The 54588-nt window shown below is 46.3% G+C and carries 45 protein-coding genes, 1 pseudogene and 2 riboswitches; of the genes and pseudogenes, 17 read left to right on the top strand and 29 right to left on the bottom strand.

Translation table 11 applies throughout. The annotated features are described in order from the left end of the window. Window positions 1–188: 188 nt before the first annotated feature. From QUB06_RS21870 to ntrB, 4 genes are all read right to left on the bottom strand, one after another. Window positions 189–977, bottom strand: coding sequence for a universal stress protein (locus tag QUB06_RS21870; protein WP_333437048.1), 789 nt, complete (start codon window positions 975–977; stop codon window positions 189–191). A 46-nt stretch (window positions 978–1023) separates the two neighbouring features. Then, window positions 1024–1863: a nitrate ABC transporter ATP-binding protein gene (locus QUB06_RS21865; RefSeq protein WP_333437047.1), complete on the bottom strand. Its 840-nt coding sequence runs from the start codon at window positions 1861–1863 to the stop codon at window positions 1024–1026. Between the two features lie 153 nt (window positions 1864–2016). Further along, window positions 2017–3447: an ABC transporter substrate-binding protein gene (locus tag QUB06_RS21860; RefSeq protein ID WP_333437046.1), complete on the bottom strand. Its 1431-nt coding sequence runs from the start codon at window positions 3445–3447 to the stop codon at window positions 2017–2019. A 107-nt stretch (window positions 3448–3554) separates the two neighbouring features. Then, complete coding sequence (ntrB, locus tag QUB06_RS21855; protein WP_333437045.1) at window positions 3555–4403, bottom strand: nitrate ABC transporter permease; 849 nt, start codon at window positions 4401–4403, stop codon at window positions 3555–3557. Window positions 4404–4503: 100 nt separating this feature from the next. Next, window positions 4504–4716: riboswitch (cyclic di-AMP (ydaO/yuaA leader) on the bottom strand. Between the two features lie 169 nt (window positions 4717–4885). Here ntrB and QUB06_RS21850 point away from each other — a divergent pair. The 3 genes from QUB06_RS21850 to QUB06_RS21840 all read left to right on the top strand — a co-directional run bounded on the left by QUB06_RS21850 (window position 4886) and on the right by QUB06_RS21840 (window position 8212). Continuing rightward, complete coding sequence (locus QUB06_RS21850) at window positions 4886–6079, top strand: HAMP domain-containing sensor histidine kinase (RefSeq protein ID WP_333437044.1); 1194 nt, start codon at window positions 4886–4888, stop codon at window positions 6077–6079. Between the two features lie 210 nt (window positions 6080–6289). Beyond that, entirely contained in the window at window positions 6290–6511 is a 222-nt protein-coding gene (locus tag QUB06_RS21845) for a hypothetical protein (protein ID WP_333437042.1), read from the top strand. A gap of 118 nt (window positions 6512–6629) precedes the next feature. Then, window positions 6630–6842: riboswitch (cyclic di-AMP (ydaO/yuaA leader) on the bottom strand. Between the two features lie 170 nt (window positions 6843–7012). Continuing rightward, window positions 7013–8212 (top strand): HAMP domain-containing sensor histidine kinase, encoded by a 1200-nt coding sequence (locus QUB06_RS21840; RefSeq protein ID WP_333437041.1) that lies wholly within the window; start codon window positions 7013–7015, stop codon window positions 8210–8212. A gap of 100 nt (window positions 8213–8312) precedes the next feature. Here QUB06_RS21840 and QUB06_RS21835 read toward each other — a convergent pair whose 3' ends face one another. Next, the gene (locus QUB06_RS21835; RefSeq protein WP_333437040.1) at window positions 8313–9650 is read right to left on the bottom strand and encodes an ArsB/NhaD family transporter; all 1338 of its coding nucleotides are present in this window, start codon (window positions 9648–9650) and stop codon (window positions 8313–8315) included. Between the two features lie 206 nt (window positions 9651–9856). Here QUB06_RS21835 and QUB06_RS21830 point away from each other — a divergent pair, with 206 nt between their 5' ends. Next, window positions 9857–11140 (top strand): HAMP domain-containing sensor histidine kinase, encoded by a 1284-nt coding sequence (locus QUB06_RS21830; RefSeq protein ID WP_333437039.1) that lies wholly within the window; start codon window positions 9857–9859, stop codon window positions 11138–11140. Window positions 11141–11174: 34 nt separating this feature from the next. Then, window positions 11175–13358: a magnesium chelatase subunit D family protein gene (locus QUB06_RS21825; protein WP_333437038.1), complete on the top strand. Its 2184-nt coding sequence runs from the start codon at window positions 11175–11177 to the stop codon at window positions 13356–13358. A 62-nt stretch (window positions 13359–13420) separates the two neighbouring features. Here QUB06_RS21825 and QUB06_RS21820 read toward each other — a convergent pair whose 3' ends face one another. Further along, the gene (locus tag QUB06_RS21820) at window positions 13421–13747 is read right to left on the bottom strand and encodes a PEP-CTERM sorting domain-containing protein (protein WP_333437037.1); all 327 of its coding nucleotides are present in this window, start codon (window positions 13745–13747) and stop codon (window positions 13421–13423) included. 550 nt (window positions 13748–14297) lie between these two features. On the opposite strand from QUB06_RS21820, the gene QUB06_RS21815 reads away from it, so the two are divergent. Both QUB06_RS21815 and QUB06_RS21810 read left to right on the top strand, forming a co-directional pair. Further along, entirely contained in the window at window positions 14298–15026 is a 729-nt protein-coding gene (locus tag QUB06_RS21815) for a Bax inhibitor-1 family protein (protein WP_333289806.1), read from the top strand. Between the two features lie 244 nt (window positions 15027–15270). After that, window positions 15271–16854: a tetratricopeptide repeat protein gene (locus QUB06_RS21810; RefSeq protein WP_333437035.1), complete on the top strand. Its 1584-nt coding sequence runs from the start codon at window positions 15271–15273 to the stop codon at window positions 16852–16854. Between the two features lie 78 nt (window positions 16855–16932). Here the strand turns inward: QUB06_RS21810 and QUB06_RS21805 are convergent, their stop codons facing one another. Next, on the bottom strand, window positions 16933–17379 hold the full coding sequence (locus QUB06_RS21805) for a hypothetical protein (protein ID WP_333437034.1): 447 nt from the start codon (window positions 17377–17379) through the stop codon (window positions 16933–16935). Then, complete coding sequence (locus QUB06_RS21800) at window positions 17367–17675, bottom strand: Uma2 family endonuclease (protein ID WP_333437033.1); 309 nt, start codon at window positions 17673–17675, stop codon at window positions 17367–17369. Before QUB06_RS21800 ends, QUB06_RS21805 begins: the two co-directional genes overlap by 13 nt. Window positions 17676–17965: 290 nt before the next feature. Here QUB06_RS21800 and QUB06_RS21795 point away from each other — a divergent pair. From QUB06_RS21795 to rpsU, 3 genes and pseudogenes are all read left to right on the top strand, one after another. After that, a pseudogene (locus QUB06_RS21795) lies at window positions 17966–18988 on the top strand (PCRF domain-containing protein); the annotation flags it as partial. 67 nt (window positions 18989–19055) lie between these two features. After that, a protein-coding gene (prfB, locus tag QUB06_RS21790) for a peptide chain release factor 2 (protein ID WP_333437032.1) occupies window positions 19056–20190 on the top strand; the annotation gives its coding sequence in 2 pieces (ribosomal slippage) (window positions 19056–19127 and window positions 19129–20190; 1134 coding nt in all). Between the two features lie 173 nt (window positions 20191–20363). Continuing rightward, the gene (gene rpsU, locus QUB06_RS21785) at window positions 20364–20558 is read left to right on the top strand and encodes a 30S ribosomal protein S21 (protein WP_006632476.1); all 195 of its coding nucleotides are present in this window, start codon (window positions 20364–20366) and stop codon (window positions 20556–20558) included. Between the two features lie 11 nt (window positions 20559–20569). On the opposite strand, the gene QUB06_RS21780 is transcribed toward rpsU, so the two are convergent. From QUB06_RS21780 to fbp, 15 genes are all read right to left on the bottom strand, one after another. Then, complete coding sequence (locus tag QUB06_RS21780; protein ID WP_333437031.1) at window positions 20570–22033, bottom strand: AtzE family amidohydrolase; 1464 nt, start codon at window positions 22031–22033, stop codon at window positions 20570–20572. 24 nt (window positions 22034–22057) lie between these two features. After that, window positions 22058–22234: a DUF4089 domain-containing protein gene (locus QUB06_RS21775; protein WP_015176516.1), complete on the bottom strand. Its 177-nt coding sequence runs from the start codon at window positions 22232–22234 to the stop codon at window positions 22058–22060. 119 nt (window positions 22235–22353) lie between these two features. Next, entirely contained in the window at window positions 22354–22815 is a 462-nt protein-coding gene (locus tag QUB06_RS21770) for a KGK domain-containing protein (protein WP_333437030.1), read from the bottom strand. Between the two features lie 96 nt (window positions 22816–22911). Next, window positions 22912–23364 (bottom strand): hypothetical protein, encoded by a 453-nt coding sequence (locus QUB06_RS21765; RefSeq protein WP_333437029.1) that lies wholly within the window; start codon window positions 23362–23364, stop codon window positions 22912–22914. A gap of 173 nt (window positions 23365–23537) precedes the next feature. After that, window positions 23538–23684 carry a hypothetical protein gene (locus QUB06_RS21760; protein WP_333237027.1) on the bottom strand — a complete coding sequence of 49 codons (147 nt, stop codon included), beginning with the start codon at window positions 23682–23684 and terminating at the stop codon, window positions 23538–23540. A gap of 19 nt (window positions 23685–23703) precedes the next feature. After that, window positions 23704–24186, bottom strand: a complete 483-nt coding sequence (locus QUB06_RS21755) for a KGK domain-containing protein (protein ID WP_333237029.1) — start codon at window positions 24184–24186, stop codon at window positions 23704–23706. Between the two features lie 101 nt (window positions 24187–24287). Then, the gene (codA, locus tag QUB06_RS21750) at window positions 24288–25553 is read right to left on the bottom strand and encodes a cytosine deaminase (RefSeq protein WP_333437028.1); all 1266 of its coding nucleotides are present in this window, start codon (window positions 25551–25553) and stop codon (window positions 24288–24290) included. Between the two features lie 212 nt (window positions 25554–25765). Continuing rightward, entirely contained in the window at window positions 25766–26257 is a 492-nt protein-coding gene (locus tag QUB06_RS21745) for an ureidoglycolate lyase (protein WP_333437027.1), read from the bottom strand. Between the two features lie 102 nt (window positions 26258–26359). Next, window positions 26360–27898 (bottom strand): cobyrinate a,c-diamide synthase, encoded by a 1539-nt coding sequence (locus QUB06_RS21740; RefSeq protein WP_333437026.1) that lies wholly within the window; start codon window positions 27896–27898, stop codon window positions 26360–26362. 302 nt (window positions 27899–28200) lie between these two features. Continuing rightward, the gene (opcA, locus tag QUB06_RS21735; protein WP_333437025.1) at window positions 28201–29565 is read right to left on the bottom strand and encodes a glucose-6-phosphate dehydrogenase assembly protein OpcA; all 1365 of its coding nucleotides are present in this window, start codon (window positions 29563–29565) and stop codon (window positions 28201–28203) included. 164 nt (window positions 29566–29729) lie between these two features. Next, the gene (zwf, locus tag QUB06_RS21730; protein ID WP_333437024.1) at window positions 29730–31259 is read right to left on the bottom strand and encodes a glucose-6-phosphate dehydrogenase; all 1530 of its coding nucleotides are present in this window, start codon (window positions 31257–31259) and stop codon (window positions 29730–29732) included. Continuing rightward, window positions 31260–32600 carry a transposase gene (locus tag QUB06_RS21725; protein ID WP_333437023.1) on the bottom strand — a complete coding sequence of 447 codons (1341 nt, stop codon included), beginning with the start codon at window positions 32598–32600 and terminating at the stop codon, window positions 31260–31262. A 340-nt stretch (window positions 32601–32940) separates the two neighbouring features. Continuing rightward, window positions 32941–34095, bottom strand: a complete 1155-nt coding sequence (tal, locus tag QUB06_RS21720) for a transaldolase (protein WP_333437022.1) — start codon at window positions 34093–34095, stop codon at window positions 32941–32943. A gap of 28 nt (window positions 34096–34123) precedes the next feature. Beyond that, window positions 34124–34354, bottom strand: coding sequence for a hypothetical protein (locus QUB06_RS21715; protein WP_333437021.1), 231 nt, complete (start codon window positions 34352–34354; stop codon window positions 34124–34126). After that, on the bottom strand, window positions 34351–35424 hold the full coding sequence (gene fbp, locus QUB06_RS21710; protein WP_333437020.1) for a class 1 fructose-bisphosphatase: 1074 nt from the start codon (window positions 35422–35424) through the stop codon (window positions 34351–34353). Before fbp ends, QUB06_RS21715 begins: the two co-directional genes overlap by 4 nt. 628 nt (window positions 35425–36052) lie before the next feature. On the opposite strand from fbp, the gene QUB06_RS21705 reads away from it, so the two are divergent. Together QUB06_RS21705 and QUB06_RS21700 are read left to right on the top strand one after the other, a co-directional pair. Beyond that, a complete protein-coding gene (locus QUB06_RS21705; RefSeq protein WP_333437019.1) occupies window positions 36053–38332 on the top strand; it encodes an AAA-like domain-containing protein in 2280 nt (759 codons plus the stop codon). 36 nt (window positions 38333–38368) lie between these two features. After that, window positions 38369–41806, top strand: a complete 3438-nt coding sequence (locus QUB06_RS21700; protein ID WP_333437018.1) for a WD40 domain-containing protein — start codon at window positions 38369–38371, stop codon at window positions 41804–41806. A gap of 243 nt (window positions 41807–42049) precedes the next feature. Here the strand turns inward: QUB06_RS21700 and QUB06_RS21695 are convergent, their stop codons facing one another. Beyond that, on the bottom strand, window positions 42050–43252 hold the full coding sequence (locus tag QUB06_RS21695; RefSeq protein WP_333437017.1) for a phytochelatin synthase family protein: 1203 nt from the start codon (window positions 43250–43252) through the stop codon (window positions 42050–42052). Window positions 43253–43562: 310 nt separating this feature from the next. Between QUB06_RS21695 and QUB06_RS21690 the strand changes: the two genes are divergently transcribed. Continuing rightward, entirely contained in the window at window positions 43563–43820 is a 258-nt protein-coding gene (locus tag QUB06_RS21690; protein ID WP_333437016.1) for a hypothetical protein, read from the top strand. Window positions 43821–43940: 120 nt separating this feature from the next. On the opposite strand, the gene QUB06_RS21685 is transcribed toward QUB06_RS21690, so the two are convergent. Beyond that, window positions 43941–44678, bottom strand: a complete 738-nt coding sequence (locus QUB06_RS21685; protein WP_333437015.1) for an A/G-specific adenine glycosylase — start codon at window positions 44676–44678, stop codon at window positions 43941–43943. A gap of 312 nt (window positions 44679–44990) precedes the next feature. On the opposite strand from QUB06_RS21685, the gene exaC reads away from it, so the two are divergent. Continuing rightward, the gene (exaC, locus tag QUB06_RS21680) at window positions 44991–46511 is read left to right on the top strand and encodes an acetaldehyde dehydrogenase ExaC (protein WP_333437014.1); all 1521 of its coding nucleotides are present in this window, start codon (window positions 44991–44993) and stop codon (window positions 46509–46511) included. Window positions 46512–46680: 169 nt separating this feature from the next. Continuing rightward, window positions 46681–47025, top strand: coding sequence for a DUF779 domain-containing protein (locus tag QUB06_RS21675; RefSeq protein WP_333290620.1), 345 nt, complete (start codon window positions 46681–46683; stop codon window positions 47023–47025). A 530-nt stretch (window positions 47026–47555) separates the two neighbouring features. Here QUB06_RS21675 and QUB06_RS21670 read toward each other — a convergent pair. Continuing rightward, a complete protein-coding gene (locus QUB06_RS21670; RefSeq protein ID WP_333437013.1) occupies window positions 47556–48107 on the bottom strand; it encodes a DUF2854 domain-containing protein in 552 nt (183 codons plus the stop codon). 164 nt (window positions 48108–48271) lie between these two features. Beyond that, complete coding sequence (locus tag QUB06_RS21665; RefSeq protein WP_333437012.1) at window positions 48272–48418, bottom strand: hypothetical protein; 147 nt, start codon at window positions 48416–48418, stop codon at window positions 48272–48274. Window positions 48419–48427: 9 nt separating this feature from the next. Between QUB06_RS21665 and QUB06_RS21660 the strand changes: the two genes are divergently transcribed. After that, window positions 48428–48688: a hypothetical protein gene (locus QUB06_RS21660; RefSeq protein WP_006632500.1), complete on the top strand. Its 261-nt coding sequence runs from the start codon at window positions 48428–48430 to the stop codon at window positions 48686–48688. Between the two features lie 202 nt (window positions 48689–48890). Beyond that, on the top strand, window positions 48891–49061 hold the full coding sequence (locus QUB06_RS21655) for a hypothetical protein (RefSeq protein ID WP_333031883.1): 171 nt from the start codon (window positions 48891–48893) through the stop codon (window positions 49059–49061). Between the two features lie 249 nt (window positions 49062–49310). Here QUB06_RS21655 and ppk1 read toward each other — a convergent pair whose 3' ends face one another. Beyond that, complete coding sequence (ppk1, locus tag QUB06_RS21650) at window positions 49311–51491, bottom strand: polyphosphate kinase 1 (RefSeq protein ID WP_333437011.1); 2181 nt, start codon at window positions 51489–51491, stop codon at window positions 49311–49313. A gap of 287 nt (window positions 51492–51778) precedes the next feature. Then, window positions 51779–54514 carry a HEAT repeat domain-containing protein gene (locus QUB06_RS21645; protein ID WP_333437010.1) on the bottom strand — a complete coding sequence of 912 codons (2736 nt, stop codon included), beginning with the start codon at window positions 54512–54514 and terminating at the stop codon, window positions 51779–51781. Between the last annotated feature and the right edge of the window lie 74 nt (window positions 54515–54588).

The raw sequence follows: 54588 nt of genomic DNA, 5'->3' as shown, positions 1-54588 counted from the left end.
GCAATTAGTTTCTACCCGTTCCCCCCCGAATGTCAAGCCTGATTTTGTTAAGAAAGATGTGAGTAAGGCATAGCCTTTTTAAGGGGGGCTAGGGGGGATCGAGCTTAACTGAACCGTATTGAATTATAGCGGTAGGGTGTGCAGTGCACACCTTACATATAGAAGTTTTGCGTAACTGCTGAACAAGTTTAATGTGCAGACATAGCTGTAGCAAACTGTAACTTGCTCAAACTTTCTTCAGGCTGAACATCCATCTGATAGCTGAGTGCCGAAGGAATCCCGAGCACGCAGCACGGAAAATTATTGCCTAGTTCCCTAACCAGCCGATGGTTGCCAGAATCACAGCCCAAGAACAGTAAATTTGCTGATTCTAATTCAACCACATTTCTCAGTTCTGTAGCAACCCGCCCGATGCGTAAATGAGCTTTGAATAAACCGCGCCATTCCTCAGCCAAACAGCGCGCTTGCCACAGCAACTTATCTGCTACCTCGTACTCATTATTTTGACCAAAAATTGCTCTGAAATCAGGCGGCTCGATCCAACTTTTTCCCTGGGATATTGATGGGATTTCGGTTTGAGGTAAAGCGATCGCAGGCGCTGCACAGTTAAGGGCAAATGCTTCCTCTAAATCCGACACTTTCGGCTTGGCAGCCAAGGCATTTCCCACAGCAACTTTGCAAGTATCTTCTCCGTAACTTTTCGGCGCTTCGTCGATCACGTAGACAACTTGAACCGTGACTTCTTTAGTTGTTACTAAACGAGTTTGATGCGCCATCCACAGGGTAATGTCCAGAGCTGTTTGGCTTTTGGGAGAACTGTTGTAACCGACAATAAAATTGATACTTTTTGCCGGTTTTGTAACTTTTGATTTCTTAGAGCCTTGCACTTGTGGCTCCGGCAGCAACACCATTTCTTCTGCTAAATTTTGGTATCCCAGTGCACTTTCAAAACGCGCTAACATTGTTTTGAGATTCACAGGCTTGACCTCTCTTAAGTGAATTGTTTTGTCTGTCCGTCGGGCGTTATTCGTCTTGGGTAAAGTAGCGATCGAGAAAATTCAAAGCATAGTTGCGGAGTTCGTAATACTCCTGGGATTCCCGCAACTCTTGGCGATCGCGCGGGCGCGCAAACGGCACTGACAAAATTTCACCTATCGTCGCAGCCGGGCCGTTTGTCATCAGTACAATGCGATCGGACATATAGATAGCTTCATCCACATCGTGAGTAATCATCATTGCAGCTTGTCTGTGATTTTCCCAGATGTCCAGCACCTGTTTCTGCAACTTGCCGCGAGTCAGAGCATCCAGCGCTCCAAACGGTTCGTCCATTAATAACATTTTCGGTCGAATCGCCAAAGCTCGCGCAATCCCAACCCGCTGTTTCATGCCCCCTGAAATTTCGTCTGGATATTTATCGGCTGCTGCCGTTAAGTTTACCATTGCTAGATGTTCGTTGACAAGACTAATCTTCTCCGGGCGGCTAAGACTTTGCAAAACTTCATCAACGGCCAGCCGAATATTTTCGCGCACCGTCAGCCAAGGCAGCAATCCGTAGTGCTGAAATACCATCATGCGATCGGCTCCCGGTTTCCGAATTTCTTTTCCTTCCAGTGTCACTATTCCGTCGCTCTGTTTTTCCAAACCAGCCACTATTTTTAGCAGCGTTGATTTGCCACACCCAGAGTGACCGATTACCGAAATAAATTCGTTTTCTCCAATACTTAAATTGATATTGTCCAAAACGCTAAATTCGCTACCGTCCGCATTTTTATACGACTTGAACAAATTGTTAATTTCCAGAAATTCAGGCTGCTTCTTGACTTGGTTGCTGGCTTCGATAGAAGTAGAAAAGTATTGAGTCATGGTATTCTCCTAAAAAGTAGTAAAGTGTTAATGGAATTTTCTTGCTATTGCCTAAATCCTAAAATTGGGCAGTCGGTTTCAACCGACTGTCTTCTATTAGCCAGGGAATAAATTCCCTGGCGGGACATTAGGAAAAGCGCAACATCTCAAACATTAAGACTGAAAAAAAGACTGAGGGCGGTTGGCTCGAATTTCAAAACTATTCAAATAACCCACCGGATCGCTGGGATCAAATGCCTTTTTATCAATGAAAAGTTCCGCAGGTTCCACTTGGTAATCCTCCTGGGGACAATCGATCCCCATTTCGGCAACAATCTTGCGGTAAAGGTCGGTTCTCCAAGCTTTTTTAGCTAATTCCTCAGCATTTTTTGGAACTCCTTTAATCTGTCCCCAGCGAGCGGCTTGAGTCATCAACCAAATACTCTGAGACTGCCACATAAATGTTGAATGATTTCCGGGTATTTGAGGCAAATTCTTAGGAATGTCATAGAAAATAGTTGCATCTTCCGATTGTATGGTGCGGTCTTTTTCGTCAAACCCTCCATAGTTGTAGTCGCCAACTATTGCCGGTCGCGTAAATTTGTCGATCGCCCCTTTTTTCGGTTTCGCCCCCGTAAACGATCGCTCAGTTAGCAGCGCCGATATTTCACTGCGATTTTCCGGCTTGCTGCAATACTGACAAGCTTCCACCATTGCCTTAACCAGCGAGTAATAAGTCTTCGGATTTTCCTCAATGAATGATTCCATTACTCCCAAAAGGCGATCGGGATGTCCCTGCCAAACTTCCTTGCCTTGCACGAAGGTAAAACCCACTCCCAAATTGCCTTGAATTGCCCGCGTATTCCAAGGTTCGGCCACCATGTAAGCCTGCATCGCGCCAATCCTGATGTTCGTTACCATCTGCGGCGGCGGCACAATAATTACCCGAAATTCTTTGAACGGATCGACACCGGCAGCCGCCGATATGTAGCGGACAAAGTATTCGTAAATCGCAGAACTCAGAACCACTGCCCAAACCCTGTTTTCCGAGGGCTGGCTGTCAAAAAAAGCGCGAAATTGTTTGCCAAATTCTTCCAAATTGCCGTTGTATTCGTGCCACGGGCGCAAACCGGAATCCCACATAGCTTTGTTCATCGTCATGGCGTTGCCGTGGCGGTGAATTGTCATTGCCGCGCACAGGGGTGCGTGGCGCGCTCCTTCGGCGCCAACTCGGGCGTTGGTGACGGCGCCGGATACGACTGGGGAGGCGTCGAGGCGGCCGAAGATTACGCCGTCGCGGGACGTTGCCCAGCTTGCTTCGCGGTTGAGTGTGACGTTTAAACCGTATTTGCGGAAAAAGCCTTTTTTCCAGGCGATCGCAAATGGTGCACAATCGTTAACCGGCACGTATCCTACGGTTAAATCGGGTTTTTCTAAGGTTCGGTAATCGACAACCGGCTTTACGGCTGAGGCTTCTTCGGTGAGTCCTTTTGCCGATCGATCCGCGCTAATTGCACAACCCGATAAAGCCATTCCCGCCGCCGCCATTCCCATCCCTTGCAAAAACTCTCGGCGGTTCCATTCATTGGAAAACTTGTCACTCATATTTAATTCTCGATGGCTAATAGCTAAATGTATGTCATCAAAAATCATGAGCTAATGACTAATCACTAATGACTAATGACTAATGACTAATGACTAATGACTAATGACTAATGATTAATGACCGATCGATGCGTTACCAATTCCTGAACTTTGTCAACTGCAGCGTCGAGCAACAATCCAGTTAAGCCAATTACAAACACCGCTAAAAATACCGAACTCAGATTCAAACGGCTCCACTCATCCCAGACAAAAAAGCCAATTCCCACACCGCCTGTCAGCATTTCCACCGCCACAATCACCAGCCAAGCAATCCCCAAACTAATCCGCAAACCTGTAAAAATGTATGGCAAACTCGCCGGCCAAATTATTTTGGTAATCCGCCTCCAGCGCGGCATTTCCAACACTTGCGCCACATCCAGATAATCCTGGGAAACGCTAGAAACTCCCAAAGCTGTGTTGATAATTGTCGGCCACAAAGACGTGATGAATATGACAAAAATTGCCGACGGCTCTGCTAAATTAAAAATCGATAAAGCTATGGGCAGCCAAGCTAGCGGCGACACCGGTTTGAAGATTTGAATCAGCGGATTGAGCGCCATCATTGCCGGTTTCGACATCCCGATGAGAAATCCCACGGGAATCGCCACTGCTGCACCTAGCAAAAATCCCACCAACACCCGTCGCAAACTCGCTAGCAGCAGCCAGCCAATGCCTAAATCTCCCGGCCCGCGCTGATAAAATGGATGCAATATGTAATCTAAATTAGCGATTAACGCCTGATAGGGAGTGGGAATCAAATCGCTGTTGAAGCTGGCAACAATCCACCACAAGCCAAGAATTCCCAAAAAACCTGCAGCAGGTAACAAAACAGCATCTCGGATGACAACGGGTTTGACCTTCTTCCACGTTGCAACTCCTGCAAGTGCGATCGCCGATAAATTAAGCTGTATGAACATTTCAATCTCCTTCAGAGTCAGGGCAGGTACAAGAATCTTGAACAATACCAACCTGAGACACTGACGAAGCCAAACAATCTTTTTCAGAACATTTGGCTTTTCAGTCTCTTCTCAATGCCTGCGAAGTTAGCTGACGGGCTAGGACTGAGAGATGTCCTTCTCCTTAGATTTCAAAATCAAAAATTACACTCAAATTTGGCAATTTTTAACTTTGCTTTTTAATTCTGTAGAGATTCGCCCCGAAAATTGGTTCCTCCGCTCCAGCCACACGCTTGGTTTGATTCCGCAGCGCTGGATTAGGCTTGACGTTTTAAGCCAATTTAACTTAAGCTAGCACGAGCGTATTATATTGTCAATAGGTCTTGGGGAGTAGCTATTTGAGGGCGACAGAGGCCAAAAGTTGAGAGAAAATTCACAAAGTTAATTATTAAAGTAATCTAGAAATATAAAATACGATCGCTTACTTGATTTCTATAAAAGCCATGATAGATTTTAGCCAAGCGCTACAAGATAAAATTGATATAATTACCGAAAACTGGATCGAAGCTGTTCGGGGCGACGAGGAAATCGGCACCGCCAAGCAACTAACCTACGATTCCGTGCGCGACAGCCTTCCCATCGTACTGCAAGCGATCGTAACTATGCTGTCCGAATCAGAAGAAAGCGACTTTCGGGCACTTATACAAGAAAGTTTAGACCACGGGGGTGTCAGGGCACAACAAGGCTACGATGCCGAAGAAATTGCGCGGGAATACCGCTTGCTGCGGAGGGTAATTTTCGATGCTTTAGAACCAGAATTGCTAAAAGGCTCAGCCGCTGAAGTGAACCGAGCTTATCGCTTAATTGACGCTGCCCTCGACGAAGCAATTGCTGACTGTTTCAAAACCTATACCCTGGCAAGATTCCAAGAACTAGAGGACTTGCAAAACCAATTGCAACTTACAAATCAAGAGCTGAGTCGCTTACTTCGCGCCAGTCAAGAGAATATATCTCACTTAGCTCACGAATTGAAAACCCCTCTCACCTCTATTATTGGCTACTCACAATTGTTTTTGCGCCAACTAAACAATCCTAGAGTTAAAGATTCGGCTCCCAATTTGGCACATATTGATAAAGTCCTCAACAACGGCCGACTATTACTTAGATTAATTAACGATACTCTCGAAATCTCGCGGTACGACACGGGAGGCATAAAATTGCAGCTAAGTGTTACAAATGTGCGATCGGCGATCGGCACTGTTGTCGAAATAATCGAGCCTTTGGCCAAAGCAAAAAATTTAGAGATCGGCCTTGAATGCGATCCAGTTCTCGATGAAGTGATGACAGATTACTTGCGCTTGCAGCAAATTATCACCAACTTGGTGAGCAACGCCATTCGCTACACCCAAGCTGGTACTATTACCATAAAAACCGAATTATTGCCAGACCAACATTGGAGTATCTGCATCACCGATACAGGAATTGGCATTGCTTCAGAAGACTGCGATCGGATTTTTCAGCCATTTTTTCGGGCCAACAACTCCCTGGGTTCTGTGATTCCTGACAGTACCGGCTTAGGGCTAGCAATTGTCGCTCGATTAGTCAACCTCTTGCAAGGTAAAATCGAATTAGTTTCTGAAGTAGGAGTTGGCACCTCCTTCACTGTAATTTTTCCCTTAGAATTGGATGGGGTTTAGATTACTGTTAACTGTTGACTGTTGACTGTTGACGGTTGACTGTTGACTGTTGACGGTTGACTGTTGACTGTTGACTGTTAACTGTTGACTAATGACTAATGACTGTTGACTGTTGACTAATGACTAATGACTAATGACTGTTGACTGTTGACTAATGACTAATGACTAATGACTAATGACTAAGGACTAATGACTAATGACTAATGACTAATGACTAATGACTTCTTCAAATCAGAAACCGAATCGTTATATAAACAGCCACACTTATTAATTGCAGCGCCATCACAGGCCGCCCGTAACGCAGAAAAGTTGGAAAAGAAATCCGGCGCCCGTGCAGTCACAACCAGCCGCCGGCAACAAAACAGCATCTCGGATGACAACGGGTTTGACCCGCTTCTACGTTGCAACTCCTGCAAGTGCGATCGCAGATAAATTAAGCTGTATCAACATTTCAAACTCCTTCAGAGTCAGGGCAGGTACAAGAATCTTGAACAATACCAACCTGAGACACTGACGAAGCCAAACAATCTTTTTCAGAACATTTGGCTTTTCAGTCTCTTCTCAATGCCTGCGAAGTTAGCTGACGGGCTAGGACTGAGAGATGTCCTTCTCCTTAGATTTCAAAATCAAAAACTACACTCAAACTTGGTAATTTTTAACTTTGCTTTTTAATTCTGTAGAGATTCGCCCCGAAAATTGCTTCCTCCACTCCAGCCACACGCTTGGTTCGATCGCCCAGTGCTGGATTAGGCTTGACTTTTTAAGCAAATTGAATATCAGCTTTCACGAGCATTTAATTTTGTCAATATGTCTTTAGGAGTAGCTATTGGCGATCGGCAAAGCCCAAAAGTTGACAAACAATTCAAAAAGTTAATTATTAAACTAGCTTAGAGAGATAAAATGCGATCGTCCACTTATTTCTCTACTTGAGCCATGAGAGACTTTAGCCTCGCGCTGCAAGATCGAATCGACATAATTATACAAAACTGGATCGAAGCTGTACGCTCCGACGACCAACTCGAAAGCGCTAAAGAACTCACCTACAATGGCGTGCGCGACAGCGTTCCAATGGTACTGCAAGCGATCGTAACGATGCTTTCCCAATCCCAAGAGAGCGACATTCGCACACTCGTAGAAAAAAGTTTAGAACACGGAACTCTCAGGGCAAAACAAGGCTACGACGCCGAAGAAATTGCGCGGGAATACCGCTTGCTGCGCTGGGTAATTTTCGAGGCTTTAGAGCCAGAATTATTCAAAGCCTCTGCCAGAGAAGTCAGCAGAGCTTACCGCTTAATTGACACGGCGCTCGACGAAGTAATTGCTAAATGTTTCCAAACCTTTACCCAGGAAAGATTCCAAGAACTAAAGGATTTGCAAAACCAATTGCAACTTACAAATCAAGAACTGACTCGCTTAGTTCGCGCCAATCAAGAGAACTTATCTCACTTAGCACACGAATTAAAAACTCCCCTCACCTCTATTATCGGCTACTCAGATTTGTTTTTGCGCCAGCAACAAATTTATTCCGAAATTAAAGGTTCTGTTCCCAATATAGGACATATTGATAGAGTCCTCAACAGCGGCCGACTGTTGCTGAGATTGATTAACGATACTCTGGAAATTTCGCGGTACGAAGCGGGACAAATCAAGTTACAGCTAACTGCAATCAGCCTGCCAGATGTAGTCGCCACTGTTGTCGAAATAATCGAGCCTTTAGCGAAAGCCAAAGGTTTAGAGATAGCTGTTGAGTGCCATCTCTCAGACGATCGAGTGGTGACAGATTGCTTGCGCTTGCAGCAAATTATCACAAACTTAACCAGCAACGCCATTCGCTACACCACAGCCGGTACTGTTACAATAAAAAGCGAAATTTTGCCAGCAGATAAATATTGGACAGTAACTGTCTCAGATACAGGAATTGGCATTGCTCCTGAAGACTGCGAGCGGATTTTTCAACCCTATTTTCGAGCCGACAACTCCCTAAGCTCTGGCATTCCTGACAGTACCGGCTTAGGGCTAGCAATTGTCGCTCGATTAGTCAAGCTCTTGCAAGGTAAAATCGAATTAGTTTCTGAAGTAGGAGTTGGCACCTCCTTCACTGTAATTTTCCCCTTAGAATTGGATGGATTTTAAATTCCTGTTAACTGTTGACTGTTAACTGTTGACTGTTAACTGTTGACTGTTGACTAATGACTAATGACTAATGACTAATGACTAATGACTAATGACTTCTTCAAATCAGAAACCGAATAGTTACATAAACAGCCGCAGCCACCAATTGAACCGCCATCACAGGAAGCCCGTAACGCAGAAAAGTTTGAAAAGAAATCCGGCGTCCGTGCTGTTCAGAAATTCCCGCCGCCACTATATTAGAAGAAGCTCCTACCAAAGTGCCATTTCCGCCTAAAGTTGCTCCATACATCATCGCATAAAACAGCGGCAGCACAGCAGGTGGAAACTGCCCTGCAAAATCCGGCGCCAGCACTTCTGCCGGTGCAAGCCCGACATTGACAACATACTGTTTTAGCAGCGGCACCATCGCCACTACCAACGGAATATTTGGCACCACGCTCGACATCAAACCCACAAAAAATAACAAAACTAAAGAACCCAGAAAAATATTTTTACCTAAAATCACTGCTAATATTCCTGATATACTGCCGATTACTCCGGTTTTTTCCAAACCGCCAATCAGCACAAAGATAGACATAAAAAATAGCAGCGTGCTCCAATCTAAATCCCGCAAAATATTATTAACAGAATCAATTTGGGAATGGTGAGCTAAAAGCATTGCCAAAGCAGCCCCCAACAAAGCAACGGCTGCCGGTGAAATAGGCACGGGCAGAGACTCTCCTATTACAAAAAATGTCAGCACGAAAGCTATAATTAAGCCGCCTACTACTAAAACTCGCGGGTGATTGATTTTTGGGTGGGGCAAATGTTCCAAATCGTCTAAGTTCTTCTGCCAAATTTCGCGGAACAGCCAAGGCAACATAACTACTATCACTCCTACTGCGATCGCCCCGCCCAAACTTAACTTTAGCAGGTAATCTGTAAAGCTCATGTTAATAGCATCCCCGACAATGAATGTCGCCGGATCGCCCACGATTGTCAGCAGTCCCGAACTGTTAGCCACAAATACCATTAAAATCAGTAACGGCACAAAATCTACACCTACTTCTTCTGCCATTGGCGGAATTAATGGTGCTAGCAGCATGACTGTCGTGGCATTGGGCAAAACTGCACAAATTGGCGTAGTAATCGCGACAATACCCAGCAAGAGATTTTTGCCTTTGCCTTTCGCCAAAAGCACCATTTGAGTTGCCAAGTATTCAAATACTTTGGTAGGCTCAAAGGCTCTCACCATTACCATGACTCCGAAGAATAAGCCCAGCGTGGCGTGACTCCGACCGATATATTCGATCGCGTTGTTTAACGTCATCACATGGGTAAAAACCAGAATCACCGCTCCCAGAAATGCCGCAACTGTGAGGTGTATCCATTCTGTAATTATTAAGAAAACTACACATATAAAGGTTGTTGCAGCAATCACAGCTTGTACGTTTTCCATTTATTTCCCTGAAAAATTTAAAACTTAAAATTAAAAACTATTAGTGTGAGGCAATTTACTACTTTCTGGCTCTTCTGTCAATAGGTTGAAGGGCTGATTATCGTAGCAACAAGCTGGGATCGACCCCTAGAGAGAGATCTGGCACAGGGAAAAAATAACCTCAAAAGTATTTCTTTTGGCAGGGTCGGGAGCGCCCGAAGTTTGATATGGCGATCGGGCGATCGCTCAACTACAATGAAGCATGGGCAATCTCTGCCAAACTCAACCCCCACGCAGACATCATGGACTACAGCCAAGTGCTCGCCGAAAAAACCGATATTATCGTCCAGAACTGGATTGAAGCAGTTCGTCAGGATCGGAAAATTGAAAGCGCTGACGCCTTACCGCACTCAGCAATCGAAAATCACATACCTCACCTGCTGGCGGCGATGGTCACAGTGCTTTCCCAATATCAAAACAGCGAAATAAAACTAATAATTGAAGCCAGTTTAGATCACGGATTTCTCAGAGCCGAACAAGGCTACGACGCCGCAGAAGTAGCCCGCGAATACCATTTATTGCGTCAAGTAATATTCTCCCACTTAGAAGCCGAATTGCTAGCAGGAAGCGTCGCAGACGTATTCAGAGCTTTTCGGCTGATAGATGCCGTACTAGACGAAGCAATTGCCCAGTGTTTCAATAGCTACGTCGATCAGAGGATGCGGGAAATTCACCAAATCCAAACTCAGTTAACACTCACCAATCAAGAGCTCAATCGCCTCGTCAGCGTCAATCAAGAAAACGTCTACCATTTAGCTCACGAACTCAAAACTCCTCTCAACTCCATTATTGGTTATTCCGAACTGTTTTTGCGCCAAGAAAAATGGCAATCTGAAATCAAAGATACCCTCCCCGGCATCGAACACATCGAGCGAGTATTACGCAATGGCAGACAGTTGCTTCGCATGATTAATGACACACTAGAACTTTCTCGCGCCGATGCCGGAAAAATTAAACTTAACCTGCAGCGAACTAATGTACAATCTGTAATTAACACCGTAGTAGAAATAATGCAGCCAATTGCTGATGCTAAAGGACTAAAGCTCGCTGTTACCAGCGACGGTGCCCCCACACAAGTAATCTCCGACGGACAGCGGCTGCAACAAATTCTGATCAACCTGGTGAGCAATGCCATTCGCTATACAGAATCTGGTAGCATTGAATTAAGTTGCCGCCCTGCTGGAGAAGCAAATTGGGCGATCGCAATTACAGATACCGGCATTGGCATCGCCCCCGAAGATACAAAGCGCATCTTTGACCCCTTCTTTCAAGCAGGAGAAGCAGGCAAACAGCTCTTTCCCACCGAAAGCACTGGGCTGGGATTAGCAATAGTATCGCGGCTCGTCTCGCTGCTGCAAGGCCAAATCGAGCTAGTATCAGAAATAGGAGTTGGCTCAACTTTTACCGTGATTCTGCCCCAAGAAGTTAAAGTCCTCCAAGAAGTAAGCTAAACATTAAGTTCAAATTTTTACATCCGAAAATCCTATGCCTGCAGCAAACCTTAGCCCTTCCACCACAGCCTTTCCCCTCACCGCCGTAGTCGGGCAAGAAGCAATCAAATTAGCCCTGCTGTTAGCAGCAGTCGATCCCGGATTGGGAGGAGTTGCGATCGCAGGCCGCCGCGGTACAGCAAAATCAGTAATGGCCCGCGCCTTGCACTCCTTACTGCCACCCATTGAAATTGTTAAAGATTCTTTTTGCAACGCCGAACCTAATGAAATTATTGCCGAACAGGCATCAGGCTTGTTACCAGAAAATGGCGGGCAAGATGCCCACACCACCGATACTAATTCCTTAACTACTGAAATAATTCCCACACCATTCATTCAAATTCCTTTGGGTGTCACCGAAGACAGACTCTTAGGTTCAGTCGATGTCGAACAATCAGTAAAATTCGGCCAAACCGTATTTCAACCCGGACTCTTAGCCCAAGCACATCGAGGCGTACTATATGTAGACGAAATTAACCTCCTCGATGACAACATTTCCAACCAATTGCTAACAGTATTAACCGAAGGGCGCAACCAAATAGAGCGCGAAGGCATCAGCTTTCAACACCCCTGCAAACCTCTATTTATCGCCACCTACAACCCCGAAGAAGGGCCGCTGAGAGAACATTTGCTCGATCGCATCGCGATCGTACTTTCAGCCGACGCAGCACTGGAACTAGAAGAAAGAGTTTATGCAGTAGAACAAGCTTTATCCTACTCCAGCTCCCCCCAACAATTTCTCAATCAATACGCCGAAGACACCGACAACCTCAAAACCCAAATTATCCTAGCCAGAGAATGGCTCAAAGATGTCAGCATTAAACGGGAACAAATTGCCTACCTAGTAGAAGAAGCCATCCGGGGTGGCGTTCAAGGACACCGCGCCGAAATATTCTCCGTCCGCGTAGCCAAAGCCGCCGCCGCCATCGAGGGACGCACAGAAGTTAACGCCGAAGACCTGCGCCGCGCCGTAGAATTAGTCATCGTACCCCGCGCCACCATCATCCAAACTCCCCCAGACGAAAACTCTCCTCCTCCCCCCCCACCGCCTCCCCAAAAGCAGTCAGAACAAGAACAAGACGAACCAGAAAACCAGCAAGAAGACGAAGAAGACCAAGAGGATGAAGACAACCCGGAACCTCAAGAAGAACCAGAAAAAGATACCATTCCCGAAGAATTTCTCTTCGATCCCGAAGGCGTAATCCTCGACCCCAGCGTGCTTTTCTTCGCCCAAGCCACCAACCGCCAAGGCAAATCGGGCAGCAGAAGCACCATTTTCTCCGAAGATAGAGGCCGTTACGTCAAGCCAGTATTGCCCAAAGGTCCCGTCCGCCGCATCGCCGTTGACGCCACCCTCAGAGCCGCCGCACCCTACCAAAAAGCCCGCCGCGACAGGAATTCTAACCCCCCCCAACCCCCCCTTAGCAAGGGGGGGCAACAGGCAAGTCAACCCTCCCTTAGCAAGGGGGGGCAACAGGCGAATCAACCCCCCCTTAGCAAGGGGGGGCAAGGGGGGGTTCAGCGTCGTGTATTTGTGGAACAGGGAGACATTCGGGCGAAGCGCTTGGCCCGAAAAGCTGGAGCTTTAGTCGTATTTGTCGTCGATGCCTCCGGTTCGATGGCCCTCAACCGAATGCAGTCGGCAAAAGGTGCAGTCATGCAGCTACTCACAGAAGCTTATCAAAGCCGCGACCAAGTTGCTCTCATCCCCTTTCGCGGAGAACAAGCAGAAGTGCTGCTACCGCCGACTCGCTCGATAGCCTTGGCCCGCAAGCGTTTGGAACGGTTGCCCTGCGGTGGCGGTTCCCCCCTGGCCCACGGTTTGACTCAAGCCGTGCGCGTGGGAGTCAACGCGCGGCAGTCTGGAGATATCGGTCAAGTTGCGATTGTCGCCATTACCGACGGACGCGGTAATATTCCTTTGGCTCGTTCTTTGGGGGAACCGATTGTAGAGGGAGAAAAGCCTGATATTAAGAAGGAATTGTTAGAAATTGCTGCGAAAATTCGTGGGTTGGGAATGCAGTTGCTGGTGATTGATACCGAGAGCAAGTTTATTTCGACTGGCTTTGCGAAGGAATTAGCCAAGACTTCTGGCGGGAAATACTATCACTTGCCGAAAGCTACCGAACAGTCGATCGCAGCTATGACTAAAAATGCTCTGCGCGACGCGATCGGCTAAAATCCTGATATCCGCATTTATCTGCGGTTAAAAATCCAAAAATTAGACTTTTTGCCCAAAGTCTAATTTTTAACTCTCACTCTCCGGCGACTTAGCGCCAGCGAACCCGCAACTAAACCCAACCCTACCACCGCCGAAGGCTCAGGAATTCTTACGGGCAGAGGTACGCGGTTTGCCGTCCCCCGGTTCGGGGTTGAAGAAGTTGTACTTTGGGGGAGTTGACCGGTCTGAGCCAGCAGCAAATATTCTGAACCCTGCCCTGAAGAAGTGGTATAAACGGCTCGGACATTAGCTGCAACGGCAGCTTGACCGCCGGAAATAACGGCGGCGACAGCCAATAAAATTGCGGCTGTAGGTGGCAATAATTTGCGCTCAAAAAATGTGGGCATGGGACATTACCTATTTAGCAGTTTGTCGATAGAACTCGATCTATTCATTAATTTTCCGGGTATCCTCTGTCTAAGCTACCTTAGCCATTAACGGAACCGATTTTAGATTTTAGATTTTAGATTTTAGATTTTAGATTTTATATTATTGAAGTTTCTGGCCCCTAGTTTCAACTAAGTCGCAAATCAAAAACCTAAAATCAACTGTGGCCCCTGTCTCTAGCATATACTCCTTAATCCCCAATCGTAAATCCCCAATCCAAAATTGATTGACTTCAGCTATCTGCGATCTGATAGAGTTTAATCTGGCCCCTGGCCGCAGATAGCACCGGCCCTTTAACCTCAATTATAGCTTTGCCCCGACGCGCAACGGTGCGAGACAGCGACACGACACATACCTGTACGCAGTCGATTATAAACAATCGATCCCTGCTTTGGAGTGATTTCACCCCCGTTCTTTATCAAATCTTTAAACTCTTTCAGGTTTTGCAAACAAACTGTAAAGCTGTCAAAATAGAGATAGCAATTCTCAGCCAAAATTAGGTAAATCCTCGTGAGTAACACTAGCAATTTCCGCGAAGCCGTGCGCGAGGCCAAAAACCACGCGCTGGTAGGCCCCAACGTCATCTCCAACGCTCTCCCCTTCGTGGGCGGCGGACTTGTCTTAACTGCTGTCGGCACCTACGGGGGCCTCGGAGTGATCCGCAACTATCCGGGGATCTTCTTTCCCACCTTCATTGCTGCGATCGTCGTAGAATTAATTTTGTTCTTCGTCGCTCGCGCCGCCGCCGAACAAGGCAACAAAAATACCGCTTTGCCCCTGCTGGCAACCTACAGCCTGCTTTCCGGCTACACCCTCAGCGGGTTGGTGTCTGTAGCCCTCAGAAGCCAAGGCGTCGGCATCTCCGGCATCGCTTTTGCCGCTCTCGGATGTGGCATTACCTTCATCGCTGCCCGCCAAATTGGCTCCAACCTTTCTGAACAAGACGGCATGGCCCTCACCAAAACTATCAGTTTAGGTGTGATTGCTTTGTTAGTCGTCGTTGGCGGTCAGTTTCTGCTCTCTCTCTTTGGCGTCTACACCCCAACCTGGTTGGAAATTGGCATTTCTGGCATCGGCGTGTTTATATTTGCCGGCGCTGCGATCGTCGATTTTTACATATTACCCCGCACCTACCGCGACGACCAGTATTTGCCCGCTGCTCTGTCGATGTACTTGACCTACATCAACTTGTTCATCTTTATTCTGCGCCTGCTGATTGCTCTCAACGGCCGCGATTAATTGAAACTGTAGCTTAAAAAAAACCGCGGCTCGATCGACATCGGGCCGCGGTTTTTGATTAAGATTTACCACCAAGATAGTCGTCATCGCGTCCTCTGTCCGTGATTTAAAAAACTTATATCATGTCCGCAGGCGACAGACATGAAGTATAATGTTACTTTTTAATCACTCTATCAAAGGTCTTGTTATCTAATTCTGTCGATCGCGATTTCAATATTAATCACAAATTAATTGGGGAAAACTCATGTACTTAAAATATGAAGATATCAGGAGAGTCAGCGTAGAAATTACCTCCAGGTGCAATGCAGCTTGTCCCCAGTGTCCCCGCACCGACAACCCCATTTTGCCGGGGGCAGAATTAAAGATGGAGGATATTGAGAGAATTTTCCCACAAGAGTTTTGCTCTCAGTTGGATTTGGTGTATATGTGCGGCAACTACGGGGATGCTATGACTAGCAATACCACAATTCCCGCGATCGAATATTGGCACCGCATGGGAGTTCCTCAAATCGGGCTTTATACTAATGGTAGCGGACGCAATCCCGACTGGTGGCGAGCCCTCGCAAAGGCGATGACAGGAGAAAACGACAGCGTAACTTTTAGTATCGACGGCTTGGCAGATACTAACAGCATTTACCGCAAAAATACCAACTGGGACAGGATAATGCAGTCGGTTAATGCCTTTATCCAAGCAGGCGGAAAAGCTGTATGGCACTACTTGATATTTGAGCACAACCAGCACCAAGTAGAAGCAGCACGGGATTTAGCCCAACAACTAGGATTTGTGGAGTTTGTACCGAAAGCTACCTCTCGTTTTGTGGCACAAGAGATATATGAGAAAGAGTCCGCAAATCAACAGCCTCAGAAGGCAGAAAACTCTCAGGTAGAGGCTAAGAGCGATCGCCCCAACCAACCAGCAACAACTAATGCGTCAGCCCCTCCAAATCAAACACAGACGGCTGTTGGGTTGCACCAACAAGCTGAGCGCTGTTTGAAACAAGGACAGCTCTCAGAGGCGATCGCCGCCAGCCAACAAGCCCTAAAAATTCAACCTAATTTTGCAGCAGCCTGGAAAACTTTAGGCAATGCAGTTCAAGGTTTGGGGAAGATGCAAGCAGCAGCAGACTGTTACGCCAAGGCACTCCAAATTCAGCCTAATTTTCCAGAAGTTTATGCTAATGTCGGCAGTCTTTATGCTCAACAGCAACAGTGGCAGCCAGCTAGTGCTTATTACCAAAAGGCGATCGAGCTTAAGCCCAATTTTGCAGGAGCTTATCGCAATTTAGCTAAAGTCTTGACGCAGTTGGGGCAACCAGAAAAAGCCAATTATGCTTGGTATCAAGCTATAGCTATCGAAACATCTCAAGCACCCGAACCAACTCCTTCTGTCCCATCACAGCCAGCCAGCGAAGAACTTCAACCCCCATCGTTGGAACAATATAAAAATCCACAGGGAGACCAATTTATCCAAGCTGTAGAAAAATTTGGTAGCCTAAACAATTACTACCGAAATGTAGAAATTAGCTGCCAAACTCAAGCTAGCAAAGACATTTTTATCAGTTTTGAAGCGGAACTCTGGCCGTGCTGTTGGGTAAGCCATACTAAATACGCTGTTTATAACCACACTTACAGACCGCAAATGCTGGCTTTAATTGAAAAGTACGGAAATGGCTTTAATTCTCTCAGAACTCAATCTGTGAAAGAGGCGATCGCCAGAGATTGGTTTCGCGAAGACCTCACAAAAAGTTTTTCCTGTTCTAAAAGGTTGGACGTATGCGCTCACGAATGCGGTAAAACTTTCAATTCAACAGGTTCGCAGTATATATAAGAAGTCATTAGTCATTAGTCATTAGTTATTAGTCATTAGTCACAAGGAAGAATGCGCTCAAGCCGATCGAATTTCCTGTCACGATTTAGGCAGGTTATCGGGATCGATCCCTTGCGATCGCAAATACTCCGCTAGGCGTTCGGCTCGTTGCTGTTGAACCTCAGCTCGCTGTCGTTCTACCCTCAACTGCTCGCGCATCTGCCCCGCCGCTGCATCCGGCAGGGGATAGACATTTCCTGACTCGTCGTACCAAACCAGAATTTCTTGCTCGATGCCCCCAATAACTTGCTGAGATCGCCCTATGCCCAGCCCCACTTCTGGCATCCAATAGGGTTCGCCAATCTGCTGCCGGTACTGCCCGTCAATCAGCTTGTACACTTCAAACGGTTGATGCCGATCGCGCCGCCAAAATTCGGGGTTGTAAATAATGTAGTACAAAACCCCTAACCCGGCATAAATCGACATCTTCTCGTCGTACTCTCCACCGGGTTTGTGAGACACCATTTCCAATGCTACGATCGGCACAACCTCGTTTTCTTCCCAGACAGCATAGCTGCGGCGAGATTTGCCTCCTTTTCGGCGCTCCACCCCCAAACTGAGAAACCCGTCGGAACAGGCACTTTGGGACTTATTCCCGTCGTGTGATACACCGCCATATCCACCCCAAAGTACCAATCCATGCGAGCCGACCAAATGCTGGTGAGGACAAACAACAATAGGTTCGGCAGCAGATTCTGGTCTTCGTTATCCACAGGAGTATCGTCCGAACAGGGCAGGTCTTCGGTGGACGGCAAGCTTAATTTTAGTTCTGGGGAAATCATTGCAGTTAACTCCCATCGAGCTCGTTAACCTGATTTTAGATTATAGCAACTTTTTTTTAATTTTGAATGGGGTAAAATTTTCAATTAAACTGGTTCGCAGGATATCTAATTACGAAGAAACAATAACATTTTGTTGAAATATCCTAATTTCAGCTATGATTTGTAAAAGAATTCAAAACCATGAGGACTAACCGTGGAAATTCTACACATCAAACACAACATCGAAACATTGTCCGATCGCCTAACGGGTCTACAAGACTGTCTTTAGCTCAGCATTAACCGCCGAGAGCCAAAAGTTACAACAGCTAGCACCACAGCCGAAATCGGGCAACAGCATCAATACAGGCGAAGGGCTACTCCAAGAACTAGACGCACTCCAATCCTACCAGGCAAAACTCAACCAGTGCCAAACAATTTTGGCAGATGCTACAGCAGCAGTGGAGTTGCTCGAATTTCAAGCAGACGAGGAATTAGAGCAAGAACTTCAAACTAATTTAGCTCAACTCAACTGCTCTCTCGAAGAGTGTGAATTAGAGCAATCCTTGAGCGGGTCTTGCGACAAAAATGGAGCCTACCTGATAATTAGTGCAGCAATAGATGACTTAGATGCTCAAGAATGGGTACAAATGTTGCTGAGAATGTATTTTCGTTGGGGACAAAACCGAGGCTATAGAGTTCTGTTAGTTGAAGATTCCCTATTGGAGTATCTAGAAATTAATTCTGCAATTTTGGAAATAGGAGGAGTTAATTCTGTAACTTTGGCAATAGACGGACGTTACGCTTACGGCTATCTAAAGTCAGAAACCGGAGTGCATCTACTGAAACGTACATCGCCTTTTAATATTACTAGAAAGCAGGCGAGTTCAGCGACGGTGGAAGTTGTGCCAATGTATGTGGAACTGGAGATTCCAAAGCAGGATTTAGAAGTAATAACCTTGCCTCATAGCAACCTGAAGAGTAGTGACCCACTCGGAAGTTGGGGGAGGATTGTTCACATTCCTACTGGTATTTCTGCAATATCTGGGGAGGAGCGGAGTCTATGGCAAAATAGAGAAATGGCTTTGGCGGTTCTCACCAGCAAACTGTTTGCTATTATGCAAAGGCAAGGAGTTGCAGAAATTGCAGACATTCAGTGCAATCGCCTAAAAATAGTCCTCAACCAACCAATTCGGGAATATCAATTGGCCAGCGACAGCGCGAACCAGGGCAAAGTTTTGGATCTCCGTACAGGAATCCAAACAACAGCCATCGCTGAGGTGATCGAGGGCCAACTTGACTCATTTATCAAAGCTGGTGTGCTGCTGAAAAATTGATTTGCACATTTAGAGCAAAATTTCAGCTAAACTCAAAAATACAGCCCACAACGCCGGAGAACTCACAGTGGAAGTTCTAGACATCAAACACAATATCGAAACTTTGTCCGATCGACTGGGTGCAACCCAGGACTATCTTTGACATCCCCGCACTCACAGCCAAAATTCAAGACTTAGAGCAAATCTGCGCCCAACCAGCATTTTGGGACGACCAAGATCGAGCTCAAGAAACCCTCCAAGAACTTAATGACTTAAAATCTCATTTAGACCAATATCGCGGCTGGCAAACTAGCTTGGAAGATGCTAAAGCTATTTTAGAACTGCTGGAGTTAGAAGCCGACGAGTCCCTGTTCCAAGAAGCCTCATCGAGTCTTTCTCAGTTAACCCGCGAACTCGACCAGTGGGAACTGCAACAATTACTATCTGGGCCCTACGATGAAGGCGGCGCCGTTTTGACGATTAACGCCGGGGCCGGCGGCACAGATGCTCAAGATTGGGCCGAAATGCTGCTGCGGATGTACACCCGCTGGGGGGAAAGTCGAGGTTACAAAGTACATTTAATGGAAATTTCCGAGGGAGAGGAAGCAGGTGTTAAATCGGCTTCTTTGGAAATTGTCGGCCGCTACGCTTACGGTTATATGCGATCGGAAAAAGGCACTCACCGCTTGGTCAGAATTTCGCCTTTTAACGCTAATGACAAGCGTCAAACCAGTTTTGCTGGCGTTGAAGTGATGCCAGTTCTCGATCGATCCGTACAGTTGGACATTCCCGAAAAAGATTTGGAAATCACGACTTCCCGCGCTGGCGGCAAGGGCGGGCAAAATGTTAACAAGGTAGAAACCGCAGTCCGCATCGTTCACCTTCCTACTGGCTTGGCCGTCCGCTGTACAGAGGAACGCAGTCAGTTGCAAAATAAGGAAAAAGCTTTGGCATTACTCAAGGCCAGGCTGTTGGTGATTGCTAAGGAACAGCGGGCTTCGGAAATTGCCGAGATTCGCGGCGATATGGTGGAGGCGGCTTGGGGCAACCAAATTCGCAATTATGTTTTTCACCCATACCAAATGGTCAAGGATTTGCGTACAGGGGTGGAAACAACCGCCATCGCAGATGTAATGAACGGCGAATTAGACCCGTTTATTCAAGCTTACCTGCGGCAGGAAAATCAGTTGATAGCCCAAACTGATTCAACCGCGCGAATCTAATTCGCGCCTTGACATACAAACTCTGCCTGTGCAGACTAAAGAATCAAGAGCGGTGATGGCAGCGGATTTGCTATAATTTTGGGGTTTTGGCCGATCGCCCGACCTTCAACAGGTCGCGCGGTCAAAAACCTTGATATGATAAAACTTGATCTGACAAACACTAAGGAGAAATAATGACCCAAGTTGTAATAGGCGAAAATGAAGGGATTGAGTCAGCCCTGCGACGGTTTAAGCGACAAGTTTCTAAAGCGGGTATTTTCCCCGACATGAGAAAGCACCGCCACTTTGAAACTCCGTTGGAAAAGCAGAAGCGCAAAGCTATTGCCAGAAGGACTAAGAGACGCTTTCACCGCAATAACAAGCCCTAGAATTATTAGCACTAAATTGATTCGGCAGATATAATGCCTTGCGATTCTAGTACCGCAGCGACTCGGAGAATCACCGCTTCGCTGTAGGGAGCACCAATAATTTGTACCCCCAAGGGCAAAGCGCCGGGCCGCTGTACGGGCACGCAAAGAACGGGCAAGCCAATAAATGATAGGGGTTGGGTGAACAGTCCGAGATTGGGACGCACTAAGATTTCTTGTCCGGCTATTACCATTTTCTCGACGCCAATTTCAGGGGCAGCTATCGGGGTTGCGGGTGCGAGGATGATGTCTGTGTGTTGGAATATTTCGCGAATTCGAGATCGGTACCACTGTCTGAATCTCTGGGCTTGCAAGTACCAAGTCGCAGGGATCAGGGTTCCCGCTAAAAAGCGATCGCGCGTGGCAGGATCGAAGTCTTGAGGGCGCGATCGCAAATTGTCCAAATGCAAGTTTCCCCCCTCGCAAGCGGTAATGATAAATGCCGCAGCCCGGGCGCGATCGGATTCCGGTATGGTTACAGTTGCAAGCCCCCCTATTTTTGGGGGGCTTGTTGTTTTTTCGGTGCGTAAACCACAATTCAAGACATTTGTCAAGGCTTTAGCAACTATTTCTACAGCATCCATTGCTTCCGCTTCGGCCCCTGTGGCGAAATAGCCGTCAGCAACAGCAATTCGCAATCCTTCGATACCTTGATTTAACAGCGGCGAACAAAGTTCTGGGGGGCGCTGAGTGCAAACTGGGTCGCGAGAATCAGGGCCTTGCAGGATATCGTACAGCAGCGCCATATCTCTGATCGAGCGCCCAAACGGCCCCACACAATCCAAACTACCCGAAAATAAATAAGCGCCAGCCCTAGACAAACGGCCGTAAGTAGGCTTAAACCCAAAGACACCGCACAAAGCAGCCGGTACGCGGATGGAACCGTTAGTATCAGAACCGAGAGTGAAGGGTACAAAACCGGCGGCGACTGCTGCTGCGGAACCGCCGCTGGAACCGCCAGCGATGCGGGTAGTATCGCGGGGATTGCGCGTGGGCCCGTAGTGGCTGTTTTCCGTGACGAAACCGTAGGCGTACTCATCCATGTTGAGAGTACCTACAAGCACAGCCCCGGCTTGTTTTAGTCTGGCGACCACCGTCGCGTCCTGGGTAGCCAGAGGATTGTCAGCGTTGATTTTTGACCCTGCTAGAGTAGTAATTCCGCCGATGTCGAACAGGTTTTTGACTGCAAAGGGAACACCTGCTAAAGGGCCTGGGTTTTCGTTATTTGCAATGGAACTATCTATTTTTTCGGCTGCTGCGAGTGCGCTTGATGCAGTGATTGCAGTAAAACAATTAAAAGCTTTATCCTTAACAGCAATCCGTTCCAAAGCAGCATTTACCGCCACTGTAGCCGTAACCTTACCACATTTAACCGCCGCTGCCGTAGCAACCGCATCAGCATTCTCTAAAAAACATCTGCATTCATCCGCGTTCATCTGCCCTCATCTGCGGTTAAAAATCTAAGGTTCAAACACCGGCGCGACTTCTACTTCTGGGGGTAAAGGAAACTCAGTAACGAGTCGGGCGATCGCAGCTATTCTCTCGAAGTTTACCACAACGCCTGGACGATGTTCCGGGTCTAACGGTAAGTTTATCAGTTCAGCGGTGCGATCGACATATTCTTCTACATTTACCATGAGTCCCTCCCAAAAAAACATCAGCGTTCATCCGCGTACATCCGCCCCCATCTGCGGTTGAAAATTTAATATTCAGATATAAGTGCGATGATTATTGTATTGTAATCGCGATCGGGCTGTCAGTTGTTATTGCTCAGTTTTTTGTATTCCTCGGATTGTCTGATATCATCTAGAGGCGATTTTAGCTCTGGTGGTTCATCAGGACAAAACTTTATACATACCTGTGTTTCACCCAACTGTAAATCTTCATTAACTTCTATTTTAAGCTTTCCTTTTTCCCAACCCTTAGAACCTATCTTTAGAACTTGACAATCGATGCCTTCTTTAGGGGATATCCAGTTTATTTCAGAACCCAAAATTATTATTTGTTCGTTAATTACCAGCTCGTTCATACAATCAATTATCTGCCTCTTACCTCCTTGGTTATTAGATCCTCCTACATAAGTCTCAAGTATCTTACTAAACTTGCTGGCGGTTAACTTCTTAAAATTACGCACCATAAAAGTAGCTTCATCGAATAACAAAACATCATCATCACCAACTGTCTCATAGTTTTTATTGGATTCAATTTTATCGTTCATTCTTTTCCAAAAATTCTGGTTATTCCTCTTTGATACCATTTCAAGCTATCTGAGTCAAGGTGGTAAAGGAATAAATTGACTATCGCACTTTTCCACTCAAACACTGACAGTTTCGCGCAACTTCTCAACAGCACCATCCAGCGGAGGCAAAGCAAAATCCTCAGCATCCATCAATTCCTTAACCTTCTCAAAAATCTCAACCTCCGCCTCTTCCTGATCCGTCAGCTTATCATAAAAATAAGGGTCAGTAAACCACTGCTCAAAAGCAAACCTTAACACCCCATTCGGGTCAAGCATAAACTGCCAATACTTAGAAACTCGGTTATCAACTACTTCAAACAGCGGTGCGGGAGTCTGTATGGGATAATAGCTGTAATTATCATCACAAATATAGTACCAAACTATTCCCTGCGACGAGCGGATTGCATAAACAACATATTCCTTGCCAACAGTCAACGGCAATTCAACCTTTTTAGTATAACCTCTTGCCGGATCGATATAATTTTCCGGGAGAACTGCCCCAGTATTAGCAATACAGCGAACAATCATAACTTATCTACCTATAAATTCTTAGGTGCTATTTTAGGATATTGTCGTTTAAACTTTAATTCAACTTGTTGCAAAATTTTGGCATTTTCAAACCAGTGTACTTGTACGGAAGCTCCGTTAATTGTAACAGCCTGAATGCTAGTCATCTTATACCAATCTTCAGGATTGCCTCCCTAGAGAGCAACCAGTCTGGAAACATCCCCTAACATATCGTCAGGCCCGCCCTGAATAGCTCTACAATTACCAGACTTAGCATCTTGCAGCAGCAGTTGCTCTGGCAAATTTCTCGGACTCTCATCGGGAATAGCACCTCGATCCATAGTTTAGCAGTTTCAGATGTCAGTTGTTATTAGCGAGTTTTTTATACTCCTCAGATTGGCGGATGTCATCTAGAATAGATTCCGGTTCGGCAAGTTCATCAGGACAAAATTCACAATCTATTTTGATGTTCACATGATAAGGCGTACAATTTAAAGATGCTTTTATTCTAAGCTTACCTTTTTGCCAACTTGGGGAACCGATTTTTAGAAGTTGGCAAGCCATGCCTTCTGGAGGAAAAATCCATTGACCTTTATCCACTTGTAGAGTTAGCCCGCCTATCGAACAATCAAAAAGCGACTTATAAACCATTAATTGCCCAGTATTGGGTATTTTTTCTTCAAGATTTTTAGCAAGCTTCTGCCTCATTAATTCTTTAAATCTTTCAACTGTAAAAGTATCTTTATCAATCATCAAAATATCTGTATCGCACTCTAGGTCTTGAAACTTAGCGTTCATATTTCTTTGTGTGAATAAATTATCTAAAAATATATCATCTCTCATTATATTAGTCAATGCTGCTTTTTAAGCTAGATCCATTTTGATTTTATATCGCGAAGACGGTTGTTGTTTGCACAGCGCCCAATTTAAAAAAAGTGGCGACTTCAGAGTACGAGAAAAGTTGTTTTCGCTGGTACTGTTTCCGCCAGCAACTTACCCCGCGAAATCACATACAGAACCGCAGCGCGCCTCCTAATTGCATCATAACAATCCTCAGCATCCAACACAATCAAATTTGCAGGTTTCCCCGCCTCTATCCCATAATTATCATCTCCCAGATTGAGAGTTTTAGCACCGTTGACAGTCACCATATCAAAACAAGCTGCAATTTCAGCCATTCCCGTCATCTGACAAACATGAACCGCCATATGAGCGACATCCAACATATTTCCCGTACCTAAACTATACCAAGGATCTTGCACGCAGTCGTGGCCAAAACTCACATTCAATCCCTGCTGCCACAACTCCTTAACTCGCGTCACCCCACGGCGTTTGGGATAAGTATCAGCCCGGCCTTGCAGGGTGATATTAATTAAAGGATTGGCGATGAAATTAATTCCCGATTTTGCCAAACTTCCCATCAGCTTAAAAGCATAAGCATTGTTGTAAGAACCGAAAGCCGTCGTGTGGCTAGCCGTCACCCGCGAACCAGCCCCGCTTCTAATCGCATAAGCCGCTACAACTTCCAAAAATCTCGACTGTTCATCATCGATTTCATCGCAGTGAACATCTATTAATCTATTGTATTTTTCCGCAAGTTCAAAAACTCGCTCAACCGACTTCACCCCATCTTCCCGCGTCAACTCATAATGCGGAATTCCGCCCACAGCATCCGCACCCATATCCAGAGATTTCTCTAAAAGTTTGTCATTTTCTGGACTTCCATAAATCCCGTCTTGGGGAAAAGCCACAACTTGCAGAGTCATCCAATCTTTGACTTGTTCTCGAACTTCCAAAAGTCCTTGCAAAGCAGTCAGCGTCGGTTCGCTAACATCAGCGTGACTCCTGACAAACAAAATCCCTTGAGAGGCTTGCAGCCTTAAAGTTTCAACAGCCCGTTTTTTGACATCATCCAGAGTTAAACATTGCTTTCGTTCCCCCCAGATTTGAATTCCCTCGAACAAAGTGCCGCTTTGATTCCATCGCGGTTCCCCCGCAGTCAAAGCCGAATCGAGATGAATGTGCGACTCCACAAACGGGGGAGTAACTAATTTGCCTCCAACATCAATTTCGGATTCTCCCAATTCGGAAATCTGCGTCGATACGGCGGCTATTTTGTCCCCATCAATAGCGATATCCACTGTTTGACTGTCTCTAGCACCTAACAAACAACATTCGCGCAGAACAATGCTATACTTTTGCTCAGGCATGACAATTGCACCTAAATTTAACACTTGTAAACGCGATCATTCCTAGTTGCTACTCAGCCTAGTAAGACCAAAAGAATTCCCCAATCACTTGCCAACCCCCTCCTTCTCCTCCTCTGCGTCCTCTGCGCCCTCTGCGGTTAAAAAATCTTACTCAAAAAACCAACCTGTAACGAGAATCCCCCCGAATAAAGCGCAACTACAAATCGCCAACATCAGACAATCTCAAACTCCAGATTATGATTTTTCACAAAATCAAAGGTAAAATGGTCAACCACATTAGTATTGCTCAATTCCAGATTGTAAAAATCAACAAAATCCGCATCAAAATAAGGCCCAGCGTGCCAACTACCCACATCTAACTTAATAAAACAATTGCCCGGAATCCGAAAAGCAGCCATATCCTCTAAACTCGGTTTATAGCCATCCCCAGGAGGCGCAACCGCCATCAACCAATCCTTCCCCTCCAAAGAACCCAAACACTGAGTACATTGAACGTGTCGTGTAATTTTGCCAAACTTGCGACCTTTATGGTGCAGCCGCATAATGTAAAATCTAGGAATACCATTTTGCAAACTTAACTGAGCATCCTCAGCATCGAAACACTTGCCATCAATTGCCGCAAAGATAACTTGACCGTAACGCCGAAAATTCTCCGGTGTCACCCATTGTGCGGACAACTGCTTAGTCGAAATTGATTCGCTCATAAATCCCAACATCCCTAGCTTGATCCGTCATGAACATTCTAATACAGTAAATCCTCTCTCTTCTCTTCTCTTCTCTGTGCTCTCTGTGTCCTCTGCGGTTAATTAAATAAAAAAATCTAGTTCGCTTTCTCGATCGCCCAAAACACCCTTACAATCAAAATCAGCACACCGCTGCAAAAAACGAGCCGGAATATCAGGCCGAGCACCCCAATGCAAATGCAAATAAGAAGCGTGTACCTGACAAACTCCCCAACCTTCAGCAACCGCCTCAACTTCCCCTCGCTTCCCATACCTCCAACTGTGATAAACTGGATTACTCGGTTCCACAGTTAAATGCGATCGATGAAACTCATGTCCCCAAACCTCATCGAGAGCAGTTAACACCGAACTATCCCTCACCGCCACAGCTTCTCTGTATCCCAGCGTCAAACGCTTTCCCATCGCAGCAGCAGTTTCCAACACTCCCACCCCTGGCCAAGAATTGCCATCAAAGTCTACAATAGAATCGCACAAATACATCAAACCGCCGCACTCCGCATAAGTCGGCATTCCCGAAAAAATCGCACTTCTTACCGCATCCCGAATTAAAACATTACCGCTCAATTTTTGAGCAAACACTTCGGGAAAACCACCACCAAAATATAACCCTTGCACATTGTCAGGAAAAACCGAGTCATCAAGGGGACTCCAAAATACCAACTGGGCACCCAACTCTTCCAACAAATCAAGATTGTCCTGATAGTAAAAATTAAAAGCCCGATCGCGCGCAACTGCAATCCTCACTCCAAATTGTTTTCCCAAACTGTTGACAACATCATCTTTTTTAGTTACAATTCCCGAAGGGAGACTGTGCCTACCCGAAAGTTGCTCTGACCCCTCACCCCCCCCATTTCGAGTTGCAGCCAACAAAGGCAAAAGTTGCTCCCAGTCAAAACTAACAGCCACCAAATCAGCTAATTTATCGATCGCAGCATGAAGATTCGGCAACTCCTCAGCAGGAATTAGCCCCAAATGTCGATCGGGAATAGTAACAGCCTCATCCCTACGCAAAACGCCCAAAACAGGTAAATTGAGCGGTTTGAGAGCATCTTGAAGCAGTTCCAAATGTCGATCGCTCGCCACCCGATTCAGCACCAAACCAGCGAATTTAAGGTCAGGGTTAAAAGAACGAAAACCGTGGGCGATCGCAGCCACAGAACCAGAGAGCCTGCTGCAATCTATCACAAACAATACCGGCAAATTCAGCAAATAAGCAACATGAGCCGTAGAAGCAAAGGAAAAATCATAATTGCCTTCTTCTTTTCGATAATTAATCCGTGTATCCGTGTCGTGGCTTCGTGATTCCTGATTTTTTCGACTCACTCCATCAAATAAACCCATTACCCCTTCAACTAAGGCATAATCAACATCTTGAATATGACGAGAAAAACACTTTTTTACATAAGATTCAGAGGTTAATATCGCGTCTAAATTCCGACAGGGGCGACCAGTGACAAAAGCATGAAACATCGGATCTATGTAATCCGGGCCTACCTTAAAAGATTGAACATTCAAGCCGCGACGGATTAAATAAGCTAAAAGGGCGATCGTCACAGTAGTCTTTCCCGCCCCGCTGCGTTCGCCAGCAATTACTAAAGCCATAGTTATAGATTAGTTACAAAAAATACATATTTAACGAACCGCGAAGACGCGAAGGGCGCGAAGGAAGAATGAGAAGAAGAGAGGCAATTTAGTGGCTTTTGGGAAGTAATTTAGAGTTTTGAGTTAAATAACAGGATTAATTCAAAACTCCTAACTTAAAATTCATAACTTCCAAAAAAGTAGGGCAGACATTGCCTGCCCCACTGAATATTAACTCAATCCGTCTTGCTTATTTTTTTCTCCTTTCTCCTGATTCCATCCATCCGTTACATCCGTTACACAATCCGTTGCCGAACCTCTTTTTACCGCTTAGCCAACTTCAGCATTTGAGCCGTCACTGCCAAGCTTTCTTCGTAAAGCACATCCCGGCCCCAACTCTGCAAGTGCTGGCCCAGCAAGTGTTCCGTCACCTGATCGAACAGAGGAGTTACTTGGTTAAACCGATCGGTTTGAGCGCCACCCTTGGTTTCCATCCGCATACAGCCACCCGCTTCGGAACACAGAACCGTACCGCAGTCAGCCTTTTCGTTGGTAGAATTCAAACGCAGAGCAATCAAATCGCCCGCGACATCGCCCGAATCAGCCGTAGGAATAGCAGCCAACTCCGCTTCGACAACCCGTTCGTCCGGCCCCGCGAATTTAATTCGCTTGATTTGGTAATCGCCCTCTTCTTGTTTGAAAGCAACCGGACGCCACTGAAGCCGACTCGCCAGCCAACCCAAATACATCAGCGCTTGAGTAGAATTGTCCTGTTCGTAATCGATCGTCACCCGATCGATTTCCCGAATCGCAGCCCGACGTTCCGGGGCGTCAAAAGCCTCAGCAGCCAACTCCTGCCACGCAGCCAGCCGGCGCCAATTCAGATCCGCGATCGGAATTCCCTCTTCGATCAGACTTTGCATCAACAGCAATTCGGCTTCACACTCGGCAAAGCTGCTAGAGTCAACAATCACAGAACTGCTAATTGCCGCCAGCCGCTGGAACAAACCTCGATCGGCATCAGGATTCGCCTTCCACCACAGCAGCGTCGGCAAATTTGGGATAGTCAGCGCCGTCACGATGCCGCTCACCCGTTCCAGCGCAGCTTCCGTACCCCGGAGGGTAATGTACTCGCAGCAGATCAGATTGCCGGTGGTGCGCTTGTGAACCGGACAATAAGCAGCCACTTGAGCCTGTACGCCCGTATCTTCCCCCGCCGTCGGGCACAGAGCAATAATCCGGCAGGGATTGGCAGCCACAATCGCGTCAGCTACGCCCGAACCCCCGGAACCCAAACCGCTCGATCCCATCTCCTCGCCTTTTGAATTTTTGCGAGCCACTTCTTCCCGCAAAATCGCCAGCAATTCAGCGTTAGGTTTGCCAGTTCTCGGCAGCCCGTAAGCTTTTTGAGCCGCCCTAATGCTAGATGCCGTCATCGGCCCGGTAATACCGTCCACTGGCCCGTCGTAAAACCCCAGATCCGCTAATAAACGCTGAGTTTCTTCCGGTTCGTAGACTATAAAAGTAAAAGTTGTTGCCCTACTAGCGATCGGAACATCGCCCTTTGACCCCGATTCTCTGTAACTTTCCCAAATTTGACTCAATTCGGCCTCTATTTGGTCGATCGACACATCTTTAGGACTTTGTAGCGAAACCAGAGGCGGAGCTTTCATCGGTGTCATCGTCATCGGTTTTTTCTCCTTTGTCAGTTTTTAGTCATCAGTGATTGGTCATTAGTTCAGTAGTCGTGGAGATCCCAAAATTTTAGACCCTAGTTTAAGCTCTCAGATTCATCTGTCCAGTAAATCTAAAATCTAAAATCTAAAATCTCAAATCTAAAATCGACTGACTCTTAAAGTCTGCGCCACTTGCGACCGTCTCTGTTAATTAGCAGTTCTGCTTCCGCCGGTTCCCAAGTACCCGCTTCGTATTTAGGAACCAACTCCTGTTCGTTGGACGATTCCCAATCCATCAGCGCCGGCGTTACCACCCGCCAAGCTTCTTCCACTTCATCAGAACGGGTAAACAAAGTTTGGTCGCCCAGCATACAATCAATTAACAGGCGATCGTAAGCATCCGAAGATGTCACCCCAAAGGAAGAACCGTAACTGAAATCCATATCCACCGTCCGCGTCCGCAAATCCGGTCCCGGCATTTTCGCCTCAAACCTCAGCGAAATCCCCTCGTTCGGATGCACGCGCATAGTCAAAACGTTAGGAGTAGTTTGTTGGGCCGCAGACTGAAAGATTAGCAGCGGAACTTCGCGGAACTGAATTGCAATTTCGCTAACTTTTTTCGGCAACCGTTTGCCAGTTCGCAGGTAAAAAGGCACTCCCTGCCAGCGCCAGTTGTCAATCATAAACTTCATCGCCACAAAAGTCGGCGTTGTCGAGTTGGGAGCAACCCCCGGTTCTTCGTGATAACCTGGCACCTGTTTGCCCTTCATCCAACCTGCGGAATATTGACCGCGAATCGCTGAAAACTCCAAGTTATGCAAATCTGCCAAGCGAGTTGCTTGCAGAACTTTCATCTTTTCGGTGCGGATGCTGTCAGCGTCGAGCGAGTTCGGCGGTTCCATCGCCGTCAGACAGAAAATTTGCATCAAGTGGTTTTGCAGCATATCCCGCAACGCCCCAGAGGATTCGTAGTAACCGGCCCGGTCTTCTACGCCTACTGTTTCTGCAACTGTAATTTGTACGTGATCGACAAATTGCCGATTCCACAGCGGTTCAAAAATCGCGTTGGCAAACCGGAACACCATTAAATTCTGAACAGTTTCTTTACCCAAATAGTGGTCGATCCGGTAAACTTGCTGTTCTTGGCAAACCTGCTGCACGACTCGGTTGAGAGCTTTTGCCGAACTCAAGTCGCGACCGAAGGGTTTTTCAATTACCAAGCGGTGTTTTGCTGGGTCAACCAGCATTTGAGCCGCGCCCAGTTGCCTAATTGCTTCTGGGAAAAAGTTCGGAGAAACCGAGAGATAAAATATGTGATTGCCGCGAGTTCTCCTGTCTTCGTCGAGTTCCGCTAAGAAAGCTTTGAGTTTTTGATAGCTTTCCGGGTTGTCAATGTCGCCGGGACAGTAGTACAAACCTTTAGCGAAATCTTGCCAAAATTCTTCATTGCCAATGCCGCCGCCAAATTCTTCAATGCCTTCGCGCATTTGCTCTCGGAAGTAATCGTGACTCCAAGGGCGGCGGGCTACTCCCACCACGGTAGTTTCCGGTGGCAAGCGCCGATCGCGCTTCATCTGATAAATTGCAGGTACCAGTTTGCGCTGGGTGAGATCCCCAGAAGCTCCGAAGATTACCAGAATTTGTGGTTCCGGCACCCGTTCTTTTCGTAAACCTACGCGCAACGGATTTTCAAGTAGCGTTACCATTTATTTTCCTTTTTCTAGAGCTGTTAGTCTTGCTAATACACCATGATAGTTTGCGTTGATACTCCCCATACCGTTCATGCCAGGGGATTCTTGAAGAACCCAAAGTCGGATTTTCAAAGGCGCTATCAATTCGCCGCTACCGATTCTACTAAGATTTAACCCCAGTTTCACCGCTACTTTTCTGATAATATTAGCCGCACCGTTACAGTCGGCATTAATTTTTGTTCCGTCCGCAGAGCGATATAATCCGCGAGTTACTCTCTTTCCTGATTCTGTCCACCCTTCAGTTTTTTCACCGAACGTAGGTAGTGAATCATTGTCTAGAAAACTCGCCTTTGAGGTATAAGACTCTTCGGTTTCTACGAACTTAATTCCGTACTCCAGACACAACTGAGATATTTTTTTCTTCAATCTACCTGTGGGAATTTGAACAAACTTTTGATTGGTCTTTGCCCCCATATTTTTATTTTGTTTTTGGTCTTGGTTCCATCCAAAAACTATTGTGCCGATTTGATTCTCAATACAGTGATTTACAACGATCCTTGCTGCTTTATTCACCGCATCTCTAACCTGACGGTTTCTCTTCTCCGTAATCCTAGCCAATTGATTAGACCAGAATCCTTGAGGCTGATTTTCCTTGAGAACAGAGATTCGCTTGTTGTACCACTGATTCAATGACTTTAAATGCAGTCCATCAATAATAAAAGAAGTTCCTACGTTAGATACGCCAGTCAACCAGTTATTGATTCCGTGGTCTAACCCCAATACACTTTCAGGATTTACCTCAACCTCACGAGATTCCGATTGGTACACAAACTCTGCATAGAAACATCTATTTCTGGGAAGAATCCGAATTTCAACCAACTTCTTGTAATCCAGGTTTGAGGGCATCGGTATAAAAAATTCGCCAATCCCGAACCATATCTTAACCTTGCGTCCCAATGGAAATCGTAACATCCCATTTTTTAGTTTGACATCAGCCCTGGGAAATGTAACTGATTTAAGGGAATTTTTTTTGTATCCAGGTAGTCTTGGGTGTTGCATTACCGTCCCAGATTTGATACCTTTCAAAAGCCCAATATACGATCTGAATGATTCGGCGACGCTAGTCAATGTCTGCTGTGCCGTATGAGAATAGAGTGCTTTGAAATGCAGGTTTGACTTGAACATTTTATGGAAGTCGTACTTACCGGGAATTTTTCCAGTCTTGAAATACAACTGACGACCGTAGTACAGCGCACAATTTGCTAACTTATTCGACTCACTACAGATAAATTCTAGAACCGCTTTCAGACTAGAGTCAGGATTGACTAAGTTTTGCTGACATCTATAGTTAGACATTCTTTTGATTCTCAATGTATTGCTTGACAACAGAGAGAGCTACCAACTATACAGGACAAAATAACTATTTGTCCTGTATAGTTGGTAATCTGCGTTCGCCAGGGGCTTGCGTCTCGTTCTTCGGTCACAATCATGCCTCAGCGGTTGGAAATGGAAAATTCGAGTTGTATCTCTGGCTAAATTCCTGCTGTGGGACAGAAGATTTTTTTTTGGGGGGGGGAAATGAGCGCAATTGCGCTCATTTTTCCGACAGAGAATTGACAACTCAGCATTTAGGAACCAAAACAATTATCTACTCCGAGTCCTAAATGCTTCTGCCTTCAACGATACAGATATCCTTTTAGACGACGGGTGCGAGCCTCTTAACTTTCTCTTCCAAGGAATCCATCAGGGATTGGAAGGGGCTGACAAATTTCTCGATCCCGTCCAGGAGCAAGTCTGCCATCACTTCGTCCAAGTTGATGTCGATGTCGGGATCTTTGAGATTTTCGATCAGGGTGTAAGCTTCTGCAACATTGTTCTCAATCCGGGGTGCGACATCGCAGTGATCGAAACAAGCTTCAACGGTGTTCGGCGGCAAAGTGTTAACCGTGTCGGGGCCGATTAATTCATCGACGTACATAACATCGCTGTAGTTGGGGTTTTTGGTGCTAGTGGAAGCCCACAGCAAGCGCTGCACTTTCGCTCCTTTGGCCGCTAAAGCTTGCCAGCGATCGCTCGCTACGATCTCTTTATACTTCTGGTAAGCTATCTTCGCATTGGCGATCGCCACTTTCCCCTTCACCGCTTCCAGTCTAGCTTTTGTGGAAATATCTGTGACATTTTTGAGTTTCTCGTCAATCTTGCCATCGACATTGATGTCGATCCGGCTCAAGAAGAAACTGGCAACAGAAGCAATATTGCTCACATCCAAACCTTTAGCCACCCGCGCTTCCAAACCGCGAATGTAAGCCCAGAAGGTTTCGACGTAGCTGTCAACCGAGAACAGCAAAGTCACGTTAACGTTAATGCCTTCGCTGATGACTCGCTCGACTGCGGGCAAACCTTCAGCGGTTCCCGGAATCTTAATCATCACGTTTTCTTTGCCGAGGGCTTGGTAATAGCGAATGGCTTCGCTAATCGTGCTTTCTGTGTCGTTGGCGATCGTCGGTGGCACTTCAATGCTAATGTAGCCGTCCAAACCCTTCGACTCTGCGTAAACTGGGGCGAAGATGTCGCAAGCGTTGCGGATATCTTCAAATACCAGAGATTCGTAAATCTCCATGACAGATTTACCCGCCCGGATGCCCGCTTCGATATCCGCGTCGTAAATCACATTACCCGCGATCGCTTTCTCAAAAATCGCCGGATTAGATGTAATCCCGCGCAGTCCCCGACTTTCAATCATCTGTTTGAGTTCGCCGGACTCGATCAGATCGCGAGTCAAATTGTCCATCCAGATACTTTGGCCAATTTCTTTGATTTCTAACAGGTGATTCGTTGGCGTTGCTGTCATTACTGTAACTCCTACAATTTGATAGCTGTTAATTGGAACTTGGAAATTGGGAATTGAAAATTGAAAATTGAAAATTGGTAATTGGCAATGGGGAATTGGTAATTGGGAGTCGAAAGTTATAAGTTAAAACCCTCTTCCTTCTTCCCTCTTCATGACATCCATTACATCCGTTACATCCGTTACAGAATCCGTTGCCGAACTTCCTGACATCCGTTACATCCGTTACAGAATCCGCTGCCGAACTTCCCTCTTCCTTCACGCTTGGACTGTTCTAGGATTGCGCGCTCGATCTTGAATAAAAGACTCGACCATCGCTACATTTTCTTTACTGCCGATAATCAAGGGCGATCGCTCGTGCAGTTTGGTCGGCACAACGTCTAAGATGTCTTGAATGCCGGTACTGGCGCGCCCCCCGGCTTGCTCCATCAAAAACGCCAAAGGAGCCGATTCGTAGAGCAAGCGCAATTTGCCTTCGGGGTTTTTCACGGTTCCGGGGTACAAAAACACGCCTCCCTGGAACAAAATCCGGTGGAAATCTCCCACCAAAGCCCCACCGTACCGGGCGCTGTAGCCTTCGCTGCGGTGTACGTAGCGAATGTAGTCCCTCAAAGATTCCTCCCACTGCCAGAAGTTGCCTTCATTAACGCTGTAAATCGGGCCGCGATCGGGAACCTTAATGTTTTCGTTAGCTAGAATAAACTCGCCCAAACTGGGGTCGAGGGTAAAGGAATGAACACCCTGACCGATCGAATAAACCAGCATGGTACTCGGGCCGTAGAGTACATAACCGGCCGCTATTTGTTTGTGTCCGTGTTGCAGCAAGTCGGAAGCAGAACCGTCTTCATCGTCCCCTTCTTGCTTGCGGATGCTGAATATGGAGCCTACATTGAGATTGATGTCAAGATTGGAAGAACCGTCTATGGGGTCGTAGAGCAGACTGTAACGCCCGATCGGACAATTTTCGGGAATGTAGTAGGGTTTTTCCATTTCCTCCGAAGCCAAGCGGCAGACAAGTCCGCTTTGCTGGAATACCGAGATAAACACTTCATTGGCATAGATATCCATCTTTTTGACGGATTCTCCCTGCACGTTCGTAGCCCCTGTAAACCCCAAGGCATCTGCCATTAATCCGGCTCTGCTGAGCCGCCTCGCGATCAGCTTTGCCGCCAGCCCGATGCGATTCATCAGCGCGCTGAGATCCTGAGCATCTGCTGAAAAGCTGTGAAGTTGCTGGAGTACGTGACGAGATAGGGTTGTGCAATCGCGGTCTAGGGCTTGCACCTGATCCATCGGGCCCAGTCGGGCTTCCCCTGTCGGCGCGTTTACCATGATTTTGATGTCCTCCCTGTCTTGCTGCTCTGGATTTGGGTTCGATGGAGTCCTTGACTCTTGCTCCTGAATCGGCTAAAAGACCGATCGTCCCCCAACTTCTATCTTAGGAAGGGTTTTGCCAAAGGGCGTCGAACTTTAGGTGAATTTTAGATCCGCATCGAAAATTGAGGAGTGCGATCGACTGTTGAGCCGGGAATTGTATCCAAAATCACTAAATTTTTTAATTAAGCGCTCTGGACGCTCTTGACCTAGAGGAAGAGCAGAAGGAAGAAGGAAGAAGGAAGAAGGAAAATTGTTGCTTGATTAATTATCAAAAATATTGCTAAAGATCTCGCACGATAAATTGGTTCTACAGGGGCAAAGAATATCGATATTTATGAAAATACGACTGCAAAACGGGAAGCCGAGCTCCCTTGTTGAATACGTAGCTAAAAAGATTAGTTGAGAGTAGCGATCGCCTTTTCGATTGGTTATGCTTGACTCAGGGCGATCGTTTCTGTCAGTTTACTGCTCAACAAAAATAAAGATGTTTGTGGTTAAATATCGTATAAAGGCAAGAAATATCTCGCCCTGACTGAGGTAGTGTCGTTAAGCTCCTGTATCTCCTCTCCTAAAGGTTCCATTAATGAGTATTTCGCCTAGAAATAAAAAAATTATCCTGTTTTTGGCAGCCAACCCCAAAAATACCACCCCTGTGGACTTACAGAAAGAGGCGAAGGAAGTTGCAGAGGGGTTGCAACGCTCTAAAAAAGCCGACAAGTTCCAACTTGAGCAACAGTGGGCGGTGACACCCAGAGAAATGCAGCGAGCCATATTAGATTATAAACCAGAGATTGTGCATTTCTCTGGGCATGGTGCAGGAGAAGGCGGTTTAGCCTTGGAAGATGAGGCGGGACAAATTAAGCTGGTCAATACCAAAGCTTTGGCAGCTTTATTTGAGGCGTTTAATCAGTACGTAGAGTGCGTAATACTCAACGCTTGCTATTCAGAAGTGCAAGCGGCTGCGATCGCACGTCACATTCCTTATGTGATCGGCATGAAGCAAGCGGTGGGAGATAGCGCCGCACGAGAATTTGCTGTAGGTTTTTACGATACGTTGGCGGCGGGGGAGTCGATCGAATTTGCCTATAAATTGGGTTGCGTTAGCATCAGCATGGCTGGTATTCCAGAAGAGCTGACTCCGGTATTAAAGAAAAAGTCGGATTTTTCTGAGTTGGATGCAGCAGGGCGATCGGGCGATGCTTCTGTTAGCGATATCGTTGAGGAGTCGTCGCCTGTGGTGGAAAATCCGCGATCTAGCGCCGTATCTCCCATTTCGAGTTCCAACTTAGACAACCCAGAAGGTTCTGTTAGTTTAGATTCACCCCTATATATCGATCGGCCTCCCATTGAATCTGACTGCTACCAAACTATTGTTAAGCCCGGAGCTTTAATCCGAATCAAAGCCCCCCGGCACATGGGAAAAACTTCCTTAGTGCAGCGAATTTTATACCAAGCCAAGGAACAGGGATATCAAACGGCTTATTTAAACTTTCAATGGGCTGATGGCAGTTTTCTCACCAATCTTGATGAGTTGTTGCAGTGGTTTTGTGGTGAGATTACCAATGAATTAAATTTAGAAGACAAGTTAGGAGAATATTGGAAAGGCGTTCTCGGCAGTAAAAATAAAAGCACGAAGTATTTCCAACGCTATCTATTATCTAACAGTGCTCAGCCTCTTGTTTTAGGGTTAGATGAAGTCGATCGCATTTTTGAGCATTCCGAAATAGCCACCGACTTCTTTGGATTATTACGAGCTTGGCACGAACGGGGAAAAAATGAGGAAATTTGGAAAAAGCTGAGGTTGGTCATTTCTCACTCTCAAGAAGTTTATATTCCTCTCAATATTAATCAGTCGCCATTTAACGTGGGATTGCCCATAGAATTACCTGAACTCAATCAGAAACAGGTAACAGATTTAGTGAATCGACACCAATTAAATTGGTCAAATCAAGAGATTTGTGACCTGATGGAAATGGTGGGCGGTCATCCTTATTTAGTGCGAGTTGCTCTCTACCAAATTGCCAGAGGGAGAATTAGCTTAGATAGCTTGCTAAAAGTCGCTCCTACTGAAGAAGGCCCTTACTACGATCATTTACGACGGCATTTAGTTAACTTGGAACAAGATGCAGAACTAGCAGCAACAATTAGACAAGTCATTAACAGCGAACAACCTGTAGAAATTAATACCGGAGAGGCTTTTAAATTGCGAAGCATGGGGTTGATCAAATTTCAGGGAAATGCTGTCATGCCATTGTGTGGTTTGTATCGTCAATATTTTAGCCATCGCCTAGCTTTTCCCCAACCAAATATGACTGCTGTGCAACAATCTAATAACCCATTAAGCTTGAGCGTAGAGAGTAATTTAGCAGCTATTATTTTTTCCGATGTAGTTAATTCCACCGCTTTATCAGTGGCCAACCAAAAGCTGACACTAGAATTAGTGAATCGAGATTTCAATATCATCCGAGACATCTGCGCTAAACATCAAGGCAAAGTCCTGAAAGAAATGGGCGATGGTTTATTAATTTTCTTTCCAGAAAGTGCCGTAAAAGCAGTAGCCTGTGCGCTAGAAATACAGCGAAGTCTCGCCGAAGCTGCTACAACCTTACCTGCGAGTCATGTCCTGCAACACCGGATTGGTATTCACTTGGGGGAAATCTTCTTTCTTAATAATGATATCAGGGGGGCTGGTGTAAATTTAGCGGCTCGTTTAGAAGGGAAAGCAGAGCCAGGAGGAATCTGTATTTCTGAAACAGTTTATCAAGTCGTTAAAACCCACTCACCTTTAAATGTGATTGACTTAGGTATGCAACAGTTAAAGGGAATTACTGAACCTGTACGGCTGTACAAATTGATTCCTTGATTCTCTGATTTTCCACCTATAAATTAACAATGACCTATGAAGGATTATCAATATCAAGTTGGGGGTAGCCTGCCTGCAAACGCCCCAACTTATGTCACTAGAAAGGCGGATGAAGAACTTTATCAAGCTTTAAAAGCTGGAGAATTTTGCTATGTTCTTAATTCCCGACAAATGGGAAAATCATCCCTGCGAGTGCGGACAATGCAGCGGTTACAAGCAGAGGGAATTGCCTGTAGTAGCATTGATATCACAGAAATTGGCACCTCAGACATTACGCCAGAAGAGTGGTATGCAGGCGTGATAGATAGCATCGTCAGCCGATTAGATTTGTATGACGTTTTTGATTTAGATGAATGGTGGGAGCAGAACAGCTTACTATCGAATGTTAAACGATTCAGTAAATTTTTTGAAGAAGTATTACTCAAGATAATTTCAGAAAATATAGTAATTTTTGTCGATGAATCGGACAGTTTACTCAGCTTAAATTTTAAAATTGAAGATTTTTTTGCTGTGATTCGTGATTGCTATAATAATCGAGCTGATAAACCCGACTATCGTCGATTAACATTTACAATGTTGGGGGTAGCTACTCCCTCAGATTTAATTCAAGACAAGCGACGCACTCCGTTTAATATTGGTCGAGGAATAGAGTTAACGGGGTTTCAATTAGCAGAAGCCCAACCTTTAGGAGTGGGGTTAGAAACTCAAGCGGAAAATTCTCAAGCTGTGTTAGAAGCAGTATTATATTGGACGGGCGGACAGCCATTCTTAACACAAAAGCTTTGTAAACTAATGCTCGGTAGTGCAAATCATACACCCATTCCAAATCCCGCTGAGTGGGTAGAAACTTTAGTCCAAGAAAAGGTGATTGATAATTGGGAAGCACAGGATGAACCAGAACATTTAAAAACGATTAGAGGACGCATTTTACGCAGCGAACAGCGTGCCAGTAGGTTATTGGGACTCTATCAGCAAATTTTGCAGCACAATGAAATAGCGACTGATGATACTCCCGAACAAATGGAACTGCGATTAACAGGGTTGGTGGTTAAGCAGTCTGGCAAACTTAAAGTTTATAACCCAATTTATCAATCGGTTTTTAACCTGGATTGGGTGGAAAAACAATTAGCGGAGCTCCGCCCTTACAGCGAAAGTTTTAAAGCTTGGATAGAGTCTGATTGCCAAGATGAATCGCGACTGTTGCGGGGTCAAGCCTTGCACGATGCTCAAAGTTGGGCAGCCGATAAAAGTTTGAGCGATTTGGATTATCAGTTTTTAAATGCCAGTCGGGAAGTCCAACAACGGGAAGTTGAACGAGAGTTAGAAGCGCAGAGACAAGCGAATAAAATTTTGACTCAAGCGAATCAGACGCTAATTAAAGCAGAGCAATTGGCCACGTATAAAGTCACTCAAGCCCAGAATTTAGCAAATGTAATCCAGGAAACTGCTTTTTCTAATGAATCATTTCGTTCAGGACAGACATTCCAAGCACTGTTGGAAGCATTAAAGGCAGGGCAAGCATTCAAACAGCTAGATTCTTCATCCGAGACGACAAAACATATTAGAGGACGAGTGATAGCTGTGCTGCAACAAGCAGTGTCCGCAGTAAAAGAGCGCAATCATTTGGAAGGGCATAGCAATTCTGTAAATAGCGTCGCCTTGAGTCCAGATGGCAAGACATTGGCTTCTGCAAGCAGTGACAACACCATCAAACTGTGGCACCTGGAAAGCCAAAAACCCATCGCTACCCTCACCGGGCATAGCAATTCTGTTAATAGCGTCGCCTTTAGTCCAGATGGCAAGACATTGGCTTCTGCAAGCAGTGACAACACCATCAAACTGTGGCACCTAGAAAGCCAAAAACCCATCGCTACCCTCACCGGGCATAGCAATTCTGTCTGGAGTATCGCCTTGAGTCCAGATGGCAAGACATTGGCTTCTGCAAGCAGTGACAACACCATCAAACTGTGGCACCTGGAAAGCCAAAAACCCATCGCTACCCTCGCCGGGCATAGCAATTCTGTAAATAGCGTCGCCTTTAGTCCAGATGGCAAGACATTGGCTTCTGCAAGCAGCGATAAGACGATTAAACTGTGGCATCTGGAAAGCCAAAAACCCCTCGCTACCCACACCGGGCATAGCAATCCGGTGTGGAGCGTCGCCTTTAGTCTAGATGGCAAGACATTGGCTTCTGCAAGCCGTGACAACACCATCAAACTGTGGCACCTGGAAAGCCAAAAATCCATCGCTACCCTCACCGGGCATAGCAATGAGGTCTTGAGCGTCGCCTTTAGTCGAGATGGCAAGACATTGGCTTCTGCAAGCAGTGACAACACCATCAAACTGTGGCACCTGCAAACCCAAAAACCCATCGCTACCCTCACCGGGCATATCAATGAGGTAAATAGCGTCGCCTTGAGTCCAGATGGCAAGACATTGGCTTCTGCAAGCCGTGACAACACCATCAAACTGTGGCATCTGGAAAGCCAAAAACCCACCGCTACCCTCACCGGGCATAGCAATCCGGTCTATAGCGTCGCCTTTAGTCGAGATGGCAAGACATTGGCTTCTGCAAGCAGTGACAAAACCATCAAACTGTGGCACCTGCAAACCCAAAAACCCCTCGCTACCCTCACCGGGCATAGCAATTCGGTCTATAGCGTCGCTTTGAGTCCAGATGGCAAGACATTGGCTTCTGCAAGCTTTGACAAAACCATCAAACTGTGGAATCTGGAAAGCCAAAAACCCATCGCTACCCTCACCGGGCATAGCAATCCGGTCTATAGCGTCGCCTTTAGTCCAGATGGCAAGACATTGGCTTCTACAAGTGACGACAAGACGATCAAACTGTGGAATCTGGAAAGCCAAAAACCCATCGCTACCCTCACCGGGCATAGCAATGAGGTCTATAGCATCGCCTTTAGTCCAGATGGCTTGAATTTGGCTTCTACAAGTGACGACAAGACGATCAAACTGTGGAATCTGGAAAGCCAAAAACCCATCGCTACCCTCACCGGGCATAGCAATGAGGTCTTGAGCGTAGCCTTTAGTCCAGATGGCAAGACATTGGCTTCTGCAAGCAGTGACAACACCATCAAACTGTGGAATCTGGAAAGCCAAAAACCCATCGCTACCCTCACCGGGCATAGCAATTCTGTCTATAGCGTCGCCTTTAGTCCAGATGGCAAGACATTGGCTTCTGCAAGCAGTGACAACACCATCAAACTGTGGCACCTGCAAAGCCAAAAACCCCTCGCTACCCTCACCGGGCATCAAGGTTTGGTCTGGAGCGTCGCCTTTAGTCCCGATGGCAAAACTTTGGCTTCTGCAAGCAGTGACAACACCATCAAACTGTGGGTTTGGGATTTCGATAAACTAATGGCATTAGGTTGCAATTGGATCGACGATTATCTCAGAACAAACCCGAAAGTGACAGAAGAGGATAAACAGATGTGTGCTGATTACCTCAGTTAACAGTCAATCAAATAGAATTTAGGCAAAAACCGGCCGCCAACCAGATGTTCGCCCTACATTTTTTTCCCACTACTTCCACTTTTTCCGTTGTCCATTCCTCACTCGCATCAGTTACAAGCCTAATATTTCGCTGCGGCGAATCTTCATCCACAACCGCCACCAGCATCAGATTATTAAATCTTTCTATTAAATCTTCACTTTTGTCGTTAGTCGAGGTTTGAGAAGCTCAAAAGGCGGTAGGTGCTAACTCTGAGGGATATTGCACTGATGTCCCTTGGAATATAAAGTGTAAAACTCCTGGAGTGCTGACATTTGTTCTCTCAATCTAGATATCTCTACATCCAAGGGAGGGAGTAGTTTCTCAAGGTGGCGAACCTCACTAAACCACAGTCGTAACTCGGGTTTGAGAGTTGCATAGAGCGTTCCGGGAGAGGAGAGTAATATTGCTGTTATTATCTCTGCTAGGAATGGCTGTTGCGGCCACTTCCCTACAACAGACATTGCATCCGAGTCATCGCTTGACAAGCATTGGTGAACAATATTAAACAGTGAATTTAACTCAATAGCGGCCCGTAATTTCTCAAGTTTCTCTGCAGTCTCTGAGGAGGTATGCACCATAGTTGTGAATTCAACAGGCCAATGGTGCAGGATGGTACTGACAAATGAAGCAATTGAATCAGGTTGCTCTTTACTCAGAATGTCTGGGAGTATTTCTGCAAAGAAAGGAGCAACACTACGCCATTGATGTAAATCACAAGCAACATGAAAGAAGGTTTCTGGCAACCTTTCACTCTTCTGCAATAAAATATAACCTCGACATTGATTAGTGACGGGATCGACAGGTTCAAATGCTTGCCATAACAAAGGCAGAGAAACCCAGTGAGGTGGATATTTGAAACGGGCAACATCCAGCAGAAGAACTAGATCCCGCTGTGGATGATAGCCACCAATTGGTGAAAAGTGACCATCACCCGTTTGTCCCAATACCTTTCGGCTGTAGGAAACAACTAGATGAATATCACCTGACGCCGCAGTCACCTCCTCAACTGCTTGCCGAAAGTTTTCCAAGCTGCTTTGGTGGTAACGGTTAGGTTTTACAACAGCACCGTTGCAACGTGCGATACAGACAAACTCATCAAAGGTGATACCGTTTTCTTTAATGACTGAAAGAGGTAAACAACAGTCTAAAAATTCCTCTCCATACCATCTCCACACCCCTTTCCAAATGCGACCCGGATCGATGGATAAGGCATTAAGAACAACAACTAAACTACCCAATCCACAAAAAGCGGGTTCTGCTTGAGTATGAAACTGTTCCGCTAGAGCAAAATACCCTTCCATACCTCCCAATGCCAAGGCTTCTCGAAATATTTGCTTTCCCTCTACGGAGGAAAAGGCAATAGCAGAATCTGGGAGTGAACGACGATAAAACCCTTGAGCAGACATGGAGTGTTTTAACCCTGATTGCTTATGGTGCTAATCAATATTATGCAAAATCGTCACATTGATAATGATGAAGGCACCTATTTACTATTTTTTTAATTTTAGCAATAAAACGCTGCGAAGGTTGGACTTTCTGGGTGCAAATTTAAAAAACGTGACCATTTGCGAGGGACAGCTAGGCATCAAGCTGATGAAACAATTCGGGGATTTGCCACAGATTGAGCATTATGCAGCTCGGATCGATCAAGCTTTTCTAAATAGCCTCAATCACGCGCTCGATGTTTGAGAAACGTCTGGTCAACAGTTGTAATAGTTGCAATCAATCAAAGTTAAACCGGTGATTGGGATTGGCACTGAGGTGGTCGATGCTCAGGGGATTTATATTGAGGTGGCTGATAACGACACGGGAATTAGCAAATATCTCACAGCGCCACTCTCTGCTCCCTTGCTGGTTGGCAGAACCAGAAAAATCGTCAAAAATTACTCTCAGATATCGGATAATTGTAGCTCCGCCAAAAGGAGAGTTAAAGTGTTTTTAGCAAGCGGTAAAGGTACTAAATTTCGGATATAACTTCCGCTGCAACACAGTTAATTAATAGTATTTACCGTTGGGTGGGGGCGGGTTTTTGAGATTGTTTGTTTGAGTCAGAAGTTGTTTTGAACCGCCCCTACAATGACTGCACAAAATTTGTCAACTGAGTTCGGCAATGAGCCTAGAATTGACTTCGCTGCTAATTTTGTACTCGCACTGCTGTTGCAGCGGACACTCGCCGCAGCGGGGGTTTCTTGCAGTGCAAACTGCCGCCCCGAAGTCCAGCAAACCCAAATTCCAGGGCCCGACTTGCTGTTTGGGAGCGACTCGTTCTGCGGCTTCCCAAAGTTCGGGCGATCGCGATTTTACCTTACCGCCGTCAATCCCAAAAAAACGCTGCAAAATCCGAGCAACATTCGTATCGAGCACCGCTTTTGGCTGTCCGAAAGCATTAGCGCAAACCGATCGCGCAATGTACTTCCCAACTCCGGGAAGTTCCAGCAACTGAGCTTCCGTGCGGGGAACATTTCCCTGATAATGTTCTAAGATAACCAGCACCGATTCCCGCAGCTTTGGCGCCCGAAAAAAAAGGCCCAAAGGCTGCAACAAACTAGCAACTTCCGCAGCAGGCGCGGCCGCTAAATCCGAGAGAGTCGGATATCGATCGACAAATTCTTGATAAATCGGAGCCACTGTAGCGGCAGTAGTCTTTTGCAGCAACAACTCCGCCACCAAAATCGCGTAGGGGTCGCAGGTACGCCGCCAAGGAAAATCACGGAAATTATGCCGGGCCCAAGCTTTCAGCCGGCGTTGAAACCACCGGATTTTAGCAGCGTCTAAATGCTTTGACCCAGGCTCCATATCGGAAGAAAAAACAACGGTATTTAAGGCAGGCATTTGATTGGTACTTTTGATAAATTGCTAAGTTTATATCTATATATTAGCAGATTTAAATAATTTGTAAAACTATCTTTTTATGCTCTAGTTCTTCTCTTCCTCTGCCTACTCGGCGTCCTCTGCAGTTTATAAAAAAAACCTTATTAACTACCCGCCCGACCCCGGAACCTAGAAACAACTTTGATTTCAAATATTTGAAAAATGTAAAATTTTGTATATTAAAGAAAAAAACCGCCAGAGAATAGACGATAGTTGATATTCAACAGATTTTTTTCGATAGTCCGCGAAAACAAATTTTAATCAGGTAATAAAATGGTAGTAGCAGCACCTGTTCAATCCGGCAGTCAGTCGATTTTTCAAACTCGCTACGACAACTTTATCGGCGGCAAGTGGGTGCCACCGGTGAAAGGAAAATACTCGGAAAACCTTTCTCCAATTACAGGAAAATCAATTTGTCAAATCCCCCGATCGAGCGCGGAGGATGTAGAATTGGCACTGGATGCCGCCCACGCCGCGAAAGACAAGTGGGGTAAGACTTCCCCAGCCGATAGGGCGCGGGTTTTACACAAAATAGCCGATCGAATCGAAGAAAACCTCGATCGCCTCGCCATCGCCGAAACCTGGGACAACGGTAAACCAATTCGCGAAACCCGCATCGCAGACATACCGCTGGCGATCGACCATTTCCGCTACTTCGCAAGCTGCATCCGAACTCAAGAAGGGTCGATCGGCGAACTCGACGGAACCACCGTCGCCTACCACTTCCACGAACCCCTAGGCGTCATCGGACAAATCATCCCCTGGAACTTCCCGATATTAATGGCCGCCTGGAAACTCGCCCCAGCCCTCGCCGCCGGCAACTGCGTTGTCCTCAAACCAGCAGGCCCCACCCCCGCGTCAATCTTGGTACTGATGGAAATCATCGCCGACTTAGTACCAGACGGCGTTATCAACGTCATTAACGGGCCCGGCGCCGAAATCGGCAAAACCCTCGCCACCAGTCCCCGGATTGCCAAAGTCGCCTTCACCGGCGAAACCACCACCGGCAGGCTAATCATGCAATACGCCTCCCAAAATGTGATCCCCGTCACCTTAGAATTAGGCGGCAAATCCCCCAACATTTTCTTTGAAGATATCTGCGCCCAAGATGATGAATTCCTCGACAAAGCAGTCGAAGGATTAGTCATGTTTGCCTTCAACCAAGGCGAAGTGTGCACCTGTCCCTCCCGCGCCTTAATTCAGGAGTCAATCTACGATCGATTCATGGAAAGGGCGATCGATCGTATCCGCCAAATTAAACAAGATAACCCCTTAGATCCGACAACCGCCCTCGGCGCGCAAGTCTCCATCAACCAGATGGAAAAAATCGCCGAATACGTCAAAATCGGTCACGCCGAAGGCGCAGAATGCCTAATTGGTGGCGAAAGAAACATCTTATCCGGCGACTTGCAAGACGGGTATTATTTCCAGCCGACAGTCTTCAAAGGAAACAACAAAATGCGAATTTTCCAAGAAGAAATCTTCGGCCCAGTATTAGCAGTCACCACCTTCAAAGACGAAGCCGAAGCATTAGAAATTGCCAACGATACCCTCTACGGTTTAGGTGCCGGAGTTTGGACCCGCGACATCAACACCGCCTACCGCATGGGCCGCGCCGTTCAAGCAGGTCGCGTGTGGACAAACTGCTATCACCTCTATCCAGCCCACGCAGCATTCGGCGGCTACAAATCATCTGGTATCGGCCGCGAAAATCACAAAATGATGTTAGATCACTACCAGCAAACCAAGAATTTGTTGGTCAGCTACAGCCCGAAAGCATTAGGTTTCTTCTAAGGTTTTAGTCATTGGGAAGAAAGAAAGAAGAAAGACACACTTCAAGGATTCGTCAACTCCTTCTTTCTCTCTTTCCTCTCTTTCTCTGCGTCCTCTGCGCCCTCGGCGGTTCATTTTAAAAAAAATCTCATTCACAAACGAAATAAAATTGCTACACAAAGAGACTGCAATGGAAACTGCCAAAGTCACCGCAACAGAAGCCGCTTTAAAATTAATCAATCATCTCAAAACTCAACACGGAGAATTGATGTTTCACCAATCCGGTGGCTGCTGCGACGGTAGTTCTCCCATGTGCTTTCCCGATGGCGAATTGATAATCGGTGATGGTGACGTATTGCTGGGCGAAATAGGCGGTTGTCCCTTTTATATTGCAGCGCAGCAATACAAGTATTGGCAGCACACGCAGTTAATTATAGACGTGGCATCGGGGCCCGGAGGCAGCGATTTTTCCTTGGAAGGGCCGGATGGAGAGCGTTTTATTACTCGTTCTCGCTTGTTTGTTAATGCTGATTAACTCTGTTTATCCTTAACTTGCCGGCAGTTTCTCTCAAAACATTAATTTGCTTAAGCCTGCAACCCGGTTTCTTTCTTGGGAGCGAAAAAACCTATTTTTATTTAAGTTTTTATCTAAGTTTCTCACGTGGGCTAACGACGACTAATTTTCTGACGAGGGCAAAAGCATCTTATTTGAGAATACTTACTGGACAAAAGTTTCAGACATTATTTGAGTTTAGTTGCCAAAAATCCAACCCTTGTTGAATCAGCCAAATTGCTAGATAAACTCCTGATGTTCCCGCGCCGATAATACCTATCCTACTCTGGGACGAAACCATTTGTGCTTCTCCTGATTTAAGATTGCCGATCGGTTCTCAAACACTATTGTAATTAGGGAAAATCCAATTGGGGCGATCGCTCAATTGCGGATTGAGCTTTTGTTGATAGCGACAGGTTTCACGCTGCCGCTAAAATCAGTATCTGAGCCGGTGCAGGATTAATTATTAATTTGCGACTTCAAAGTTTCTGCACTCAAAACTTCAGAAGACTTTAAACTTGAGTATTTTTAATTAAAGCCAATTCTATTTTTTCACCAGCCTTTTGAGTCACTTGTGCGCGCAAACCGGGCCCAAAAAAAGTAGCTATTTTGTCTTGCTTTTCTTCCCATAAGTCGATCGGCAGTAGTGGCGAATAAAACTCTAAAATTAACCCATAAGCACCGTCAACATCAACTTCCCGTAACCCTTGCAGGAGGGGCCGTTCCTCGTCTGTCGGGGCCAGGCCCAAGCGCTCCAAAGCATCATCTAAGTGCGCGGGTTGGCCGTAGCGAAATCGAGTGATATCTTTGCGGACTTGGTTTTGAGTATCTGTGGCCTGACTTTCTCGCAGGAGGAGAACTTCAGCAGAGGTAGGTTCGGTGAACTCCACTGGTTCGAGTTCGGCGGCTTTCAGGGCCAAACCTCCCAGCAACAGCGGAATTCCATAAAAAAAACCGGCTAGGTTCAGGGTAGGTCTGTCTGTGAAGTAGGCTCCGAACCCGACTGCTGCTATAATACCGCCAACAACTAAGGCTAGGTTTGCTAAAGAAATTTTGCGTAACATATTAGTGAGGTAAGTAGTCCGACAGAAATAATATACTTTAATTATTATCTGTCAAAAAGTCTTGAATAAATTTAGTTTTTTTGCCAAAAGACCTGCAAAAACTGCTAGCATCTATGAGCGCGGGAGCGGTGTGCATCCACAGTCTTGTCTCTAGCTTCAGAAGCTTATCCAGCCGGACTCGTCCGGGCGCGCCATTGGTAAATATCCGTGTTAATTGCGCGGCGTTGGTTCCAGAAGGCAATCGAGATCGGCAGTATCATCAAAGTATACAGAGTGGCGATCGCGATCGACACTCTTGCCCTTTCAACCATTTTTCGGACATGATTAAAGACGAAGACAAACAAACTGCTGGAGCAAACAAGGCGGTTCTGGAGCAGATTAACTCGCTCAAACGTGAAGATGAAAGGCTTTATAATATCTTAGCGATCGATGTCTGGGCCCTAGCCAAGACGATGGATGAATATCAACCGGGATTTTGGGCTGCTTTTATGAAAAACCGGGAGAAGGCCCTGAAGCGATTTTTAGCTGGAATGATGAAAAATAAACCCGCAGATACCAAACGTCCGCCTTTTTTACGCTAAAATGTGGCTGAAGTTGGGCTGCACTTTTGATGTACAATCAAACTATAACACAGACCCAAAAACCCTGAGCAGGTTCATCACTTCCCATATATAAACAGTGAAGGATTTGCCCAAAAAGGGATGTCGGTGAATTAAGAATCTCCGTCTGTTCGCAGGGGGGAATGTCAAATATTTTTGTTAATAGTAGCAAAGGCAAAAAAACATGGATGCACAAACAATCAAAGAGCGCGTAGCAGAGATCGAAGTCAAGCGGGAATCCCTCGTGCGGCTGTTAGATCGATCGGACTTGGGAGCCCTGAGAATAGATGTGAGTCAGGCGATCGAAGAAATTGATGATCTCTTAGAAGAATTCAAGCGTACTTTTAACAGTTAAGTAGTCAGTAGTCAGTTGTCAGTTGTCCGTTGTCCGTTGTCCGTTGTCCGTTGTCCGTTGTCAGTAGTTGTCGCGCATTTAATTTGGATAGTTATGCTAGTAAAAATCTTGTGGGGTGGGCCCCAGAGCCCGCCCAAAAAGTCAAAATTAAATGCAGTACACCTTAATAACTAACAACAACGCACAACTGCTAACTGCAAATTTGACAACTGACAACTGTCAACTGCCAACTGACAACTAACTAATTCATCACAGAACCATATCCATCAGAATTTGCTGAGAGCTCACTTCCGGGCAATTAGCAGGCGGCCGCCGCTGAGAGTAGTGTCCTCCAGACTGCAAATCCCAAGCTTGGCGGTTGTCAGCTAGCATTACCCCCAAAATTTCTTGCAATTCCTTAGCAATTGTCGGGTCTTCCACTTGAACGATCGCCTCAACCCGTCTTGTGAGATTGCGCTGCATCCAGTCAGCCGAACCAATATACACCTCTTCGTCGCCACCGTTGAAAAAATAAAACATCCGAGAATGCTCTAAAAAGCGGCCGATAATACTGATAACTCTGATATTTTCGCTAACACCCTCAACGCCGGGACGCAAACAGCAAATCCCCCGAATAATCAAATCAATTTTAACTCCCGCTTGCGAAGCTTCGTACAAAGCAACAATGATTTGAGGGTCAACTAAAGCGTTCATTTTAGCGACAATGCGGCCACAGCTACCGATGCCGCCTTCGGCCTGCAAGCGGCAGAATTCTGCCTCGCGGCGGATTAAAGCTAAAAATCGATCGCGCATATTGACCGGCGCTACCAATAATTTGCGATAAGATACCTGCCGCGAATAACCAGTCAAATAATTAAACAAATCCGTCAAATCCGAACCCAAATCCTCGCGACAACTCAACAAACCCACATCGGTATACAGTCCGGCTGTTTTGGGATTGTAATTGCCGGTGCCGATGTGGACGTAGCGGCGGATGTACCCCTCCTCGCGACGCACTACCATCACAATTTTGGTGTGGGTTTTGAGTCCCACCAAACCGTAAACTACGTGGACTCCAGCTTGTTCTAACTTGCGAGCCCAATTAATATTATTTTCTTCGTCAAACCTAGCTTTGAGCTCTACTAAAACGGCTACCTGCTTGCCGTTTTCCGCAGCTTGAATTAAGGCGCTGACGATCGGCGAATCTCCAGAAGTGCGGTATAAAGTCATCTTAATCGCTAACACGGAGCGATCGTGCGCCGCCTCAGTAATAAACCGCTGCACCGTCGCCGCAAACGAGTGATAAGGATGGTGCAGCATCAAATCCCCCTGCCGGATGGTCGTGAAAATATCCTCGCCCTCTTCAGCATCCAACCTCGATTTGTCTAAAATCCTTGCCGATTCCGAGTTCCGCAAGCGCGGCGGCACAACCGGAGTCCAAGGCGGGTCTTTCAGTTCCGGCACCGGCAGCCCCACAAAAGACATCAAATCCTTGAGGCCTAGCAGCCCCTCTACGACGTAAACATCTTGCTCACCGAGCTCCAGCTCCTCCATCAGCATATCTCGCAGCGCAGGGGGCATAATCGCTTGAATTTCCATCCGCACCGCAGAACCTCCAAACCGACGCTTGCGGAGCTCCTGTTCTATTGCCAGCAGCAAATCCTCTGCCTCATCTTCCTCCACGGTCAAATCGGAATTGCGAGTAATGCGGAACGGGTGATATTCCTCTACGTCCATCCCCGGAAACAAAGCTTCTAAATTGTGGGCAATCACCTGTTCTAGGGGGACGCCAGTCCAAACCGGAGATTTGCCCCTCTGCTGCCACTGCAAATCCCCCGGTAGCGGCACAAACCTCGGTAAAACCTGCGGTACTTTGACGCGGGCAAATAATTCTTCCCGCGTGTCCGGGTCTCTGACTACTACTGCTAAATTGAGGCTGAGATTGGAAAGGTAGGGGAATGGGTGGCTGGGGTCAACTGCTAGGGGAGTGAGTACGGGAAATACTTGTTCTTTGAAGTAGCGGTGCAAGTAATTGCGCTGTTCTTGATTGAGGTCAATGTAGTCGAGAATGTAGATTTCGCTTGCTGCTAGTTTCGGCCGCAGGGTTTGCTCAAAATACGAGTGCTGCTGAGTAACCATCGGCAAAAGCCGCTTGTTAAGGGCATCTAGCTGTTGTTGGGGAGTGCGGCCGTCGGAGGTTAATTTGCTGACTTTTGCGTGTACTTGTTGTTTGAGGGCGCCCACGCGCACCATAAAATATTCGTCTAGGTTGGAGCTAAAAATAGCGAGAAATTTGAGTCTTTCTAGGAGGGGCGTGCGGGGGTCGAGGGCTTCGTGGAGCACGCGGTTGTTGAATTCTAGCCAGCTTTGTTCTCGGTTGAAGTAGTATTGGGGGTCGCTGAGGTTGATTTCAGTGTAGGTTTTGGCGGGGGTCTTTTTTGGCTTGGGCATGGTTTGGGGGAGTCTTTGGGAGGCTCGGTTGATCGCATCTGTGAATTAGTATCGCAGGTTAAACTATTTGTTCGCATCTGCTTTTGGTCGATCGCACATTTTTGTCTGTCATCCGCGAGGGTCTGGTACACAATATGTGTAGGGACACGGCAGTAGGGAAACGGCCCAGGCTAAGTTCTGCCCCTGGACCTGCGACTTATCCCCTCGCCCCAATCCAATTCTGTACCGCATTCAGCAAGTCCTCTTGATTTGGCCCAAAACCTGTTAACGGCAATTCCAGCGGTGGGTTAAGCGTGCCATGCTTGATAAAAGTCTGGGTAAGTGATATTTTCGGCACACTCCCAGATGACTCTGTGACATCTTTCATTCCGACCAAAATCATTTTTGTAGATTTCGGAAGTTAGGCGATTTTTCAAACCTGAGACTGCGGTGGCGAAGTGTTTACCTTTCATAATTTCCAGTAAGCTATCTGCCGGGTCAAAAATAGAATATTCAGGGTGATAATTAGGAATCAACTCTATTAAAGTCGCGAGCGCAACTGGGTGATATTTCTCTATTTTACCTAAGGTAGATGCCGCTCGACACCGGGTATCTGGATCACCTGAATTGCGGATTAACTCGACTAAAGTGGCCAGCGCAACTGGGTTATTGTTGTCTATTTCTCCCAAATATTCTGCCGCTTGAAGCCGGGTCTGTTCATCACCTGAAGTGCGGATTAACTCGACGAAAGCGGCGAGCGCAACTGGGTTATTTTTTCCTATTTTTTTAAATTGAATTCCCAATTCCCACCGATGATATGCATTCTGAGAAGTGCCGAGCAACTCGACTAAAGTGGAGATCGCAACTGGGTTATTGTTATCTATTTTTCCTAAGCTAGATACCGCTTGAAGCCGGGTAGATTCACTTTGACAATTACCGAGCAACTCGACTAAACCGAAGATAGCCTCTGGGTTATTTTTGCCTATTTTCCCTAAGCTTTCTGCCGCTGACCACCGGGTACTTTCTGCACCGGAATTGCGGATTAACTCGACTAAAGCGGCGATCGCAACTGGGTTATCTTTGCCTATTTTACCTAAGCTATCTGCCGCTGACCACCGGGTTTTTTCATTGGAATTGCGGCTTAACTCGACTAAAGCGCTGATTGCAACTGGGTTATCTTTATCTATTTTCCCTAAGCATTCTGCCGCTCGCCACCGGGTAACTTTTTTATTACCTGACTTGCGAATTAACTCGACTAAAGCAGCGATTGCAACTGGGTTATTTTTGCCGATTATTGCTAATTTTTGGGCTGCTTGATAACGAGTATCTTTAGGACGGTAGTTGCGGATTGACTCCAATAAAGTTTCGATCGCTACCGGGTTATCTTTGTCTATCCTACCTAAAATTTCTGCCGCTCGCTCTTGGGTAACTTTATGCTCTGAAGTGCGAATTAACTCGACTAAAGCGGCGATCGCAACTGGATTATTTTTCCCTATTTTCACTAAGCTATATGCCAATATTATACAGGTAGGTACGTTATGCCTATCGAAAAACGGGTAGAAATGGTTATCAACTGAATTGCGGATTAGTTCTACTAAAGCTGCGATCGCTTCTGGGCTATCTTTGCCTATTTTTCCCAAGCTATATGCCACTCGCTTCCCGGTCTTTTTCTCAACTGACTTGCGGAGTAACTCGACTAAAGTGGCTATCGCAACTGGGTTATTTTTTTCTATTTTCCCTAAGCTCTCTGCCGCTACACACCGGGTATGTTCATCCTGAGAAGTACCGATTAACTCGACTAAAGCGGAGATAGTTTCTGGGTGATATTTGCCTATTTCCCCTAAGCTTTTTGTCGATCGCCTCCGGGTATATTCATCACCTGAATTGCGGATAAACTCGACTAAAGCGGAACTCGCCTTTTCCCGATCCGTCTCTTTCAGAACTTCCCTTGATCTATCAACAATTGGAGCGAGAAATGTCCGCCAGTCCTGTTTTTGGTTATTAAAATAACCAAATCCCCAAATAACAATCTGCGACACAATCTCATCAGCCAGACTACAATCTTTAAACTCAGCAATCCCCGCAGCCGCTAGAAAATATGCCCGATATCCATAAAATTTATCCCACCCAACCTTAAACTTAACCAACGCCTTAATAAACGCTTCCTTTTCCTCCTTCCCAACTTCCTCACGCCCCAACCACAACAAAATAACCTCTTTCCACTGCTTCTCAAAAATGCGGTATCTAGCATCAGGATGTTGCGGATTCTTAGGAAAGTGATTCAAAAAAAAGTGCCAATCCTCAACCGCCAATGCCGCAAAATATTCCTGAAACGTCGGATGGTAAAAAGCATAAATCCCTTCCGCCGTCTCCGCATCCCTCGCCACTAAATTCAGCCAACCCAAATCGCAAGCTAACTCAAACGGCGATGCACCCATCACCCGATATCCCACACTTTCAGGCCACTGAAACCGATCCGTTTCATTTAACATCCCTGAAAGTGCCAATTTCCCCAAAGCCGCATTCAAATCCTGCTGCTGACTCCAATTCAGGCGCGGTTTTTTCCACTGATACAAAGTAGTCACAAACCGCTGATAAAGCTTAGCCTTAGTATCCGGTAAATCGCCATCCAACGACTGCCAAGTGCCGCACAATAACGAACATCTCAGGGGATTTTTCACTAAATCTCGAATTCGCTCTTTTCCCGATGCTGCTAATGCTTCCCGTAGCTGTTGAGCAAGAACCCCCCCAGCCCCCCTTGCTAAGGGGGGAGCAAGAGTTTCATCTAATTCTTCCCCTGGCTGTTGAGAAAGCACCCCCCCAGCCCCCCTTGCTAAGGGGGGAGCAAGAGTTTCATCTAATTCTTCCCCTGGCTGTTGAGAAAGCACCCCCCCAGCCCCCCTTGCTAAGGGGGGAGCAAGAGTTTCATCTATTTCTTCCCCTGGCTGTTGAGAAAGCACCCCCCCAGCCCCCCTTGCTAAGGGGGGAGCAAGAGTTTCATCTAATTCTGTACTCTCATCTTCTCTTGTCCCCCCCCTTACCAAGCTATGCCTTACTCACATCTTTCTTAACAAAACTCAGATGGGTGTAGCAGCAAGGGTTAGAGCGTCGATGGTGA

This window comes from Microcoleus sp. D2_18a_D3, from assembly GCF_036702455.1.
GTDB lineage: Bacteria > Cyanobacteriota > Cyanobacteriia > Cyanobacteriales > Microcoleaceae > Microcoleus.
This window is presented reverse-complemented; position numbering and strand designations above follow the sequence as displayed.

Bases quoted from the DNA above. Each gene is read 5' to 3' on its own strand.
- QUB06_RS21740 (WP_333437026.1), bottom strand. From the start codon at position 27,898: ATGGCTTTAGTAATTGCTGGCGAACGCAGCGGGGCGGGAAAGACTACT.
- opcA (WP_333437025.1), bottom strand. From the start codon at position 29,565: ATGACGATGACACCGATGAAAGCTCCGCCTCTGGTTTCGCTACAAAGT.
- QUB06_RS21800 (WP_333437033.1), bottom strand. From the start codon at position 17,675: ATGATTTCCCCAGAACTAAAATTAAGCTTGCCGTCCACCGAAGACCTG.
- QUB06_RS21770 (WP_333437030.1), bottom strand. From the start codon at position 22,815: ATGAACGATAAAATTGAATCCAATAAAAACTATGAGACAGTTGGTGAT.
- QUB06_RS21840 (WP_333437041.1), top strand. From the start codon at position 7,013: ATGAGAGACTTTAGCCTCGCGCTGCAAGATCGAATCGACATAATTATA.
- zwf (WP_333437024.1), bottom strand. From the start codon at position 31,259: ATGGTAACGCTACTTGAAAATCCGTTGCGCGTAGGTTTACGAAAAGAA.
- QUB06_RS21745 (WP_333437027.1), bottom strand. From the start codon at position 26,257: ATGAGCGAATCAATTTCGACTAAGCAGTTGTCCGCACAATGGGTGACA.
- QUB06_RS21705 (WP_333437019.1), top strand. From the start codon at position 36,053: ATGAGTATTTCGCCTAGAAATAAAAAAATTATCCTGTTTTTGGCAGCC.
- rpsU (WP_006632476.1), top strand. From the start codon at position 20,364: ATGACCCAAGTTGTAATAGGCGAAAATGAAGGGATTGAGTCAGCCCTG.
- QUB06_RS21845 (WP_333437042.1), top strand. From the start codon at position 6,290: ATGACTAATGACTTCTTCAAATCAGAAACCGAATCGTTATATAAACAG.
- QUB06_RS21665 (WP_333437012.1), bottom strand. From the start codon at position 48,418: ATGGTTGAAAGGGCAAGAGTGTCGATCGCGATCGCCACTCTGTATACT.
- QUB06_RS21765 (WP_333437029.1), bottom strand. From the start codon at position 23,364: ATGATTGTTCGCTGTATTGCTAATACTGGGGCAGTTCTCCCGGAAAAT.
- QUB06_RS21685 (WP_333437015.1), bottom strand. From the start codon at position 44,678: ATGCCTGCCTTAAATACCGTTGTTTTTTCTTCCGATATGGAGCCTGGG.
- QUB06_RS21725 (WP_333437023.1), bottom strand. From the start codon at position 32,600: ATGTCTAACTATAGATGTCAGCAAAACTTAGTCAATCCTGACTCTAGT.
- QUB06_RS21850 (WP_333437044.1), top strand. From the start codon at position 4,886: ATGATAGATTTTAGCCAAGCGCTACAAGATAAAATTGATATAATTACC.
- tal (WP_333437022.1), bottom strand. From the start codon at position 34,095: ATGACAGCAACGCCAACGAATCACCTGTTAGAAATCAAAGAAATTGGC.
- fbp (WP_333437020.1), bottom strand. From the start codon at position 35,424: ATGGTAAACGCGCCGACAGGGGAAGCCCGACTGGGCCCGATGGATCAG.
- ppk1 (WP_333437011.1), bottom strand. From the start codon at position 51,491: ATGCCCAAGCCAAAAAAGACCCCCGCCAAAACCTACACTGAAATCAAC.
- QUB06_RS21655 (WP_333031883.1), top strand. From the start codon at position 48,891: ATGGATGCACAAACAATCAAAGAGCGCGTAGCAGAGATCGAAGTCAAG.
- exaC (WP_333437014.1), top strand. From the start codon at position 44,991: ATGGTAGTAGCAGCACCTGTTCAATCCGGCAGTCAGTCGATTTTTCAA.
- QUB06_RS21820 (WP_333437037.1), bottom strand. From the start codon at position 13,747: ATGCCCACATTTTTTGAGCGCAAATTATTGCCACCTACAGCCGCAATT.
- QUB06_RS21670 (WP_333437013.1), bottom strand. From the start codon at position 48,107: ATGTTACGCAAAATTTCTTTAGCAAACCTAGCCTTAGTTGTTGGCGGT.
- codA (WP_333437028.1), bottom strand. From the start codon at position 25,553: ATGCCTGAGCAAAAGTATAGCATTGTTCTGCGCGAATGTTGTTTGTTA.
- QUB06_RS21675 (WP_333290620.1), top strand. From the start codon at position 46,681: ATGGAAACTGCCAAAGTCACCGCAACAGAAGCCGCTTTAAAATTAATC.
- QUB06_RS21755 (WP_333237029.1), bottom strand. From the start codon at position 24,186: ATGAGAGATGATATATTTTTAGATAATTTATTCACACAAAGAAATATG.
- QUB06_RS21780 (WP_333437031.1), bottom strand. From the start codon at position 22,033: ATGAACGCGGATGAATGCAGATGTTTTTTAGAGAATGCTGATGCGGTT.
- QUB06_RS21695 (WP_333437017.1), bottom strand. From the start codon at position 43,252: ATGTCTGCTCAAGGGTTTTATCGTCGTTCACTCCCAGATTCTGCTATT.
- QUB06_RS21775 (WP_015176516.1), bottom strand. From the start codon at position 22,234: ATGGTAAATGTAGAAGAATATGTCGATCGCACCGCTGAACTGATAAAC.
- QUB06_RS21700 (WP_333437018.1), top strand. From the start codon at position 38,369: ATGAAGGATTATCAATATCAAGTTGGGGGTAGCCTGCCTGCAAACGCC.
- QUB06_RS21810 (WP_333437035.1), top strand. From the start codon at position 15,271: ATGTACTTAAAATATGAAGATATCAGGAGAGTCAGCGTAGAAATTACC.
- ntrB (WP_333437045.1), bottom strand. From the start codon at position 4,403: ATGTTCATACAGCTTAATTTATCGGCGATCGCACTTGCAGGAGTTGCA.
- QUB06_RS21865 (WP_333437047.1), bottom strand. From the start codon at position 1,863: ATGACTCAATACTTTTCTACTTCTATCGAAGCCAGCAACCAAGTCAAG.
- QUB06_RS21660 (WP_006632500.1), top strand. From the start codon at position 48,428: ATGATTAAAGACGAAGACAAACAAACTGCTGGAGCAAACAAGGCGGTT.
- QUB06_RS21830 (WP_333437039.1), top strand. From the start codon at position 9,857: ATGGCGATCGGGCGATCGCTCAACTACAATGAAGCATGGGCAATCTCT.
- QUB06_RS21860 (WP_333437046.1), bottom strand. From the start codon at position 3,447: ATGAGTGACAAGTTTTCCAATGAATGGAACCGCCGAGAGTTTTTGCAA.
- QUB06_RS21825 (WP_333437038.1), top strand. From the start codon at position 11,175: ATGCCTGCAGCAAACCTTAGCCCTTCCACCACAGCCTTTCCCCTCACC.
- QUB06_RS21835 (WP_333437040.1), bottom strand. From the start codon at position 9,650: ATGGAAAACGTACAAGCTGTGATTGCTGCAACAACCTTTATATGTGTA.
- QUB06_RS21760 (WP_333237027.1), bottom strand. From the start codon at position 23,684: ATGGATCGAGGTGCTATTCCCGATGAGAGTCCGAGAAATTTGCCAGAG.